The organism is Streptomonospora salina, from assembly GCF_014204715.1.
GTDB classification, from domain to species: domain Bacteria; phylum Actinomycetota; class Actinomycetes; order Streptosporangiales; family Streptosporangiaceae; genus Streptomonospora; species Streptomonospora salina.
Window position 1 is genome coordinate 964513 of the sequence record NZ_JACHLY010000001.1, and the last position, 56715, is coordinate 1021227.

The following is a 56715-nucleotide window of genomic DNA, read 5'->3' on the forward strand; positions in this document are numbered from 1 at the left end:
TATCTGCTGCGCAGCGCGCGGGGCGCTGCGCGCGGGCCCCGCGGCACCGCAGGAACACCCGCTGCGGGTACGATTCCCCAGACCGAGCAGGGGGGCATTACGTCATGAGTACACGACGCGAGACAGTTCGCCAGGCCCTCAACGAGAGCACCGGGTTCCGCAGCGCCCAGGACCTGTACGCGGACCTGCGCTCGGAGGGCTCCAAGATCGGCCTGACCACGGTATACCGGGCGTTGCAGACCCTCAGCGACTCCGGCGAGATCGACGTGCTGCGCACCGACGACGGCGAAGCCGTCTACCGCGCCTGCATCACCGACACCCATCACCACCATCTGGTCTGCCGCGGTTGCGGCAAGGCCGTCGAGGTCGAAGGGCCGCAGGTGGAACGCTGGGCCGAGACCGTGGGCACGCAGCACGGATTCACCGGCATCACGCACACCGTCGAGGTGTTCGGTACCTGCGCGGCGTGCGCCACCGCCTGAAAAGCCGCCGGGGATCCGGCCGCGCACGGCGGGGCGGCTCAGTTCCCGGGGCCGGCCGGCTGCAGCGGTTCCAGCTCGGGGCGCTTGGGTTCGATCCCGTCTCCCGAGGAACGCCCGGTCAGCCGCCGCCCGATCCACGGCACCAGGTGCTCCCGGGCCCACACCAGGTCCTCCCGGCGGGCGGACCGCCACGGCCGCGGGGTTGCGGCGGGCCAGGGTTCGCGCCAGTCGGCGGGCGTGTCCGCACCGAGGACCTCGCAGACCCGCAGCGCGATTCGGCGGTGCCCCTCGGCCGAGAGGTGCAGCCGGTCGCGGCTCCAGGCCTGGCGGTCGCGCAGCACGTGCATGCCCCACAGGTCCACCACGTCGCAGCCGTAGTCGTCGGCGACCGCCCGCACGTGCATGTTGTAGGTGGCCACTTTGCCGCGCAGGTGGCGCATGACCGGCTGGAAGCCGGTGTCCATGCCGGTGAAGACCACGATGCGCGCGCCGGTGGCGGCCAGTTTGCGGATCGCGGTTTCGAAGATCCGCGCCGTGGCGTCGGGGTCCGCACCGGGGCGGATGATGTCGTTTCCGCCGGCGCAGAAGGTGACCAGGTCCGGTTGCAGCTCGACGGCCCGCGGCACTTGGTGCCCGGTGACCTGCCGGATGAGTTTCCCGCGCACGGCCAGGTTGGCGTAGCGCACCTCGTCGCGATCCGCGGCGAGATGCTCGGCCAGCCGGTCGGCCCAGCCCCGGTACCGCACGGGCCCGGTGCCGTCGGTCTCACAACAGGGGTCGTCCAGACCTTCGGTGAAGCTGTCGCCCACGGCGACGTAGGAGATGATGTCGCTCCCGCTGGCAAACCCGCTCATGCTTCCCGATGATGCACCCGCCACCTCGGGTTACGCGACAGTAGGTTCGGGGTTGAGCGGCCTCTGTTGCGACTGTCACGGTCGACCGCCCGCCCCCGGTGCGGGCCCCGGACCGGTTCCGGCCGGCGCGCTACCGCGGCGGCTCGGCGGAGCGGTGCGGCGTCAGGTACTGCAGGTCCGGGCGTTTGGCGGAGACGTGGTCACCGGAGGACCGCCCGGTCAGGCGCCTGCCGATCCAGGGAACCAGGTGCTCGCGGGCCCACTGCGCGTCGGCGCGGCGCGCGGTGCGGCGGTCGGCCGGCGGCACGGGCGGCCACGGGGCGTCACCGTCGTCCTCGACCGGGAGCCCCAGGATCGCGCAGACCTTCAGCGCGAGCCTGCGGTGGCCCTCGGGGGACATGTGCAACCGGTCGGCGTCCCAGGCGCGCGTGTCGGTCAGCGTGTCCATCGACCACTGGTCGACCAAGTAGCAGCCGTAGTGGTCGGCGATGGCGCGCACGTTGAGGTAGTACCGCGCGAACGTGCCGATACGCAGGCGCATGAAGCCGCCGCTGACGTTGACGCCGGTGAACAGCACGACATCGGACCCCGTGTCCCGGAGCCGGCGCACCGCCTGCTCCAGTACCCGGGCGAGCCGGTCGGGGTCGCCGCCGGGCCGAAGCAGGTCGTTGCCGCCCGCGGAGAGCGTCACGAGATCCGGGGCCATCTCGACGGCCCGGGGCAGCTGGTCGCCGACGATCTGGTTCATCAGTTTGCCGCGCACGGCCAGGTTGGCGTAGCGCAGCCCGGGGACCCGGCCGGCCAGGCGCTCGGCGACGCGGTCGGCCCATCCGCGGTAGCGGGGCGCACCGCCGGTCCGCTCGGTCGGGTAGGGATCGCCCACGCCTTCGGTGAAGCTGTCGCCCAGCGCGACGAAGTCGAGTGCGGGACGCCCGGTGTCCAGCAGGCTCACCGCGCCTCCTCGGTGTCCGGTCCGGCGTCCCGCTCGCCGGTCGCCGGACCGGGTTCGACCGGGTTGGGCACGGCCCCGCCGTAGCGGCGGTCGCGGCTGGCGTAGATCTCGCAGGCGTGCCAGAAGTGCCGCCGGTCGAAGTCGGGCCAGAGGGTGTCCAGGAAGACCATCTCGGCATAGGCCGACTGCCACAGCAGGAAGTTGGACGTGCGCTGCTCGCCGGAGGAACGCAGGAACAGATCGACGTCGGGCAGCTCGGGCTCGTCGAGGTGTTCGGCCAGCGTCGCCTCGGTGATGCGCTCCGGGTTGATCCTGCCCTCGGCGGCCTTGCGGGCGATGGCGGCGGCGGCGTCGGCGATCTCGGCCCGGCCGCCGTAGTTGACGCAGAACTGCAGGGTCAGCGCGGTGTTGTCCTTGGTCATCTCCTCGGCGTCCTCCAGCTCGGAGATGACGCTCTTCCACAGCCGCCCGCGCTTGCCGGCCCAGCGGACCCGCACCCCCATGGCGTGCAGCTCGTCGCGGCGGCGGCGGATCACCTCGCGGTTGAAGCCCATGAGGAAGCGGACCTCGTCGGGCGAGCGCTTCCAGTTCTCGGTGGAGAAGGCGTAGGACGACAGGCAGTCCACCCCCAGCTCCACGGCGCCCTCGACGACGTCGAACAGGGAGGTCTCACCGGCCCGGTGGCCCTCGGTGCGGGCCAGGCCGCGGTCCTTGGCCCAGCGGCCGTTGCCGTCCATGACGATGGCCACGTGGCGCGGGATCAGCTCCCGGGGCAGCTCCGGAGGCCGGGCCCCGCTGGCGTGGGGGTCGGGCGGGCGGTAGGCCCGGCTGGAGGAGGACAGGTTGAACAGGCTCAAGAGCGCTCCACAAGACGCAGCGATCGGATTGCGTTCTCCAGGTGCCACTGGAGGTAGGCGGCCACCAGCCCGCTGCACTCGTTGCGGTGGCGGTCCTCACTGGCGTCGGCCGTGGGCCAGTCGCCGCCGAGCAGGGCCAGCATCAGCTGCAGGGTCGCTGCAGCGGGGTGGGAGGCGCCGTGGGGGCGGCACACCGAGCACACCGACCCCCCGGCGTGCACGGCGAAGGCGCGGTGGCCCCCGGGCGTGCCGCAGCGGGCGCACTCCTGCAGGGCGGGCGCGTATCCGGCCACGGCCAGCGACCGCAGCAGGTAGGCGTCCAGCACCAGGCGGGAGTCGTGGGTGCCCTCGCCCAGGGTACGCAGCCCGCCGATGAGCAGCAGGAACTGGCGCAGCTGGGGGTCGTTCTCGACGGAGACGACCTTCTCGGCGGTTTCCAGCATGGCGGTGGCCGCGGTGTAGCGCGAGTAGTCGTCGACGATGGACCCGCCGTAGGCGCGCAGGGTCTCGGCCTGGGTGATGACGTCGAGCGTGCGGCCGGTGTAGAGCTGCAGGTCGACGTGGCTGAAGGGTTCCAGCCGGGCGCCGAATCGGGACTTGGTGCGCCGCACTCCCTTGCCCACCGCGCGCACCAGGCCGGTGCGCCGGGTCAGCAGGGTGACGATGCGGTCGGCCTCGCCCAGCTTCTGGGTGCGCAGGACGACTCCCTCGTCACGGTAAAGGCTCACTCCCCCATTGTCGCGGATCGGCGCCGCCGACGCGCACGCCGACCCCGGCGGCCCGCCGCATCACTCCTGCGGGCGGTGATGCCGCGGGCGTCGGGTCCTCCGTCGAATGGACAACGAGGGCGAATCACAACCCACACTCCCCTTCTGTCTCGATTTGCCCTATGATCACGCGCGAGTAACGAAAGATCCCGACCCGAACGGGGGCTCGACGCCATGGCACGCGGACGACGAGGACATCGCAGAAGAAGCGGGCGCCGGGAACGCGAACGGTCCTCACTAGCGAAGCCGGCAGCGCGTCGCGGCGGCCGGCCCCCACGCACGCTCGTCGGAGCGCTGGCGGCGGTCCCGGCGGGCCTGGGACTGGCCGCGGTGCTGCTCGCGGCCGCGGGCCCGCCCTCGGCCAACCCCCTCACCCCGGGCTCGCAGTCCGATTCCGGCTCTTCCCCCGGAGCCGACGACGCCCTGCCGCCGGCCGCCGACGACTTCTTCGACACCCCGCAGAGCGGGCCGCCCGCCGACGGCGGCCAGGGCGCCGGCGACGGCGGCGGCGGAGCGCAGCCCGGCGATCCGCCCGAGGCGCCCGAGGCGCCCGACCCGGTGGTCGAGGACGACACCACGGTCGGTCCCTCCCCCGCGTCGGAGGAGGACGCCCCGGACGAGGAGGGCGCCGAGGCCGGCGACGGCGGGCAGAATGACGGGTCCGGCGGGGCGTCCGCCGGCTCCTCCGGCGACGGCGCCCAGGTCTCCGCGCTCGCCCGGGAGGTCGTGGAACTGGCCGACGAAGAGCGTGCCGCGGTCGGCTGCGATCCGCTGCGCACGGACCCCGAGCTGACCGAGGCCTCCAAGGCTCATACCCGGGACATGGCCGAACGCGATTACATGGCCCACGAAAGCCCCGAAGGCAAAGGGCCGGCCGAGCGCGCGCAGGAGGCCGGCTACGACTCCTGGTCCGGTGAGAACGTCGCCGCGGGCCACACCTCGGCCGCGTCGGTGATGGAGGGCTGGATGGACAGCCCCGGACACCGCAAGAACATCCTCGACTGCGACAACACCGAGGTGGGGGTCGCCGAGACCGACACCAAGTGGGCGCAGAACTTCGGTACCGGATGAGGTGTCCGGGCCGGCCCCGCCCACGCAGGGGGCCGGCCCGGACACCGGCCGGCGCTGCCTGCGCCCGGATACGGGAGTATCGGAGGAGTATGGGCCGCACCGCGGACGGCGACGGTCCGCGCCTGCCGGGCGCCGCCGGCGGCGCCGGCGCCGCCGCGTTGGCACTGGCCTCGCCGGCCCTGGCCGCATGGGCGTGGAACGCCGACGTCGCCGATCCGGTGCTGCACCGGATGTACCTGGTGGCGTGGGCCGCGGGCGGGCCGCTGTCCGCCGTTTCCTGCTCGGTCCGCGCGCTGGGCCGGAGACCGCGACTGTCGGCCGATCTGGACCTGTTCTACGCCGCCTGCCTCGCCGGCAGCGCGGTAGGCACCACCGCCTGGAGCCGGCTGGGAGCGGACTGGTGGATCGAGCACTGGTGGGCGTCGCCGATCAGTGCGGTCCTGGCGGTGGCGGCGTTCAGCCGCAATCGCCGGGCCCGCTACGGCGCGGGCGTACCCGGCGGCACCGGTCCCCCGCACCGCTGAGGCCGCCCGCGGGCGGGCCCGCCGGTTCCCACCGGGCCCGCCCGCTGCGGATCACTCGCCGGCGTCCTCGGCGGCCGCGTCGGCCTGGGCGACGCCGATGGCGCTGCACACCGCCTTCAGCGAAGCGGTGGTGATGTTGTGGTGGATGCCCACGCCCCACACGGTGCGCCCGTCGATCTCGGCCTCGACGTAGGCGGCGGCGCGCGCGTCGCTGCCCACGTCCAGCGAGTGCTCGACGTAGTCCAGTACCCGGACCTTGGTGTCGACGTCGGTCAGCGCGTCGCAGAACGCCGAGATCGGGCCCTGGCCGGCGCCGGCGATCTCGCGGATCTCGCCCTGCACCCGGACGTCGGCGCTGATGCGGTAGCCGCCGTCCTCGACGCTCTCGGAGCGGTGCGCCAGCACGCCCACCGGGCCGTCCTCGTTCAGGTACGTGCGGGTGAAGATCTCCCAGATCCGTTCGCCGTCGACCTCGCCGCCGTCGGTATCGGTGAACTCCTGGATCTTGTGGGAGAACTCGATCTGCAGGCGGCGCGGCGGATCCAGAGCGTGGTCGCGGTGCAGGATGTAGGAGATCCCGCCCTTGCCGGACTGGCTGTTGACCCGGATGACGGCCTCGTAGTTGCGGCCCACGTCCTTGGGGTCGATGGGCAGGTACGGCACGTGCCAGCGGTAGTCCGACACCGGCGTTCCCGACTGGGCGGCGTCCTCCTCCAGGGCGTTGAGGCCCTTCTTGATGGCGTCCTGGTGGGACCCGGAGAAGGCGGTGTAGACCAGGTCGCCGCCGTAGGGGTGGCGCGGGGCCACGGGCATCTGGGTGCAGTATTCGACGATGCGCCGGACGGTGTCGATGTCGGAGAAGTCGATCATGGGGTCGACGCCCTGGCTGAACAGGTTCATGCCCAGGGTGACCAGGTCCACGTTGCCGGTGCGCTCGCCGTGGCCGAACAGGCAGCCCTCGACGCGGTCGGCGCCGGCCATCACGCCCAGCTCGGCCGCGGCCATGCCGGTACCGCGGTCGTTGTGGGGGTGCACCGACAGGCACACGTGCTCGCGCCGGGTCAGGTTCCGGCTCATCCATTCGATCTGGTCGGCGTAGACGTTGGGGGTGGCGCGCTCGACCGTGGCCGGCAGGTTGAGGATGATCTCGCGGCCGGGACCGGGCTGCCAGACGTCCATGACGCCTTCGCAGACCTCCAGTGCGAAGTCCAGTTCGGTGTCGATGAAGATCTCGGGCGAGTACTGGTAGCCGACGTATGCGGAGTCGCCCAGGTAGTGGTCGATGTTGTCCATGACCGCGCGGGTGCCGTCGACGGCGATGGCCTTGCAGGCGTCGCGGTCCACGCCGAAGACGACGCGGCGGAACTCCGGAGCCGTGGCGTTGTACAGGTGCACGCTGCAGCGCTGGGCGCCGACCAGGCTCTGCACCGTGCGCTCGATCAGGTCCGGCCGACCCTGGGTCAGCACGGAGATCTGCACGTCGTCGGGGATCAGGTCGCCCTCGATGAGGCTGCGGACGAAGTCGAAGTCGGTCTGGCTGGCGGCGGGGAAGCCGACCTCGATCTCCTTGTAGCCCATGCGGACCAGCAGGGCGAAGATCTCGTGCTTGCGCTCGGGATCCATCGGCTCGATCAGCGCCTGGTTTCCGTCGCGCAGGTCCGTCGACAGCCAGCGCGGGGCGGCGGTGACGGTCGCGGACGGCCAGGTGCGGTCGGGCAGATCGACCGCGGGGAAGGGGCGGTAGCGGTGGAACGGCATACCACTGGGTTGCTGCTGCGGCACCATGGAAAAGCTCCTCGGAACGAATGCGCCGAGCGTCTCGCCGATGAAGAGAGTAGTGGGAGACGGGCGGCTGCTCGCGGTCAGCGGCCGACTGTGAACACGTCGAAGACCCGCGGCGAGGGAGTCGACCGGTTCAGCGACCCCCGCCGCGGCCGCTAAGGAGGAGCAGCTCGCGCAGCATAGTGTTCGCCACCGTAGCAGAGGCCCGGACGCAGACGCGGCACCGCGGGGCCGAATCGGCACCGGTACTGCCGCCCCGTAGACCGCCCCCAATCCTCTGAACAGGAACGATTCCCGGATCTTCGGATGCGGATCCGACGAGTGGATTCCGCTGTCCGCGCCGGCCCCAGCCTGCGCGATCCGCCCCTGCGCAGGGGCGGATCGGGTAGGCGCGTGGACGGGACGCCGCCCGCCGGCGGTGGCCTCCTGGTCGAGCGGTGCGTGTGCGGTGCGGTGCCGTCGGCCCGTCCCGGCCCCGCACCGCCGGTTCAGGCGGTGGCTCCGGGCAGCGGCTCGAATTCCGCGACGGCGTCGAGGGCCGGCCCGTGGGGCGTGTTGGCCTCGCGTTCGATCATGACCTCGACGAGCACCGGGCGCGAGGTCCGCCGGGCCTCGTTGCGCGCCCAGTCGATGGCGCCGCGGACGTCGCCGGGCCGGGTGACGCGGTGCCCGGCGCAGCCGTAGGCCTCCATGATCTTGACGTTGTCGGTGCCGTACTCGTCGTAGTGGATGTCGACCTGGTAGTTCATGCCGTAGGGGATCTCGGCCTGGCGGATCAGTCCGAGGTATTCGTTGTTGAGCATGATCAGCACGAACGGCACCTCGTACTGTGCGGCGACGGCCAGCTCCTCGACGGTGTACTGGAAGCTGTAGTCGCCGACGACACCGACCACCTCGGCGCCGGGGTCGGTGCGCTTGAGCGCCGTGCGGACGCCGACGGCCGCGGGGATCTCCCAGCCCAGCGGGCCCGCCTGGCCGCAGACCTGGTAATGGCGGGGCCGGCGGGCCTTCTGGTGCTGGCCTCCCCAGATCTGGTAGAGCCCGATCGCGGTGACGAAGTAGGCCTCGGGGCCGAACGCCTCGTTGATCTCCTTGTAGACGCGCGGCGCCTTGATCGGGACGGAGTCGAAGTCCTCCCGCCGGCCCAGTTCGGCCTTGAGCCTGCCGACCCGGCGCGTCCACGCGTGGAGGTCGCGGGCGGGGCCGCGGCGGGCGGCGCACTCGGCCAGCGCCGTGAGGAACTCCCCGGCGCCGGAGACCACGCCCAGGTCGGGTTCGAAGACCTTGCCGATCTGGGTGGGCTCGATGTCGACGTGGATGAACCGCCGGTCGCCTCGGTAGACGTCGAGCCGACCGGTGTGGCGGTCGCCGAAGCGCGCGCCTACCGCCAGCACCAGGTCCGATTCGAGGAACGACGCGTTTCCGTAGCGCTGCGACGTCTGCACTCCGGCCATCCCGGCGTACAGCGGACTGTCCTCGTCGAAGGCGCCCTTGCCCATCAGCGTGGTCTGCACGGGCACGTTCAGGGCCTCGGCGGCCTCGCGCAGGGCGCCGGCGGCCTCGGCGATGACGACGCCGCCGCCGGCCAGGATCAGCGGCCGCTCGGCCTCCAGCAGCATGTCCAGGGCCCGCTCGACCCGCGGCGGGTGCGGCAGGACGGGATGGACCGGCAGCGGCGCGTCGATGGCGGGGTCGTATTCGATCCGCTCCTGGGCGATGTCCAGGGGAAGGTCCACGAGGACCGGGCCCGGACGCCCTTCGCGGGCCGCACGGAAGGCTTCGCGGAAGATCCACGGAGCCTGGCCGGCCTCCTTGAGTTGGACTGACCATTTGGTCACGGGTGCGGCGACCTCGACGATGTCGACCGCTTGGAAGGCTTCCTGATGCAGCTTGGTCGAGACGTTCTGGCCGGTGATGCACACCATCGGGACGGAATCGGCCATGGCGGTGTACAGACCGGTGATCATGTTGGTTCCGGCGGGACCCGAGGTGCCGATCGCCACCCCGACGCCGCCGTTGGTGCGCGCCCAGCCGTCGGCCATGTGCGTGGCGCCCTCTTCGTGGCGGACGGTCAGGTGCTCGATCCCGCCCACCTCCTCCAGCGCCTTGTAGAGCGGCAGGATCGCCGCCCCCGGGCAGCCGAACGCCGTGTCGACCCCCTCGGACTTGAGGACCTCGACCACGGCGTTCATCGCGGGCATCTGTACCATCTTCGCCGAACCCTTCGTTGCCAGTCGGGTTTGCGCGGCCGCCGGCGGAGGATGCGGGCGGGTCGACGCCGCGTCGCGGTCGCATCGCGACGGGCGCCGGCCGTCCGTCGGCGGCCGCCGTTTCACTTCTGCTCGGTGGCGATCCGGTCGAGGAGCGCGAGCAGCGCGGAGTGGTCGAGGCCGCCGTGGCCTTGAGCCTTCAGCGCGCCGATGAACTGCGCCACCAGCGCCCCCGTCGGGACGGGCACGCCCGCCTCGCGAGCGGCGGCGGTGACGATGCCCATGTCCTTGTCGTGCAGCCCGATGCGGAATCCCGGTTCGAATCGGCGGTGGCGCATCGCCTCGCCCTTGCGGGTGAGCACGGTGCTTCCGGCAAGACCGCCGTTGAGGACGCGCAGGCCCGCCTCGGTGTCGACCCCGTGGGCCTCCAGGAACACCAGCGCTTCGGCGACGAGCTGGATGTTGCCGGCGACGATGAGCTGGTTGGCGGCCTTGACGGTCTGCCCCGCCCCCGCGGGGCCGACCGGCACGGCGGTGCCCAGCGGGGCGAACACGTCGGCGGCGGCGTGGAAGTCGGCGGAGTCCCCGCCGACCATGATGGACAGCACGCCCTCGACCGCACCGGTCTCACCGCCGCTGACGGGCGCGTCGAGCACCCGCAGGCCGCGGATGCGCCCCTCCTCGGCGACGGTGCGCGCGGTGTCGGGGCGGATCGTGCTCATGTCGATCACCAGGGTTCCGGAGGCAGCGCTGTCGAATACGCCGCCGGTGGCGAACATGGCCTCGTCGACGTCGGGCGAGTCGGGGACCATGGTGATGACGACGCCGGCGCCGTCGACGGCCTCGGCGAGCGAGGACGCGGCGGTGCCGCCCTTTCCGGCGAAGCGGTCGGTCTGCTGAGGGGCGCGGTCGTAGCCGCGCACGGTGAATCCGGCGGAGACCAGGTTGGCGGCCATGGGCAGACCCATGATGCCGAGCCCGATGAAAGCGACCGTCGGTGACTGGGGCATGGCGTTTCCCTCCTCAAGGGCGGTGGTTCGCGGGGGTGCGGGGTTCGCCGGGGGTGTGCGCCCGCGGTCGGGCGGCGGCCCGGCCCGTTCGGAGCGGGGCGGGGCCGGACGGGCCACGGGGCACCGGATGCGGGCGCACGGCGAGGCGGGCGGAAGCGGCGGACGGCGCGGGGCGACCCGGCCGGACTCAGCCGGGAGGACGGGAGGACGGGGCTGCGGTGCAGCCGGTATGCGGCGCGGACGGAGGAGACGGAGCGGAGGGGTGCAGCCGGAGGTCAGCCGCGCAGCCAGGCGAAACTGTCGGCGGTGGCACCGGTGGGCTTGTACTCCAGCCCCACATGGCCGGCGTAGCCGCCCTCCTGCGCGGCGGCGAGCAGATCCGTCAGGGGCAGCTGCCCGCTGCCCGGCTCGCCGCGTCCGGGGGCGTCGGCGATCTGGACGTGGCCGAACTCGGCGGCGTGGTCGCGCACGACGGCCGCCACGTCGTCTCCGTTGACCGCCAGGTGGTAGAAGTCGGCCAGCAGTGCGACGCGGGCGGCGCCGGCCTTCGCTGCGGCGGCGACGAACGCGCGGCCGTCGGCGGCGGTGATCAGGGGGTAGTCAGCGGATCCGCTGATCGGCTCGATGAGCACGGTGCCGCCGACCGGCTCCAGCGCCTCGGCGGCGGCCAGGGTGTTCTCCATGGCGGTCTCGTCGTGCTCGGCGGGGTCGACGCCCTCCTGGCGCAGGCCGTAGAGCGCGTTGAACGCCGTGGTGCCGGTGCGCGCGGCGATCCCGGCGACGACGTCGAGGTTGTCGCGGACCTCCCGGACCCGGTCGGGGTGGGAGAGGACGCCGCGGTCGGGGCCGGGCAGCCGGCCGGCGAACAGGTTCAGGCCGGTGAGGCGGACGCCGGCGTCCTCGACGGCGGCGACGAACGCGTCGACCTCGGCGTCGCCGGGTGCGGCACTCTCGAACGGCCACCAGAACTCGACGGCGTCGAATCCGGCTCCGCGTGCGGCGGCGGGGCGCCGGTGCAGCGGAAGCTCGGTGAACATCAGCGAGCAGTTGACGGTGTAGGGCAGCGAGTGGCTCATGGCTCGCCTCCTGGAGAGGACGGACGGAACGGGCGGTTCGGTGCGGAGGTGCACCGGTCCGGACGCGACCGGACCGGTCCGACGGGACGACCGGTGTCAGGGGCGGCGGGATCGGGGCGCGGCCGGCGCGGCTGCCGACCGGCCCGAGCGGCTGGCTGAAACTGCGGGGCGGAGTCCGTGCACACACCCGCCCCTGAATTCCGTTATTCGGAATCCTTCTTTCACTTGAAGGAATAACGTGAGTTTGCGCCACGCCGCGAGGGTTGTCAACCACCCCTGTGCGGTTGTGTGCAGCGATCCGCGTATCCGCTCAGCACCGGAGATCCCGCACCGCAGCCGCCCGCAGCCGCCGGAAACCGAGCCTCTTCCCCGACGAGAACGAATCCGGGATACAGAAAAAAGATTCCGCGATGGGGAATGACCTTCGGTCCTCTGGCGGCCCGCGATGCACACCGGGTCTTCGCCCGCACACCTCCGGGCACCGCGGTGGCGAATCCGGCGGGCCCGACCCGGGAACGTGTCCCGCATGGCACGGGCCCGACCCCGGCGGCCCGCAGGCCGGCGCAGGAGGCGCGATGTGCGGCAGCGCCGCCGCATACGGCTACGCGAGACGCTGACCGACGCTCCGAAGACCCGGCGGCCGGTAGCACGGTGCCCGCGTGCCGGCCCTCTTCCTGCCATGGCGTCCGGATGCCGCCCCGGGGCCGCAGCGCACCGGGGGGCCGCAGCGGCGGCGCGGCCGTCCCCGCCGGCGCCGGAGGGGGTGCGTACCGCCCGTTCATCGCGCATCCGCCTTCTGTATAGCGGACGTCGACTTCTACAATTCGAAAACGACACCAGTCGGCGGACGCCGGCGCACCGGGCGCCGCGGTCGCCGGGTACGAGGATGGGAGCAGCTGACGTGGCTACCTCGCAGGCGGCGGCCGACGCCGACCCCGGCCCCCGGACGCGCGCGGGCGGCGTGCAATCCCTGGATCGCGCGTTCTCCCTGCTGGAGATCATGGTCGAGGCCGGCGGGGAGGTCTCGCTGAGCGAACTCGCCGACTCCTCGGGGCTCCCCTTGCCCACGATCCACCGGATCATTCGCACTCTGCTGGCCAACGGCTACGTTCGCCAGCTCCCGTCGCGGCGCTACGCGCTGGGGCCGCGGCTGATCGGTCTCGGCGACAGCGCTTCGCGGATGCTGGGCACCTGGGCGCGGCCGCACCTGAGCCACCTCGTCGACGAGCTGGGCGAGACCGCCAATCTCGCGATGCTCGACGGGGACAAGGTCGTCTATGTCGCTCAGGCCCCTTCCCAGCACGCGATGCGGATGTTCACCGAGGTCGGCCGGCGCGTGCCGGCGCACTCGGCGGGGGTGGGCAAGGCGCTCCTGGCCCAGCTGCCGGAGAAGGCGGCCATGGCGGCCCTGAGCAGGACCGGTATGCCCGCCGCAACCGACCGCACCATCACCGGGACCGAGACGTTCCAGGCCGAGATGAGCCGCATCCGCGAGCAGGGCTATGCCATAGACGACGGCGAGCAGGAGGTCGGCGTGCGCTGCCTGGCGGTGCCCGTGCTGGGCGGCCCGGCGATGATGGCGGTGTCGATCTCGGGACCGGAGGCCCGGATGAGCTGGGACCTCGTCGCCCGCGCCGCTCCGATCGTGCGCCGCACCGCCGTCCAACTGGCCGGCGATCTCGAACACCGGGATTAGGCACCGCCGTGCTGCGGCGCGCGGTGCGCCGCAGAGCGCCCGGCGGGAGGCCCCTCCGAAACGCGCAGGGAACGGGCCGCGACCTGTGCGGCGGCCCCGACCACGTGGCTCCCGGAGGGTGCCGCGGTGCGGGGCGCCGGCCTCACGTCTGCTGGTCGAACCCGAGCCGGCGCAGCTGCTTGGGATCGCGCTGCCAGTCCTTGGCCACCCGCACCCGCAGATCGAGGTAGACCTTGGTACCCAGCAGCGCCTCGATATGGCGGCGGGCGACCGATCCCACCTCGCGCAGCCGCGCCCCCTTGGCCCCGATCACGATCGCTTTCTGGCTGGGCCGCTCGACGTACAGCGAGGCGTAGACGTCGATCATCTCGCGGCCGTCGCGGGTCTCCTCGCGCGGCACCATCTCCTCGACCACGACCGCGATCGAGTGCGGCAGCTCGTCGCGGACCCCCTCCAGGGAGGCTTCGCGGACGAGCTCGGCCACCAGCATCTCTTCGGGCTCGTCGGTGAGGTCTTCGTACGGGTAGAGCGGCGGCCCCTCCGGCAGGTGCCCGCACAGCACGCCGACGGCGGTGTCGACCTGGAACCCGGTCTCGGCCGAGACGGGCACGACGTCGGCCCAGTCGCCCAGTTGCTCCACCGCCACGAGCTGCTCGGCCACGCCGGCCCGGTCGGTGCGGTCGGTCTTGGTGACCAGCGCGACCACCGGGGTGTCGCGCTGCGCCGCCAACTCCCGGGCGATGTAGGTGTCGCCGCGCCCGATCGGTTCGTCGGCGGGCACGCAGAAGCCGATCACGTCGACCTCGACCAGGGTTGAGCGCACCAGACTGTCCAGCCGCTCCCCCAGCAGCGTGCGCGGCTTGTGCAGCCCGGGGGTGTCCACGATGATCAGCTGCGATTCGTCGCGCTGCACGATCCCGCGGACGGTGCGCCGGGTGGTCTGGGGCTGGGTACTGGTGATGGCCACCTTCTGGCCCACCAGCGCGTTCATCAGGGTCGACTTGCCCACGTTGGGGCGGCCGACGAAGCAGGCGAAGCCGCTGCGGAAGCCCTCCGGGTAGGAGGGCATCGCCAGCGGGGTCCGCAGCTTCTCCAGGTCGAGGTCGTCCATCTCTCCAGTCTCGTCTGCTCCCGCGGCGTTCGCTACCGCCGCGGCATCGGGTGCTCGCGCTCAGGCGCGCAGGGCTGCGGCGGGCGTGCCGTCGGGGCCGGCCAGCACCACCAGCGGTGTCTTCATGTCGGCCGCGACCGCCCGGTCGGTGTCGGCGGCGCCGGACGCCGCGGTGACCACGGCCGCCGCCTCCAGGGTCACGGCTTCGCTGGAGACCGCAGCGGCGACGGCGGCCTGCAGCGCCGTCAGCTTCAGCGACGCCAGCTCCACCGTCGCCGCGGTGTAGGTGCGCCCGGTCTCGTCGCGCACGGCCGCGCCCTCGGCGGCCCCGGTGCGGGCGCGGGTGGCGCGCGCCAGCGTGACCAGCTTCTCGTCCTCGGGGTCGAGCTGCTCGGGTGCCGAACTCTCGGTCACGGTCGCCTTCCTTCCAGCGGGTTCGTCTTCCGGCCCGGTCGCGGCAGCGCGCGGGCGCTCGGGGCGGATCCGGCGCCGCAGCGGGCTCGGCGCGGGTTACGCTCCGCCCGCATCAGCGGGCTCCAGCGCCTCGACCAGGACCGTGGCGGTCTGATTGCGGCGTCCCACCGTGTCCTCGGCGGTCAGCCGCAACCCAGCGTATTCGGCTCGGGAGCCGGTGATGGGCACGCGCCCCAGCGCGTAGGCGAGCAGCCCGCCGACCGTCTCCACGTCGGCGACGTCCAGCTCGGTGCCGAACAGCTCCGCCAGCTCGCCCAGCGGCAGGCGGGCGGTGACGCGGGCGCGGCGCTCGTCCAGGCGCTCGATCGGCGGAACCTCGTCGTCGTATTCGTCGGTGATCTCGCCGACGATCTCCTCGACGATGTCCTCGATGGTGACCAGCCCCGCCGTCCCGCCGTACTCGTCGATCACCACGGCCACGTGGATGCGACGCTGCTGCATGTCGCGCAGCAGCTCGTCGATGGGCTTGGAGTCGGGCACATAGGACGCCGTGCGCATCACGTCGCCCACGGTCTCGGCCTTGGCCTCGCCGTCGGGCTCACCGCCGTTGGTCCAGTCCCGGCGCGCCCGGGACACGACGTCCTTGAGGTAGACGATGCCGATGACGTCGTCCTCGTCCTCGCCCAGGACCGGGATGCGGGAGAACCCGCTGCGCAGTGCCAGGGAGAGGCCGTCGTCCAGCGGCGCGTCGCGCTCGACGAACACGATGTCGGTGCGCGGCACCATGACCTCGCGCACCGACGTGTCGTCGAGCTTGAACACCGAGTGGATCATCTCCCGCTCCTCGGCGTCGATCACGTGGCCGCGCTCGGCCAGGTCGACCAGGCGGCGCAGCTCACTCTCGCTGGTGAACGGGCCGCTGCGGTCGCCGATGTGGCGCGGGGTCAGCGATCGGCCCATCCGGACCAGCACCCGCGACACCGGGGCCAGCAGCCAGGCGAGCGGCACGACGGCGTTGACGCCGGCCGCGGCCACCGACGGAGCGAACTGGCGACCCAGGATGCGGGGCGTGACCCCGACGAACACGTAGTCGACGACGATCATCACCGCGACGGTGCAGACGGCGGCGGCCCACCCGGCCCCCAGCCAGCCGATGAAACCCGCCGCCAGGGACACCGTCGCCACCACTTCGCAGGCCACACGCAGCAGCAGCACCGTGTTGAGGTGCTCGGCCGGCTCGGCTTGGACCCGGCGCAGGCGCCGGGCGGAGGGGCTGTCGTCGCCCGGCTCGGGCTGGATGCCCCCGCTGCGGGTGACCGCGACCTCGGCGCTCACGAAGAACGCCGCGGCCAGCACGAACAACGCAGCGGACGGGAACGCGTAGGCAGGGGCGAACGGGGCGGCGGCCGCCGCCAGGTGCCCCCCGTCCGCGACCGCCGCCGGCACCGGGCCCGCCGAACCGGCGCTCATCGGGCGGTGTCTTCTCTCTCGTGCGGGCGGCCGCCGGCCGCCCCTTCAGCGGAACGCCACCCCGAGAGCAGCTCGCCCTGCAGGCCGAACATCTCCTTGTGCTCGTCGGGTTCGGCGTGGTCGTAGCCCAGCAGATGCAGGATGCCGTGCGTGCACAGCAGGTCGATCTCCTCCTGGGTGCTGTGGCCGGCCTTCTCCGCCTGGCGCGCCGCCACTTGCGGGCAGATGATCACGTCGCCCAGCACGCCGGGTTCGGAAGGGCGGTCGTCCTGCCCGCCGGGGCGCAGTTCGTCCATCGGGAACGACAGCACGTCGGTGGGGCCGGGCTCGTCCATCCACCGCACGTGCAGCTCGGTCATCGGCTCCTCGTCGACGAGGACGATGGACAGTTCGGCCAACGGGTGGACCCGCATCCCGTCCAGGACGTAGCGGGCCAGTCGGGACAGCCGCTCCTCGTCAGCGGGAAGGCCCGACTCGTTGGCGACGTCAATACTCATTGCTCAGCGCGCCTTCGTCTCGTGCTCGGTGTCGGGGGCGCGGCGCGGGGACGCCGGCCGCCCCCGGCGCGCGGCGCGCCGGGGGCGGCCGGTCCGCGGCCGTGCCATCGGCTACGTGCCGGTGCCGCGGCCGGAGCGGGAACCCCCCGACCTGCCGCGCCCGCCCTGGGAGCCGTTCTGCTGCTGCTTGTCGTATCGGCCATAGGCTTCGACGATGGCGCTGACCAGCTTGTTGCGAACTACATCGGTGCTGGTCAGACGGCAGAAGCCGATATCGTCGATGCCCTGCAGGATGTTCTCGATGGTGCGCAGCCCGCTCGTGGTGCCGTCGGGCAGGTCGACCTGGGTGACATCACCGGTGACCACCATCTTGGAGCCGAAGCCCAAGCGGGTCAGGAACATCTTCATCTGCTCGGGCGAGGTGTTCTGCGCCTCGTCGAGGATGATGAACGAGTCGTTGAGGGACCGCCCGCGCATATAGGCCAGCGGCGCGACCTCGATCGTGCCCGCCGACATCAGCTTGGGGATGGACTCCGGCGCCAGCATGTCGTGCAGCGCATCGTAGAGCGGGCGCAGGTAGGGGTCGATCTTCTCGTAGAGCGATCCCGGCAGATACCCCAGCCGCTCGCCCGCCTCGACCGCGGGCCGGGTCAGGATGATCCGGTTGACCTGCTTGTTCTGCAGGGCTTTGACCGCCTTGGCCATGGCCAGATAGGTCTTTCCGGTACCGGCCGGACCGATGCCGAACACCACGGTGTGGCGGTCGATGGCGTCGACGTAGCGCTTCTGGTTGAGGGTCTTGGGCCGGATGGTGCGCCCGCGCGAGGAGAGGATGTCGTGGGTGAGTACCTCGGCGGGCCGTTCCTCGCCGCCCTCGGAAGAACGCAGCATGCCCAGGGTGCGGTCGATGGCGTCGGGCGTGACCACGGTGCCGTTCTTGACGAGTTCGAGCAGCTCCTCGATCAGCCGCACCACCACCGAGGTCTCCTCGGGGCTGCCGCTGATGGTGATCTCGTTGCCGCGAACGTGGATGTCGCTGTCGAACGAGCGCTCGACGGTATGGAGCAGCTCGTCTCCGGAGCCCAGCAGATGGACCATCATGTGCTCCTCGGGCACGACGATCTTCACCTGGTGGGTGCTCTGTTGTGTTGAGTCGACCATGATGTGGCCTTGCGGCCGTCTCGCCCCTGCCTCTCGCGGTCCGAAGTTCGCGTTCGCCCGTCGCACGGCCCCGCCGGGGACGTGATCACCGTGGCCGCAGTGATCGAAGCGAACTCTGTCGTGCGTTTCCAGTCTATCAACGGCGCCGGTGCCGGTCCCCGGGATTATCCGGGCGGCCACTCCATTCCGCGCCCGCCCAGCAGGTGGCAGTGCAGGTGGAAAACCGTCTGGCCGGCGCCCGCACCGGTGTTGAACACGAGCCGGTAGCCGGTTCGGTCGATGCCCTCGTCCGCGGCGATGGCGTGGGCTTCGCTCACCACCGCGTCGACCAGGCCGCTGCCGGCCGCGGCCGCCGCGGCGGCGTCGGGGTGGTGCTCGCGCGGGATGACCAGTACGTGCGTAGGAGCCTGCGGGTTGATGTCGCGGAAGGCCAGCACACGCTCGCCGTCGCGGACGATCTCGGCGGGCACCCGGCCCGCCGCGATCTTGCAGAACAGGCAGTCGGGGTCGGTCGTGGTCACCGTGGGGCCCTCCGTCTCCGTCGTCCGATGCTGCCGCCCCCGGCCGGAGCTCCTCACGCGGGCGGCCCTTCCATGATGCCCGAGCACGACACCCGAGCGGGGCGGGCGGCCGCGCCCCGCCGGGCGCCTGCGGACGGCGGCCTGTCAGACGGTCCGGCTGCCGCACGCGCGCCCGATCTTCTACGGTTACGTCATACCGTGCACGTACGGTGTGCGTCGTCACGCCCCCGCTCAAGGAACCGTCCCCTCAGCAAGTGGTGCTCCTGTGAGGTCTCCCCATCCGTCCGTTCAGCCGGGCGTTTCCGGCCCGCCGCGCCCCGCCCCGTGCACCGCGGGCCGCTCGTGCACTGCGCGCGACGCGGGCCGCGCCGTCCGGTACTGTCGGCGCACCGCCGCAATGGCAGTGCCTGCGGGCACCGTCGACGCCCCCGGCCCGCGAGGCGGTCCGGCGCCCGGCGCCCGGCGCCCGATCCCGACGACGACGCGCCACGATCGGAACGAGAAGTACAGGCATGCCCTTTCGTAAACCCGGGGACAAGGGCGCGCGTCAAACGGATGTGACTGAAACGATGGTCGCAGGAGCCGCGGCGGCACCGTCCGCTGTCGACTGGGACGCGGACCAAGCCGTCACCCAGCTCTACACCACGCAGTACCGCCCGCTGGTGCGGCTGGCCACCCTGCTCGTTCGCGACCCCGCCACCGCCGAAGAGGTCGTCCAGGACGCCTTCGTCGCGATGCACGGCGCCTGGCGCCGGCTGCGCGACCCCAACAAGGCGCTGTCCTACCTCCGCCAGTCCGTGGTCAACCGGGCCCGGTCCGTTCTGCGGCACCGCGCCGTGGTAGAAAAGCACGCGCCCAAGGCGCTGCCCGACGCACCCAGCGCCGAACAGGGCGCGATGGGCGAACTCGAGCGAGCGGCGGTCATCGAAGCCCTGCGCACCCTCCCCGTCCGGCAGCGGGAGGCGGTGGTCCTGCGCTACTACGGCGACTTCTCCGAAGCGCAGATCGCCGACACGATGGGCATCAGCCGCGGCGCCGTCAAGAGTCACACCGCACGGGGGATAGCCGCGCTCCGCTCGGCTCTGGAGCAGACGACATGACCGAACCACCCCAGGACCCCTTCGAGGAGCGGCTCCGCGCCGTCTTGCGCTCCGAAGCCGCCTCGGTCGATCCCTCGCCCGAGGCGCTCGACACCATCCGGGCCCGAACGCAGCGCACGAGCTGGGTGACCGCTCTGCTCAACGCCTCATGGCTGCGGCCCTCGCTGGCGGTGGGAGCCGCGGTACTGATCGCGGCTTCGGTGCTGTTCGGGGCTCCGCAGGTGCGCGACCGGGTCCTGCCGCAATCCCTGACCACACCGGCCTCCGAGTCCCAGGCACCGGCCGAGGACGCCCCGTCCGAGGACGGGGTGCCCAGTCAGGCCCCGTCCCGGCCCGGGCCCGCCGAGCTTCCGAACGAAGGCGCGGCCCCCCCGCCGGGGACACACCCCAGCCCCGATCCGACCGAGGGCGAGACCACGCCGCCCGGCACCGCCGGCACCTGCCCCACCGGCCCTTCGGGCGCGCCGACACCCACCCCCGATCCGTCGGCCGGCGAGGACTCCACCGGCGACGATTCCGACACCGGCTGCGCGTCCACCGGCACGCCGTCCGGCCCTGCCGAGGAACCGCCGGAGGACGACACCGGCGACGGCTCCGGTGACGACTCCACCGCACCGCCCGAGGACGGCACGGACGACGGCGACGCCGGGGAGGACGAGGACACGTCCACCACCGACCCGGACGACACGTCCTCGGGCAGCGGCAGCGGCAGCGGCGACACCACGGCGGCCGAGGCCGCCTGACCGGCCCCGCACCGCCCGCGTCGCCGGCACCGTTCCCGGATACAACGTCCGGCAGTGCCGGCCGCGGGCCGCCGGCGGCGGGGCCCCGCTCCCGGGGTCACCACCGTCCGCAGCGGGCCTGCAGCACGGCCAGGGCGGCCACCCCGGCCGTGGACGTGCGCAGCACCGTCGGCCCCAGCAGAGCGCGCACCGCGCCGGCGGACTCCAGCGCGCCCAGCTCGGCGTCGGAGAACCCGCCCTCGGGCCCGACCACGACGACGATCCCGGCGCGGCCGCCGCCGCTGTCGGCGGTCGTGCCGGTTCCGGGGCCCTCCCCCGGCAGCGGCAGCGACGACAGCCGCGAGTCGGCGTCCTCGTGCAGCAGGATCGCCGCGTCGGCGGCCGCCACCCGCGCGCACACGTCGCCGGTGCCGGCGAGCTCGGCCACTTCGGGGATCCGGCTGCGCCGCGACTGCTTCGCCGCCTCGCGGGCGGTGGAGCGCCACTTGGCCAGCGACTTGGCCGCCCGCTCGGGGCGCCAGCGCGTGACGCAGCGCTCGGCCGCCCACGGCACGATGCGGTCGACCCCCGCCTCGGTCATGACCTCGACGGCGAGCTCGCCGCGGTCGCCCTTGGGCAGCGCCTGGACCACGGTCAGCTGCGGGTGCGGCGCCGCATCGGCGCCGCGCTCCTCGACCGCGCAGACGACGCGGTCCTTGCCGACCTCGGCAACCCGGCAGCGCGCCCGCATACCGGCGCCGTCGACCAGCTGAACGGTCTCGCCGACGGCGATCCGCCGCACCGCGGCGGCGTGCCGGCCCTCGTTCCCGGACAGCACGACGGTGCCGCCGTCCAATTCACCCGGCTCGCAGAGGAAGACCGGAGCCGTCACATCCGCCTCCATTCCGCGGTCGGGCCGGTGCGCCCGGCCCGGCGCCGCACCGCAGACGCGGGCCGGCACCGCGCCCTGCGCGGTGCCGGCCCGCGGTGCCGGGTTCCCGGCCTACGTCGCCCATAGCGGACCCGGACGCGTCAGCGCGAGCCGAAGGCGTCGCGCAGCCGCGAGAACAGTCCGCCGTGGCCCGGGCTGAACTTGCCCGGAGGCTGGTCTTCGCCGCGCAGTTCGGCGAACTTGCGCAGCAGCGACTCCTGCTCTTCGTCGAGCTTGGCGGGGGTCTCGACGTCGACCTGGATCATCAGGTCGCCGCGCCCGGCGCCGTCGAGATGGCGGGAGCCGCGCCCGGACAGGGTGATGACGTGCCCGGAGCCGGTACCCGGCCGCAGGTCGATCTCCTCGGTGCCGTCGAGCGTGTCGAAGGTGAACGAAGCTCCCAGCGCGGCGGCGGTCATCGGCACCGTTATGGTGCAGTGCAGATCGTCGCCCCGCCGTTCGAAGGTCGAGTGGGGGCGCTGCACGATCTCCAGGAAGATGTCGCCGCGCGGCCCGCCGTTGGGCCCGACTTCGCCCTCGCCGGCGAGCTGGATCTGGGTGCCGTCCTCGACGCCCGCGGGGATCTGCACCTTGCGGGTGACCTTCTCGTGCACCCGTCCCTCCCCGCTGCAGTCCGCGCAGGGGTCGGTGATGATCGTGCCCTGCCCCGAGCACTGCGGGCACGGCCGCGTGGTCATGACCTGTCCCAGGAAGGAGCGCGCGACCTGCGAGACCTCACCGCGGCCCTGGCACGTGTCGCAGGTGTGGCGGTGGGAGCCCTTGGCCGTGCCCTCGCCCTGGCAGGTGTTGCACAGCACCGCCGTGGGGAAAGTGACGTCCTTGGTGACGCCGAAGGCGGTTTCGGACAGGTCGAGGTCGATGCGGACCTTGATGCTGCGTCCGCGGCGCGCCCGGTCGCGCGCACCGCGTCCGCCGCCGGCCTGGCCGCCGCCGAAGAACGCGTTCATGATGTCGTCGAAGGGGAAACCGCCCCCGCCGAAGCCGCCGGCTCCCGCTCCGCCGCCTCCGCCGGAGGACGCGAACGGGTCGCCGCCCATGTCGTGCATCCGGCGCTTGCTCTCGTCGGAGAGCACCTCGTAGGCCTGGGTCACTTCCTTGAAGCGATCCTGCGTGGCCGGGTCCGGGTTGACGTCCGGGTGGAGTTCGCGGGCGAGCCGCCGATACGCCTTCTTGATCTCGTCCTGGGATGCTTCACGCCGCACCCCGAGGATCTCGTAATAGTCTCTCGCCACTTACTGCCCCGCAAGTATCTGTCCGAGGTACCGAGCCACTGCGCGTACCGCTCCCATCGTTCCTGGATAGTCCATTCTGGTCGGACCGACTACGCCGATCTTGGCCAGCGGCTGGTCGCCGATGCCGTAACCGGCGGAGACGATCGACGTGGATCTCAGACCCTCGTGAGAGTTCTCGGCGCCGATGCGTACCGTCAGCATGGAAGGGTCGCTCATCTCCCCCAGCAAACGGAGGAGGACGACGTTTTCTTCCAAGGCCTCCAGTACCTCCCGCAGGCTAGCCGAGAAATCCATCGCGGCGAGATTCGCCGTACCACCGAGGACGATCTTCTCGTCGTGGCGCTCGACGAGGCTCTCCAGCAGCACCGACAGCACGACCGCCGCCATGGCGCGCTCGTCCGGCGGAAGCTGGCTGGGCAGATCCTCCACGGCGTTGGGGACCTCGGTGAGCCACGTGCCCACCAAGGCCCGGTTGAGCATCTGGCGGAGGCTGTCGACAGCGTCCTCGCTGACCGCCCCCAGGTTGTCGATCACCCGCTGCTCGACGCGGCCGGTGTCGGTGATGAGCACCATCATGACGCGCTGCTGGCCCAGCGGGACCAGCTCCACGTGCTGTACCGATGACCGGGTGAGCGAGGGATATTGCACCACTGCGACCTGCCGGGTGAGCTGAGCCAGCAGGCGCACCGTCCGCCCCACGATCTCATCGAGGTCGACGGCGCCGCCGAGGAAACTCTCGATGGCGCGGCGCTCTGCGGCGGAGAGGGGCTTCACCGTCGACAGCCGGTCCACGAACAGCCGGTACCCCTTGTCGGTGGGAACGCGGCCGGCGCTGGTATGCGGCTGGGTGATATACCCCTCTTCCTCCAGCGACACCATGTCGTTGCGGACGGTGGCCGGAGACACCCCGAGGGTGTGGCGGTCGGCGAGCGCCTTGGACCCCACGGGCTCGTTCGTGGACACGTAATCCTCGACGATCGCCCGCAGAACCGCAAGCTTCCGGTCGTCGAGCACGTGCTCACCTCCTCCTGGCACTCCATGGCCTTAAGTGCTAATTCTAAGCCGTTCCGCAAGAACGGTTCGATCACGGGCCGCCGAGCGCACCGTCGGGTCTCCGTGTCCGGGCCCGGGCCGGCCGGTAGAATCCGCCCGTGTCCACGAGTCCGGGTCCGAACAGCAGAAGGTACGACGGGGACGTGTTGTCCGGGGACCGGCGCCGCCCGCGCAAAGGCGCCGTCGCCGAGGTCCCCCTGGAGCGCGGCCTCGTGCTGGAGTCGGCCGACGAGGGGTTCTGCGGTGCCGTCGTCTCCTGGGACAAGCAGGCGGTGACCCTTGAGGACCGCGGCGGCCGCCGCCGGGTCTTCGACCTGGAGCCCGCGGCGTTCCTCGTCGACGGCCGTCCCGCCACCGCGGTACGGCCGAGCGCGGCGCCGTCGGGGCCCGCCCGCAGCGCCTCCGGGTCGATCGCGGTACAGGGGGCGCGTTCGCGGGTCGCCCGGGAGAGCCGGATCTACGTCGAGGGCGTGCACGACGCCGAACTCGTCGAGAAAGTCTGGGGCCACGACCTGCGCGTCGAGGGCGTGGTCGTGGAGTACCTGGAGGGCGTCGACCACCTGCCGGAGATCGTGGCCGAATTCGGCCCCGGGGCCCGGCGTCGTCTGGGCGTTCTGGTCGACCACCTGGTGCCGGGGTCCAAGGAGAGCCGGATCGCCGAGCAGGTCTCCTCGCCCGGCGTCCTGGTGGCGGGCCACCCCTTCGTCGACGTCTGGCAGGCGGTCAAGCCGTCGGTGCTGGGATTCTCCGCGTGGCCGGAGGTCCCCCGCGGCATACCGTGGAAGGAAGGCGTCCTGCGGGCGCTGGGCAGCGATGAGGAGCCCGGCGAAGCGTGGCGGCGGATCCTGGGGTCGGTGCGCACCTACGCCGACCTCGAACCGGAGCTGCTGGGGCGCGTCGAAGAGCTTATCGACTTCGTCACCGCGGCAGAAGGGCTGCAAGACTAGGCGGGTCCGTCAGCACCGCGCAGCGGCAGACGCGCGGTGGCCTGCCGGGGCGCCGGATGGCACTATCGGCCCAACGCAATCGGCACAGCCAAGGGACAAGATGAGCGAGACCCCGCCCAACCGACCACAGCCCCAGGAGGGGCCCTACGGTGACCAGCCGGCACCCGGCCCCGTTCCCTCTGGCGGGCAGCCCGGCCAGGGACAGGCGGGCACCGGGGACCAGCAGCCCGACTACCAGCAGCAGGAGTACGGCTACCCGAGCGGGGGCCAACCGGCCTACGGCGAGCAGCCCCACCCCGGCTACGGACAGCCCGGCGCCGGGCAGCCCTACCCGCAGCAGCCGCCGCCCGGCTACGCACCCGACCAGGGCGGCTACCCCCAGCCGGGGTACGGCGGGCCCACCGGCGGACAGCCCGCCTACGGCCAGCCCGGATACCCCCAGCAGGGCGGCGCCCAGCCCGGATACGGCTACCCCGGCGGGGGCCAGCCGGGCTACGGCGAGCAGCCGTACCAAGGCGGCTACCCCCAACCGGGCCAGGCGCCCTACCAGCAGCCGACGCCCGGCTACCAGCAGCAGCCCCAGCCGGGATACGGCCCGCCGCCTCCGCACGGCTACGAGCAGCAGCCCGGAGGCTTCCCCGGCGCCCCGCAGACACCCGGCCAGCCGGGATACCCCCAGCAGCCCGGATACCCGCAGGGCTTCGGCGCGCCGCAACCGGGGGCCTCCGACGACGCGACCTGGGCGATGATCGCCCACCTGTCCGGTGTCATCCTCGCCTGCTTCGGCTGGCTCCCGGCCCTCGTCATCTTCATGGTCAAGCGCAACGACGCGCCCTTCGTGCGCCACCAGGCCGGCGAAGCGCTGAACTTCCAGCTGACGCTGCTGATCCCCTACTTCATCGCCTGGGCGGTCTACATCGGACTCGGCGTCTTCGCGCCGCCGATCTCCTGGATCGGCTCGGTTCTGGTCGCGGTGATCTGGGTGGTGTCGATCGCGCTCGGCGCGACTGGCGCGCTCAGCGCCAACCGCGGCAACCAGTACCGCTACCCTGTTTCGATCCGCATGGTGAAGTAACCCGACGGGCCCGGGACGGCAGCGCAGCGCGATTCGCCGCCGCCCCGGCGGGAACCCCGCGCTCCGCTGCGGCGTCCCACCTGTCGTGGCGTGCCGCGGCCGGGCGGTCGGCAGGTCCATCGGGCCCCGCCCGGCACTCCGCCCGCGCACCGCTGCACGCGGTGCCCGGGCACCGCCTCCGGAGGCAGTCGGGGGCGATCCGACCGAGGAGACTCAGGAGACCACCACATGAGCTACCCGCCCCAACCCGACGAGCCCTACGGCGGCCAACCCGACCATCCCGGCGGCTACGGCCCGCCGCCCGGCGTCGACCCCCAATACGGCCCGCAGTCGGGCCCCCAGCCCGGTTACGGCCAGGGCTACCCCGGCCAGCCGCACTACCCGGCGCAGATGCCCGGATACCAGCAGCCCGGCGGCCACTACCCGCCCTCCTCCGACGACCGCACCCTGGCGCTGGTCGCCCACCTCGGCGGCATCTTCACCTCGTGGATCCTTCCGCTGATCCTCTACCTGGTGAAGAAGGACGAGTCGCCCTACGTCCGCCACCAGGCGGCCCAGGCGTTCAACTTCCAGATGACCATGTTCATCGCGCAGCTCGTCTCCTACATCCTGATGATCCTCATCGTCGGCTTCCTCACCATCGTCGCCGTGTTCGCCTGCGCGATCGCCTTCGGCGTCATCGCCGCCGTGGCCTCCAACAAGGGCGAGTGGTACACGTACCCGAAGATGCTGGCGATCCCGATGCTGAGCTGAGGGACCGGCCCCGCCGCCGACCGGGCACCGGGCCCGCACGGGCCGCTCCGCCGACCGGCAGGGGGCGGTGACCGCACCGCCCGAGAGCGGGGCCGCCCGGTCAGGTGAGGTCGCGCACCACGGCGTCGGCCAGCAGGCGGCCGCGCCGCGTAAGGACCGCGCGGCCGCCGGCGAAGGCCGCGGCCTCCAGCAGGCCGTCGTCGACCAGGCGCCCCGCAGCGGCGCGCCCCGGCTCCTCCAGCAGATCCAGCGGGCAGCCTTCGGCCAGCCGCAGTTCCAGCATGATGCGCTCGAACCGGCGGTCCGCGTCGTCGAGCACCTCGCGGGCGTGGCCGGGCGAGCGGCCTTCGCCCAGGCGCGCCGCGTAGGCCGCCGGGTGCTTGACGTTCCACCAGCGCGTGCCGCCGACATGGCTGTGCGCGCCGGGCCCCACGCCCCACCAGTCGCCGCCGGTCCAGTAGAGGCGGTTGTGGCGGCTGCGCGCCGCTTCGCCGCGGGCCCAGTTGGATACCTCGTAGGCGTGCAGCCCGGCGGCGCCGAGGGCGTCGTCGGCCATGGTGTAGCGGTCGGCCAGCACGTCCTCGTCGGGTTCGCTCAGCTCGCCGCGGCGCACGCGCGCCGCCAGCCGGGTCCCGTCCTCGACGATCAGCGAGTAGGCCGAGACGTGGTCGACGCCCGCAGCGACCGCCGCCTGCAGCGACTCCGCCCAGTCGGCGTCGGTTTCGCCGGGTGTGCCGTAGATCAGGTCCAGGCTGACGTGGTCGAACCCGGCCTCGCGGGCCCACTGGGCGCACTGCTGGGGGCGGCCCGGCGTGTGGGCGCGCTCCAGCACCTCCAGCACGTGCGGGGCCGCGCTCTGCATGCCGAAGGACAGGCGGGTGAAACCCTGGTCGCGCAGCCGCGCCAGCACCCCGGGGTCGACGGTCTCGGGGTTGGCTTCGGTGGTGACCTCGGCGCCGGGTTCCAGGCCGAACTCGCCGTCGACGGCGGCGAGGATGCGCCCCAGGTCCTCGGGCGGCAGCAGCGTCGGTGTGCCGCCGCCGAAGAAGACGGTGCTGACGGGGATCTCCGCGGCGCCCAGGACGCGGCGGGCCAGGCGGATCTCGGCGACGGCCCGGTCGGCGTAGCCTTCGCGCGTGGCGGTGTGTTCGCCGTCGCGCGAGCGCAGCTCCGCGGCGGTGTAGGTGTTGAAGTCGCAGTAGCCGCAGCGGGTGGCGCAGAAGGGCACGTGGACGTAGACGCCGAAGGGGCGCGTGCCCGCTCCCGCGACGGCGCCGGTGGGCAGGGCGCCGTCGGCGGGTACGGGATCGCCGTCGAGAGGCACGGAAGGCATGCCTCCAGTGTCGGCGATGGCGGCGACCGCACGATCCGCCGCCGGGGCCGGGTCAGTCCCCGCCGACGTGCACACCGGCGTCGGCGGCCGCCTCCTCCCACACCGCCGAACGCCCCGGCAGGTCCAGGACGCGGCGCAGCAGCGCGCCGTCGCGCTCGTAGCGGGCGCGGAAGGCGTCGGTGACGGCGATTCCGTGGTCGGGGCGGTGCTCCACCGCGATCTCGTCGCCGGCGCTGATGCTGCCCTCGGCCAGGACGCGCAGGTAGACGCCGGTGCGCCCTTCCTGCGTGAAGCGCTTGACCCAGCCGGTCTCCTCCATCCACGACCGGAACACCCCGCAGGGGGTGCGGGGAAGGGCGGCTTCCAGCCGCACCGGACCCACGCGCCAGCGCTCGCCGATGAGGACGGCGGTGAGGTCGATCCCGCGTGTGGTGAGGTTCTCACCGAATACGCCGTCGGCCAGCGGCCGGCCCAGCCGCTCCTGCCACAGGTCCAGGTCCTCGCGGGCGTAGGCGTAGACGGCCTTGTCGGCGCCGCCGTGGTTGGCGCGGTCGGCCTGTTCGTCGCCGTCGAGGCCGAGCCGCCGCACGGTCACGGGTCCGGCGGCGGGGCGCTTGTCGATGGCGGTGCGCTTGAGGCGGCCGGCCCACGCGGCGGGCACGGCCGGTCCGGTGCTGATCGAGGAGACGTGGGGCATGGCCGCAAGGATAGGCCGTGGGCCGCGCCGCACCGGCGGCGGCATGGCCTCCGATCCGCCCGGTACCTTCCCGGTACCGCCTGCCCGCGCGGTTTCACAGCACCCGGACGGGCCGTCCCCGGGCGGCAGCGGACTCCGGAGCGGCGGCGGTCGAGCCGCGCACCACGAGCTCGGGATCGAAGAGGTACTCGGTGCGGGAGACGCTGTGGCCGGCGGCCTCGTCGCACAACGTGCGCACGGTGGCCATCGCCATGGCCTGTATCGGCTGGCGCACCGTGGTCAGAGGCGGGTCGGTGAAGGCGATGAGCTGGGAGTCGTCGTAGCCGACGACGGAGAAGTCGCCGGGAACCGAGAGTCCGTGCTGGCGGGCGGCGCGGATCGCGCCCAGCGCCATGAGGTCGGAACCGCAGACCATGGCGGTGACGCCGCGCTGCAGCAGCCGCGCGGCGGCCGCGTGGCCGCCTTCGACCCCGAACAGCGACAGCTCGACCAGGCCTTCGGAGTCGAGGCCGTGGGCGGCCATGGCAGCGCGGTAGCCGAGGAGCTTGCGCCGCACCGGCATGTAGCGATCGGGGCCGCTGGTGAAGCCGATTCGGGTGTGGCCGAGTTCGGCCAGGTGGTTGACCGCCAGTTGCCCGGCCTCGCGGTCGTCGCAGGAGACGAAGGCGGCGGGCACCTCGTCGGCGTAGCCGTTGACCAGCACGATCGGCAGGTTCTGGGCGATCAGGCGGTGGTAGCGGCCGTGGTCGGCGGTGGCGTCGGCGTGCAGGCCGGAGACGAAGATGATGCCGGAGACGTTGCGCTCCAGGAGCAGCTCGACGTACTCGTCCTCGACGATGCCGCCGGGCGGGCGGGTGCACAGCACCGGGGTGTAGCCCTGCCGGGCCAGGGCGCCCTCGGCCGCCTGGGCGAACATGGGGAAGACGGGGTTCTCCAGTTCGGGGACGACCATGCCGACGAGCCCGGCGGAGCGCCTCCGCAAGCGCTCGGGGCGTTCGTATCCCAGGACGTCCAGAGCGGTGAGGACCGCCGCTCTGGTGTCGGAGCCGACACCGGGCTTGTTGTTCAGTACTCGGGAGACCGTCGCCTCACTGACGTCGGCGTGGCGCGCTATGTCGGCCAAACGTGGACCCATGCCCGCACTCTAATGCAGTTTGGCCTCCGCCTCTTGCAGTCTACGGGTAATCTTGCGCAATATCTTGCAGTGGAACCCCGCTCGCCCCAGCCGCACGGAGGGAACGACCCCAATGCCCAATCCGCCGGAGAACGGCACCGCACCGCCCCCCGCAGCCCGGGAGTGGTGGCGCGACGCCGTGATCTATCAGATCTACGTCCGCAGCTTCGCCGACTCCGACGGCGACGGCGAGGGCGACCTGCAAGGCGTGCGCGGCCGACTGCCCGAGCTCGCCTCGCTGGGCGTCGACGCGGTCTGGCTGACCCCCTTCTACGTCTCCCCGCTGGCCGACGGCGGCTACGACGTGGCCGACTACCGCGACGTCGACCCCCGCTTCGGCACGCTCGCCGACTTCGACGCCCTGCTCGCCCGGGCCCATGAACTCGGCCTGCGCATCATCATCGACATCGTGCCCAACCACACCTCCTCGGCCCACGCCTGGTTCCGCGAGGCCGTGGCCGCCGAGCCCGGCGACCCGGCGCGCAAGCGCTACATCTTCCGGCCCGGACGCGGACCCGACGGCGACACGCCGCCCAACAACTGGAAGTCGATCTTCGGGGGCCCCGCCTGGACCCGGCTGAAGCGGCCCGACGGGACGCCTGAAGAGTGGTATCTGCACCTGTTCGACCCCGAGCAGCCCGACCTGGACTGGACCGCCCCCGAGGTGCACGCCGAGTTCGAGGACGTGCTGCGCTTCTGGCTGGACCGCGGGGTCGACGGCTTCCGCATCGACGTGGCCCACGGCATGGTCAAGGACCCCGCGCTGCCCGACCTGCCCGAGGGCCAGAAGGCCGACCTGCTCGACGGCTCCACCGAACTGCCCTACTTCGACCAGGAGGGGGTGCACGACATCTACCGGCGCTGGCGCGGCGTCGCCGCCTCCTACCCCGGCGAGCGCGCCCTGGTGGCCGAGGCCTGGGTGGAGGACGCCGACCGGGTTGCGCGCTATCTGCGGCCCGACGAGCTGCACCAGGCGTTCAACTTCGAGTTCCTCACCGCCGGGTGGGACGCTGCCGCGCTGCGGCGGGTGGTCGACGAGTCGCTGCGGGCCAACGGCGCCGTGGGGGCGCCCACGACCTGGGTGCTGTCCAACCACGACGTGGCCCGCCACCCCACCCGTTTCGGCGGCGGCGAGCGCGGAATGCGGCGGGCGCGCGCGGCCGCGCTGCTCACACTGGCGCTTCCGGGATCGGCCTACCTCTACCAGGGCGAGGAGCTGGGCCTGCCCGAGGTCACCGACCTTCCCGAGGATGCGCTGCAGGACCCCACGTGGGAGCGCTCCGGGCACACCGATCGCGGACGCGACGGGTGCCGCGTTCCGCTGCCCTGGGAAGGCGAACAGGCGCCCTTCGGGTTCGGGCCGCAGGACAGCCGGCCGTGGCTGCCGGTTCCCGCGACGTGGGCCGACTACCGCCGCGAGGTGCAGCGGCGGGATCCCGACTCGGTGCTGGCGCTGTATGCGGCGGCGCTGGAGCTGCGGCGCACGGCGATCGATCGGGACGCCGGCCTGGACTGGGTGGAAGCCGGCGCCGACGCGCTGGTGTTCCGCCGGGGCGGCGGCTTCGCCTGCGCCGTCAATCTCGGCGCCGCGGCCGTGGAGATCCCCGCCGGCATCCTCGCCCCCGGGGCCCGGGAGCTGCTGTCCAGCGGCCCCGTCCGATGGGAGCGGGGCGCGCCGGTACTGCCGGCCGACACCGCGGTGTGGCTGGCGCCCCGGCAGGGCTGAGCAGACCGCGCAGCGGGCGGCCGGGCCCGCGGGCCCGGCCGCCCGCTGCGTGTGACCGAACCGCCCGCGCGGCGCCCCGGACGCCGGGGCGCGTCCGAGGAGTGTTCCCGCGGTTTCCACGGTGTTTCCACATCGTGACCGGATTTGCCTGCAAGACCTTTCAGTTCTTGCAATGAGTTGCTAACGTCACCTCACCCCTCATAACCGACGAGCCGGGACAGATCGGGGGACCGTCCGCGGCGACACGCCCTCATTAGGGAGTCACATGAGAATCCGCAGCGCCGGCCTCGCCGCCGGAACCGCCGCCCTCGCGCTCACGGCAGCGTGCGGAGGCGGCGGCGAAGGAGCCGAACAGCCTCAGGGCAGCATGGTCATCTGGGCCGACCCCGAACGCACCGACGCCCTCCAGACCTTCGCCGACGAGTTCGGCGAAGCCAACGGACTCGACGTGGAGGTCCGCGAGGTCGCCACCGACACCATCCAGTCCGACTTCGTCACCGCCCACGAGGGCGGCTCGGGCCCCGACGTCGTCGTCGGCGCCCACGACTGGATCGGCAACCTGGTGCAGAACGGCGCCGTCGACCCCGTCCAGCTGCCTCAGGACAAGGTCGACGCCCTCAACGAGGTCGCCGTCGACGCCGTCACCTACGACGGCCAGCTCTACGGCGTCCCCTACGCCATGGAGAACCTGGCGCTGATCCGCAACACCGAGCTCGCCCCCGAGGCTCCCGAATCCGTGGAGGAGCTCGCCGAGACGGGGGCGCAGCTCAAGGAGGACGGCGAGGTCGAGGAGACCCTCGGCCTGCAGGTCAGCCAAACGGGCGACCCTTACCACATGCAGCCGTTCTACAGCTCGGCCGGCGGCTACCTCTTCGGCACCGACGACCAGGGCAACGCCGACCCCTCCGACCTGGGCGTGGGCACGCCCGAGTCCGTCGACGCCTTCGAGAAGATCGCCGAGTTCGGCGAGGAGGGCGAGAACGCGTTCAAGCGCTCCATCGACGGCGACAACGTCGGCAACCTGTTCACCCAGGGCAAGACCCCCTACTTCGTCACCGGCCCCTGGTCGCTGGCCTCGGTGCAGGAAGCCGGCGTCGACTACGACATCTCCCCCGTCCCCGGCTTCGAGGACGGCGGGGACGCGGTGCCCTTCGTCGGCGTGCAGGCGTTCTTCGTCGCCTCCGGGAGCGAGAACAAGGTGCTGGCCGAAGAGTTCGTCACCAACTACGTCGCCGACCCCGAACTGTCCACCGCGCTCTACGAAGCCGACCCGCGCCCGCCCGCGCTGACGGCGGTCTCCGACGAACTCAGCCAGGACGACCCCGACATCGGCACGTTCATCGACGCCGGCTCCGGCGGCCGCCCCATGCCGGCCATCCCCGAGATGGACGCCATCTGGGACCCCTTCGGCAAGGCCCAGGCCGCGGTGATCGGCGGCGCCGATCCCCAGCAGGCCGTGGACTCGGCCGCCGAGACGATCAGCGAAGAGATCGGCTGACCGTGGCATCCGACCGTCCCGACACTGCGGGCGCCCCCGGAGGGGCGCCCGCACGCCCGCGCCTCCCCGGCGGCTCACTGGCCCCGCGCGGATCCGCGACCGGGCAACTCGCCAAAATCGCCGTACTCGGACTGACCGCGGCCATCGCCCTGTGGGCGGTGTTCCCCCTCTACGCCGCACGGCAGTGGACCGGCGTCGCGGCCGTCGCGGCCGTCACGGCGCTGATCTTCTACGTGTACCTGTCCAAGCGCGCCGTACCGGCCAAGTACCTGGTCCCGGGAACGCTGTTCCTGATCGCCTTCCAGATCATCCCGGTGCTCTACACGATCAGCACCTCGATGACCAACTACAGCGACGGCCACCGGGGAACCAAGGAACAGGCGATCGACCAGATCGAGGCCTCCTCGGTCGAGCGGACCCCCGACTCCACCCCCTACACCCTGACGGTGGCCGCGCGCGGCTCCTCGTCCGAGGGCGAGCTCGTGTTCCTGCTCACCGACCCCGGCGGCGACGCCTACGCCGGCGACGCCGACGGGCTGCAGCCGCTTTCCGGCGCCACCGCGGACCCCTCCGGCAAGATCACCGACGCCCCCGGCTACACCGTCCTGCCACCAGGCGAAGCCAACGCCCGCAGCGCGGAGATCACCGGCTTCGCCGTACCCACCGGGTCGGGGACCGGAATCCGCTCCAGCGGACTGTCCAGCGCCTTCGAAGGCCGCTCCCGGCTCGCCTACGACGCCGACTGCGACTGCATCACCGATACCGGCGACGGGCGCGTCTACACCGCCGACGACGACCGCGGAGCGTTCGTCACCGACGGAGGCGAGCGGCTCCCGCAGGGCTGGCAGGTCAACGTGGGCCTGGCCAACTTCGCGCGCTTCGTGTCCGACTCCGACACCCGCTCGTCCTTCCTGAGCATCCTCACCTGGAACGTCGCCTTCGCCGCCGGAACGACGGCGATGGTGTTCGTGCTCGGACTGGGCGTGGCGCTGACGCTGCACACCCGCGAGCCGCTCGCCGGGCGCACCGCCTACCGGTTGCTGGTGGTGCTGCCCTACGCCATGCCCTCCTTCGCGATGTTCCTGCTGTGGAAGTCGATGTTCAACGCCGACTTCGGCCTGGTGAACCGGCTCTTGGGACTGGACGTGGACTGGTTCGGCCACCCCTGGTCCGCCCGCGCCGCGGTGCTGATCGTCAACATCTGGCTGGGTTTCCCCTACATGTTCCTGGTCGCCACCGGCGCCCTGCAGTCGATCCCGCGCGAACTGGTGCAGGCGGCCCGCATCGACGGCGCCGGCGCCTGGCAGGCGCTGCGCCGGGTCACCCTCCCCCTGCTGATGGTGTCCATGGCGCCGATCCTCGTAGCCACGTTCGCGTTCAACTTCAACAACTTCAACGCGGTGTGGCTGACCACCGAGGGCGGGCCGTTCCCGACCGACAGCCCACTGGCGGGCGCGACCGACCTGCTGATCACCTACACCTACCGGCTGGCGTTCGGCGTCAGCGGCGCACAGTACGGCTACGCGGCCGCGCTGTCGGTGTTCATCTTCCTGATCGTCACCGTGATGTCGGTGGTCAGCCTACGCAGAAGCGCGTCCCTGGAGGAGGTTCACCGGTGATGACCGCAACCGCCGCGCCCGAGCGGGCGCCGACGCGACGGCGCACACCGTCGCGCCGCGCCGTGCTGTGGCTGCAGCGCACCGGGTGGCGCCACCTGGTGATGCTCGCTTTCCTGGTCTTCGCGCTGTTCCCGATCCTGTTCGTCGTCTCGGCGGCGCTGAACCCCCTGGGCACGCTCAGCAGCTCCACACTCGTCCCGCGGGCGGCCGGGCTGCAGAACTTCACCGAACTGCTCGGCGAGACCCGCTTCGGGCGCTGGTACGGCAACTCGCTGCTACTGGCGCTGACCAACGCCGCGGCCACGGTGCTGCTGTCGGCGATGGCGGCCTACGTCTTCAGCCGGTTCCGCTTCCGCGGGCGCCGGCTGGGGCTCTACGGGCTGCTGGTGATCCAGATGTTCCCGCAGTTCCTCGCCATCGTCGCGATCTACCTGATGTTCAGCACGGTCAGCGACTACTGGCCCACCTTCGGGTTCAACACCCCGTGGGGGCTGATGCTGGTCTATCTGGGCGGAGCGCTGAGCATCAACACGTGGCTGATGAAGGGATTCTTCGACACCATCCCGCCGGCGCTGGACGAATCGGCCAAGGTCGACGGCGCCACCCACGCCCAGGCGTTCTTCCGGATCATGCTGCCGCTGGTGACACCGGTCCTCGCGGTGGTGGGGCTGCTGGTGTTCATCGCCACCGTCAACGAGTTCCTGCTTGCGAGCGTGTTCCTGCGCGACCCCGAGGTCAAGACCGTCGCGGTGGGGTTGTACGGCATGGTCGCCGACCAGCGCGACGCCAACTTCGGCCTGTTCTCCGCGGGCACGCTGCTGCTGGCGGTACCGGTGCTGGCGGTGTTCTGGTTCCTGCAGCGCTACATCGCCGAGGGCCTGACCAGCGGGGCGGTCAAGGGCTGAACCGCCGCGCGGTGCGGGAGCGCCGGTGGGGGCGGTGGTCGCAACGGCCGCCGCGGCCCCGGCGCTCCCGGGCCTCAGCGCTTTTTGGCGTCCTTCTCCGTAGCGGCGGCGTCGTCGGTGGACAGCGCGGAGATGAACGCCTCCTGGGGAACCTCCACCCGGCCGACCGTCTTCATCTTGCGTTTGCCCTCCTTCTGCTTCTCCAGCAGCTTGCGCTTGCGGCTGATGTCGCCGCCGTAGCACTTGGAGAGCACGTCCTTGCGGATCGCGCGGATGTTCTCGCGCGCGATCACCCGCGAACCGATCGCGGCCTGCACCGGAACCTCGAACTGCTGGCGCGGGATGAGCTCGCGCAGCTTCTTGGTCATCTCCACGCCGTACGCGTAGGCCTTTTCGCGGTGCACGATCGCCGAGAAGGCGTCGACCATCTCACCCTGCAGCAGGATGTCGACCTTGACGAGGTCGGCGGCCTGCTCGCCGGAGGGCTCGTAATCCAGCGACGCGAAGCCCTTCGTACGCGACTTGAGCTGGTCGAAGAAGTCGAAAACGATCTCGGCCAGCGGCAGGACGTAGCGCATCTCCACGCGGTCCTCGGACAGGTAGTCCATCCCCTGCAGGGCGCCCCGGCGGGCCTGGCACAGCTCCATGATCGGGCCCACGAACTCCGCCGGGGCCAGCAGCGTGCCCTTGACGATGGGCTCGTGCACCTCGGCGACCTTGCCTTCGGGGAATTCGCTGGGGTTGGTCACCTCGTACTCGGTGGCGTCCTCCAGGAACACCCGGTAGATCACGTTGGGCGCGGTGGAGATCAGGTCCAGGCCGTACTCGCGCTCCAGGCGGGCGCGGGTGATCTCCAGGTGCAGCAGCCCCAGGAACCCGCAGCGGAACCCGAAGCCCAGCGCACCGGAGTTCTCGGGTTCGAAGGCCAGTGCGGCGTCGTTGAGCTGAAGCTTCTCCAGCGCGTCACGCAGCACCGGGTAGTCGCTGCCGTCGATGGGGAACAGCCCCGAGAACACCATGGGCTTGGGGTCCTGATACCCCGGAAGCATCTGTGAGGCGCCGGTGTGCGCCGACGTCACGGTGTCGCCGACGCGCGACTGGCGCACGTCCTTCACACCGGTGATCAGGTAGCCGACCTCGCCCACACTCAGGCCGTCGACCTTGGTGGGCTCGGGGGAGATGACGCCCACCTCCAGCATCTCGTGGTTGGCGCCGGAGGACATCATCTGGATGCGCTGGCGCGTGCCCAGGTGGCCGTCGACCACGCGGACGTAGGTGATCACCCCGCGGTAGGTGTCGTAGACCGAATCGAAGATCATCGCGCGGGCCGGAGCGTCGGCGTCGCCGACCGGCGGCGGGACCTGCGTCACGATCTCGTTGAGCAGATCCTCCACCCCCATGCCCGACTTGGCGCTGACCCGCAGCACCTCGGACGGGTCGCAGCCGATGATCCCGGCCAGCTCGGCGGCGTACTTGTCGGGCATCGCCGCCGGCAGGTCGATCTTGTTCAGCACCGGGATGATCGTCAGGTCGTGTTCGAGCGCCAGGTAGAGGTTGGCCAGCGTCTGCGCCTCGATGCCCTGAGCGGCGTCGACCAGCAGAATCGCGCCTTCGCAGGCGGCCAGGGAACGCGACACCTCGTAGGTGAAGTCGACGTGGCCGGGGGTGTCGATGAGGTTGAGGACGTAGGTGGTGTCGTCCAGCGCGGCGAACGGCAGCCGCACCGCCTGGGATTTGATGGTGATACCGCGTTCGCGCTCGAGGTCCATGCGGTCGAGGTACTGCGCGCGCATCTGGCGGTTCTCGACGATGCCGGTCAGCTGAAGCATGCGGTCGGCCAGCGTCGACTTGCCATGGTCGATGTGCGCGATGATGCAGAAATTGCGGATCAGCGCGGGATCGGTCCGGTTCGGCTGAGGCACCGTGCTCCGTTCGGATAGCTCGCAGGTCGGCCAGTATGGCGGGGGCGCGACGCCGCGGCGTGGCGGCGATGCTGCGCGGTCGTGTGCGCCCATGGTCCCACCCGCCCGCTGCGGCGCCTGCCGCGCGCGTGGGGCGAGAATGGACCACGCGGCACACATCAGGTTATGCGAGAACGGAGGACGCACGTGAAGTGGTTCCTGCAGCGCGTGCTCGCGGCGCTGGCCGCGGTCGTCGTCGTGGCGCTGGGAGCGGCGGTGCTGGTGCGGGTCCAGTTCACCGGCGACCCCGCCTCCTGGGCGGTATCGGACGGATCGAACGCGCTGTGGATGGGGCACGCGTGGGTGGACGGACGCAGCGGCGAAGCGGAGCTGGAGCAGCTGAAGCCGCGCATCGAGCAGGGCGGCATCAGCGACGTATACGTGCATGTGGGGCCGCTGGGTTTCGACGGGCGGCTCGACCCGGCCAAGCACCCCGAGCTGGAGGGGTTCCTGCGCATGTTCCGCAGCGAGCTGCCCGACGTACGGGTGTCGGCGTGGGTGGGCCAGCGCGTGGAGAAGGGGGAGCTGGACCTCGGCGAGGAGGCGGTCCGCGAACGCGTCGTCGAGGCGAGCGAACGGCTGGTCGAGTCCGGTGTCGACGGTGTCCACTACAACTTCGAGCCCGTGCCCAACAACGACCCGGGCCTGATCGCCCTGCTGGAGTCGGCGCGCGACCGGCTGCCCGGGGAAACGCTGCTGTCCAGCTCGGTGCCCACCGTGGAACCGCTGGCCGGAGTCGCGTTCACGCTCGGGCTGGCGCTGTCCAAGGACCCCTTCTGGTCCGCAGGGTACCTGGGCCGTGTGGCCGAGCACCTGGACCAGGTCGCAGTGATGTCCTACGACACCGGGATGCCCACCGAAGGCCTCTACGGCGGGTTCGTGGTGCGCCAGACGCAGGTGGCGATGGACGCGGTACCCGAAGACGTGCACCTGCTGATGGGCGTGCCCGCCTATGCCGACGACCACGCCGTGCGCAACCCGGAGGCCGAGACCACGGCGGCCGCGCTGCGCGGCGTCCGGCTCGGGCTGTCCGAGGGCGGGCAGCGGCGCGAGGGGTTCGGCACCGCTCTGTACGCCGATTTCTCGGCGACCGGCGGGCAGTGGGAGTCCTACATGGACGGTTGGGCGCGGCCGGACGGATCGCAGGGACAGGACGGCTGATCCGCAGGTGCGACGCGCCGGGCGCGAGCACTCGGCAGCGCAAGGCATAATGGTAGTCCCGTGTCTCGGATTTTCCACGTTCAGTTTGAGCCCTTCGGTCTCACACACCTGGCGTCGGCACGCGACCGGCCTCCCCGCGGAACGGCTGCCCGCGGAAGGTGCACGCGCGCCCGAGCCGCATAAGAAGCAACTGGAGCACGTTTTCGCATGGCGAACATCAAGTCGACGGAGAAGCGCATCCGGCAGAACGAGGAGCGCCGACTGCGTAACCAGTCGGTCCGTTCCTCGCTGAAGACGGCGATCCGCAAGTTCCGCACGGCCGCCGCCTCCGGCAATGTCGAGCAGGCCGTCGTCCTGCAGCGCGCGGCTGCGCGTCAGCTCGACAAGGCGGCGAGCAAGGGCGTCATCCACAGGAACCAGGCGGCCAACCGCAAGAGCGCCATCGCCAAGCGGCTGGAGAAGCTGCAGGGCACGAACTGAGCCTGACCGGGCACTAGCGCTCCGGCCGCGCAGGTTCGCACACGGGCCGCCTTCCGCACCGCGGAAGGCGGCCCGCTGTATTCGGGTTCGGGCCGGAAGGTTTTCCACAAGCGGGAAATCCGGGAGGACAGCCGGGACCGGCGTTCCTTAACTTCGTGGCCATGTCGCCTGTGCTCCGCTCCCGCCGCACTCCCGCCCACCCGTCGTCCACCGCGTCGGCGGCCGCGCCCGATCCCGACGCCGTCAGCGCACTGCGCCGCCTCCAGACCCTGTCGGACCGCTGCCGGGGCCCGGTCGCCGACGACGCAGCCGCTCCTGATCCTGACCCGGGGCCGGGGCCGGATCAGGAGTCCGCCGCGCCGGCTCCGCCGGCGGCGGACGCCCCTCCGCCACCGCCCTGCGCCGCACCGTCCGACGCCCCGCAGGCGCCGCAGCGCCCCGGGCCGCCGTCGGAGCCGCCCGCCGCCGACCACGCACCCCTTCCCGCGTTTTCCGTGCCCGCCCCGGAACCGCCGCCCCCGCCCTATGCGGCCGGCGGCACCTCCCCCGCCGCGCCTCCCGCCGGGGACGCGGACTCCGGTCCCCGCTCCCCCGGGGCGCCCCACCCCGGTGGCCCCACCGCGTGGGGCTCCCCACGCACGCACGACCGGCAGCGGCACCCCGGCCGGCACCGCCGCGCCGCCGACACCGCCGCCGCCGACGACGCCGACGACGCCGACGACGCCGACGACCGTGCCTCCCAGAGCGGTTCGACCCGGCGGGGTCGCCCGGACGCGCCGCGCGGCAGACACGCCGCCGGGACGGGCGGAGCGCCGCACCACCGCACCCCCGATCCGGCGGGCCCCCGGCGGCCGGGGCCACACGACGGCGCCGAGTACACGGTCGCCGAACCGCCGCCGGGCTACGAGGAAGCGGCACCCGACCTCCTGCGCCGGCAGCGCTGGTCGGCCCGGATCGAACGCCTCCTGCCCGGCCTCGCCGACCAGCCCCGCTTGGGGCGGCCCGGCTTGCGTGCGCTCCTCGCGGTGTGTGCGGCGGCAGCGGCCGTGACCGCGTGGCTGGTGCTGCAGGCCCGCCCCGACCCCCAGCCCCCGCCCGCCCTCCAGGCAGGGGCCTCGCCCGGTCCCGCGTCCGGCGGTCCGGCGGACGCGCCGTCCGCGTCCGCGGCGAGCTCCGGTCCGGCCGCGGACGTGACGGTGCACGTCGGCGGCGATGTCCGCTCCCCCGGTCTGCTCACCCTCCCGGCGGGGTCCCGGGTGGCCGACGCGCTCGACGAAGCCGGCGGCGCCACCTCCGACGCCGATCCCGCGGCCCTCAACCTGGCGCGGCCGCTGGTCGACGGCGAGCAGATCCTGGTCGGGGCGGCCGCCCCCGCGCCCGCTGCCCCGGGGGCGGCGCCCGCCGGCACCGCTCCGCACGCTCCCGTCGATCTCAACACCGCCACCGCAGAACATCTGGAAGGGCTCCCGGGTGTGGGGCCCGTTCTCGCCGAACGCATCATCTCCTTCCGCACCGAGAACGGCGGCTTCGCCTCGGTCGACCAGTTGCACGACGTCAGCGGGATCGGCGAGCAGCGCTTCGCCGACATCGCCGAACAGGTCCGGGTCGCCGGAGTGTCCGAGTGACGCCGGCCGCACGTCGCCGGGCCGCGCCGGGCCGGCCGAGGCCCGCACTCCCGTGACGTACCTGGGCACCGACGCCCCCGACTACGCGCACACTCCCGACCTGCGGCTGGTGGCGCCCGCGATCGGCACCTGGGTCTGCACCGCCGCCCTGTCGGGCGGTACGTCGCGGACGGCGGTGCTCGTAGCGGCGGCGCTGACGGTGAGCGCGGCCGTGGTGCGGGCTCTGGCGCGCGGGCGGGCGGGGCCGGCGCGGACGCTGGTGGTGGCGGTACTGGCGTGCTCGGCCGCGGGCGCGGTGGCGACGGGCGGTCGGCTGGCGACGGTGGAGTCGGCTCCACTGCCCGACCTGGCCCGCGAGCGCGCGTGGGCCGAGGTCGAGTTGGTCGTCACGGACGATCCCCGCCGGCGGAGCGGGCCGCCCGAACCCGGCCGGGCCGAGCTGGTCGTGCGCGCCCGCGCGGAGTCGGTGCGCACCCGGTCCGCGGACGGCCCGGCGGGTACCGCCGCACCCGTCCGCACGCGGGTCCCCGTCGTCGTCCTGGCCTCCGGTGCGGCGTGGCGCTCGCTGCTGCCCAGCCAGCGGGTGCGGGCCTCGGGCACCGTCGTTCCCGCGGGCCGGGGACTGACGGGAGCGCTGCTGGTGGTGCGGGGACCGCCCGGCGACGTGCGGCCGCCCTCACCGTGGCACGCCTGGGCCGGCGACGCCCGCGCGCGGTTGCGGGGCGCGTCGTCCGGTCTGCCGGAACCGGCCGACGCGCTGTTGCCCGCTCTCGTCGTCGGCGACACCTCCGGAGTCAGCGCCCGCACCTCCGCCGCGTTCGAGGACAGCGGTCTGACGCATCTGCTGGCGGTCAGCGGATCCAACCTCGCGATCATGACCGGGGTGGCGCTGGCGGCGTGCCGGGGCCTGGGCCGGCCGGGATGGACCGCGGCCGTGACCGGCGCCGCCACCATCGCGGTCTTCGTCCTGCTGGCGCGCCCCGAGCCGAGTGTGCTGCGGGCGGCGTTCATGGCCGCCATCGCGCTGGCGGCCCTGGCCGCGGGGCGCCAGCGCGTCGGGCTGACCGCCCTGGCGGCTTCGGTGCTGGGGCTGCTGCTGTTCGACCCCGGACTCGCCCGCTCGCCCGGATTCGCCCTGTCCGTACTGTCCACCGGCGGGATCATGGCGCTGGCGCCGAGATGGCGCGACCGCTGGTCGGCGCGCATGCCGCGGTGGGCCGCCGAGGCCGTCGCGGTAGCGGTGGCCGCGCACGTCGCTTGCCTGCCCGTGCTCGCGGTGCTCTCGGCCGAAGTCAACTGGGTGGCGGTACCCGCCAACATCCTGGCGGCTCCGGCTGTGCCGGTGGCGACCGTGGGCGGGTTCGCGGTGGCCGGGCTCGCGCTGGTGTGGCCGACGCTGGCGGCGGCGGCAGCCTGGGTTCCGGGTGCTGCGGTGCTGTGGATCGCCGCGGTGGCCGCTACGGCGGCCCGGTTGCCCGGGCGGGCGGTGCCCTGGCCCGCCACCGCGGCGGGCGCGGCGGTTCTGGCCCTGCTCGTGGTACTGCTGCTGGCGCTGCGCGGCCGGGCCGCCCGGTCGGTGTGCGCCGTGGGGCTGGCGGCGGCTCTGGCCGCACTCACTCTGCACTGGCTGGCACCGGCCTGGCCTCCGGCCGGCTGGGCGGTGGTGGCGTGCCGCATCGGGCAGGGCGACGCGCTCGTGCTGCGCGCCGGGGACGGGCGTGCTGTGGTCGTCGACACCGGCCCCGACCCGGTGGCGGTGAGCCGGTGCCTGAGGGACCTGCGCGTCAGCGAGATCGCCCTGCTGGTGATCACCCACGGCGATTCCGACCACGCGGGCGGCACCGCAGGAGCGCTGGCGGGCCGCAGCGTGGGTGCCGCGCTGCTGCCGCCGGGGTTCGACCATCCCCCGACGATGCGCCTGCTGCGCGAGGAGGCGGTCCCGACGCGGACCGGATCGGCGGGCCACCGGTGGAGTCTGCCGCCGTGGACGCTGGACGCGGTCTGGCCGCCGCCCGATTCCGCGGGCGGAAACGACGGCAGCATCGTGTTGCTGGCGCGCTGGTCGCCGCCCTCGGGCGGAGAAGCCGCCCGGATGCGGGTTCTGCTGACCGGCGACATCGAAGAGCCAGCCCAGCGGGAACTGCTGCGCACCACCCACGCCGTCCGCGGCGTCGACGTCCTCAAGGTCCCCCACCACGGCGCGGGGTCCCAGGAGCCGCGGTTCATCGCCGCCACCCGCCCCGACCTCACGCTCACCTCGGTCGGGGCGGACAACCCCTACGGTCATCCCGAGCCCGCCACCCGGTCGCTGCTGCGGTCGGTCGCCCCGGCCAACTACCGCACCGACGTCCACGGCGACATCGCCGTCGTCCCCGGCCCCACCGCTCCGGAGGTCGTCTGCCGCGACGCCGGCGGCCCCCGCGGCCGGGGTTGAAGAGTCCCGCGCCCTCCTTCTCCGGCGCGTGCGACGGGTCCGCCCTACCGGCGGTGTGTCGGGGGCTACACACCGCATTGACCTCAACTTTGGTTGAGGGTTTAGCCTGCGTGCGGACGAACCGCCCCGGAACCCGGGTGACCGATCATGGGAGTCGTCGAATGCGGATCAGCACCGCCCTGCCCACCACCGAATCCGGCGTTGCGGACGTCACCATGGCCGAGCACCGCGAAGACCTCGGATTCGACGGAGTGTCCATGCCGGATCTGCTCTTCGGCGACGGGACACCGGGCGCGGACCCGCTGATCGTCCTTACCGCGGCGGCGCAGCGCACCACCCGGATCAGGCTGGAATTCGGAGTCCTGAGCCTGCCGCTGCGCCCGGTGGCGCCGGTGGCCGCGCAGATCCAGGCGCTTCAGCATCTCTCGGGCGAACGCACCGTGCTGGGCACCGGCCTCGGCGGCTTCCCCCGATCCCCGTCTGGCGGGCCGCGGGCGCCCCGCTCAGCGTGCGCGGCCGGCGTGCCGACGCCGGTGCGCACGCCGCCATCCTCAACCTCGACGGCGGCTCATGGCCCCGGCAGGCCCAGACCCTCGCCGAGGCCGCGGCGTGGCTGCCGTCTCCGCCCTGATCCCGCCCCGCCCACCGGGCGAGCGCGCACAACGGTCACCGCGGCGTGGCATGCTGCAGCTATGGCCACCACGTCCGCGCCCCTGCTGTCCGTCGTCGTCGGCGACGAGGAGCTGCTCGCCGATCGCGCCGTCGCCGAGATCGTCGCCGCAGCGCGCGCCCGGGAACCCGACGTCGATGTGCACGACCTGATGCCCGCACAGGTCACTTCGGGCAAACTCGCCGAGGCCACCTCGCCTTCCCTGTTCGGCGAGCGGCGCGTAGTGGTGCTGCGCTCGGTCCAGGACCTGACCAAGGACCTGGCCGCCGAGGTCACGAACCTGCTGCAGAACCCGGCCGACGACGTCCTGCTCGTGCTGGTCCACGCCGGCGGCAACAAAGGCAAGGCGCTGCTGGACGCCGCGGTGAAAGCCGGCGCGCGCCGGTTCGACTGCGCCAAGCCGACCAAGGCCAACGAACGCCTCCAGTTCGTCAAGGGCGAATTCTCCCGGGCCGGGCGCCAGATCACCGGCGACGCCGCCCAGGCCCTGCTGGACGCGGTCGGAAACGACCTGCGCGAGCTCGCCGCCGCCTGCACCCAGCTGGTCTCCGACACCGACGGGCGCGTCGACGCCGCCGCCGTGGCCCGCTACCACAGCGGCAAGGCCGAGGCCACGGGCTTCACCGTCGCCGACCGCGCCGTGGAGGGCCGGCTGCCCGAGGCGCTGGAGCAGCTGCGGTGGTGCCTGGCGATCGGCACGGCGCCGGTGCTGATCAACAGCGCATTGGCGGGTGCGGTGCGCGGGCTGGCGGTGGTGGCCCAGCCGGAGCGGGGGGCGACCGACGCCGACCTCGCCAAACGGGCCAAAATCCCGCCGTGGAAGATGAAGACTCTGCGCCAGCAGGTCCGCGGCTGGTCGCCGCAGGGGGTGGCGCACGCCATGGGGGTGGTCGCCGAGACCGACGCCCGCATCAAGGGCGCCGGCCGCGACCCGGCTTATGCGCTCGAACGCGCGGTCATCGAGATCGCCAACGCCCGCAACCAGGGCTGAGCGCGGTGCGCCGATCGAGCGCGCTGCCGAACCGCCCGGCTCCGCCGTCGGCACGTACTCGGAGGCGCCATGCCGCTCCCGGCTGACACCGGCACCCCGGCCGTGGTGCGGGCGGTGCAGGAGCGCGCGGCCCGCGCCCAGCCCGCGGAGCGCGTCGAGACCGTCGAGGGATGGCTGCTGCGCCACGCACCCGGCTGCTCCTGGTGGCTCAGCGCTGCGCTGCCGCACGGCGGCGTCGTGCCGGGCGGGCTGGAGCGGGGGATCGCCCGGGCAGAGGACTTCTACGCCCGTTGCGGCGCGACCGCCGCGTTCCAGATCACACCGGGTGTCTGCCCTGCCGGACTCGACACGGTGCTGGCCGCGCGGGGCTATACCCGCCGCGGCTCGCTGTCGCTGCAGGCGGCTGCGACCTCGGCCGTTCGCGGGCGAGAACCGACGCCGCCGCTGCGCGTGCGTGTGGACGACCGTCCGGCACCGGCCTGGTTCGGCGCGTGGGCCGCCGTGCACGGCTATACGGCCGAGAGCGCGATCCCCGAGAAGGCGATGCTCGCCCGGGTGCGGGGCCCGTCCGCCTACGCCCGCGCGGTCACCGGGAACGGGACGGTCGCGGTGGGCCGCGCCGTCGCCGAGGCCGGCTGGGCGGGGGTCTTCAGCATGGCGACGCTCCCCGAGGCACGGGGCGGCGGCGCGGCCGGCAGGGTGCTGGCCGCCCTCGCGGAGTGGGCCCGACAGCAGGGTGCCGACCGCATGTACCTGCAGGTGGAGCGCGACAACGCTGCGGCTCTGCGCCTGTACGAGCGGGCCGGCTTCGCCGAAGTCTGCGGCTACCACTACCGCACAGCGCGGTGCTCCGGCCGGCGGTCGGCTAGCGGATCGTCTCCCCGCCGCGCCAGACGCGGATGGTGTTGAGTCCGTAGGACCACGCGAAGGCGCCTTCGTGGTCGGCGTCCCACTGGACGATGTCGGCGTACTGGCCCGGGGCCAGGAATCCGCGGTCGGTGAGGCCCAGGGCGTAGGCGCTGCCGACCGTGGCCGCCCGCAGGGCCTCCAGGACGCTCATGTGGAACATGGACACGGCCATGCTGACCGCCAGCGGCAGGGACATGGTCCCCGACTGTCCCGGGTTGTGGTCGGTGCCCAGGCCGACCGGGACACCGTGGTCCAGCAGCTGGCGCACGGGCGGGGTGCGCCGCTCGTGCATCGACGTGGTGGGGCACACGACCACCGGTGTGGAGGTCTTGGCGAGCGCCAGGACGTCGTCCTCGTCGGTCTCGTGGAGCAGGTCGACCGACGAGCACTGCATGTCGGCTCCCATACGCACCGCGCCGTGGCGGGGCTTGGCGCAGGCGTGCATGTGGGTGGCCAGGCCCGCCCCGCGCCCGGTGGTCAGCAGCCGCGAGGCGTCTTCCGGGGTGAACTGCTGGTTGTCGCAGTACACGTCGACTCCGTGGGCGCCGGCCTGGGCGGCGTCGCTCAACCAGGAGGCCACGGCGTCGACGTAGTCGTGGGAGCGGCCGAAGTACTCGGGCGGAACCGCATGGGCGGCGAAGAAGGTCACTTGCAGCCGCGGCATCCCCGGCTCCTCCTCCAGGGAGCGCAGCAGGCGCACGTCGGCGAGTTCGCCGTCGCGGGTGAGGTGGTAGCCGGTTTTGGCCTCGACCGTGGTGCAGCCGGACAGCACCCAGTGCCGCAGCCGCTCGCGCACCGCGTTGCACAGAGTCCAGGGGTCGGTTCCGCGGGTCACCGTGACCGTGGAGGCGACACCGCCGCCGGCTCCGGTGATCTCGGACTTGGAGGCGCCGCTGGCGCGCATGGCGACCTCGGCGTAGCGGTTGCCTGCGTAGACGGGGTGGCAGTGGGCGTCGATCAAGCCGGGAGTCACCAGGCCGCCGCCGAGGTTGTCGACCTCGTCGACGTCGACGATGTCGTCGATGACCCCGGGCAGGCTCTGCGGGAGCTCGGCGGCCGGACCGACCCAGGCGATGCGGTCGTGGTGCACGAGCATGGCCGCGTTGCTGAGCAGGTCGCTGCCGGTCCACAGGCGCCCGATGTTGGTCAGCAGTCGTACTGTCATCGTCTCACCGGCCCGCCCCAGTAGTCATGACCGCCGGATCGCGGGGGCGGACCGGAACACGCGAGCGGACATAGGCGACCTCGTTCTCGACTCAACTGGCGAGGGGTGGTGCGGCCGGTAAGACGGGCACTCACGGGGCTGGGTGCCAGCGGTCGTAAAACCGTAGTTCATCCGCCGAGGCCGTGTACACCTCTGCGCCCGCCGATTCACCCGCCACCCACGACAACGGCGGAACCCCGGGAGGGGGTTCCGCCGTTCGACGCGGTCCGGCGCGGTGTCGCGCGGCGAGCTAGGCCGCCGCGTACCCGTCGAGTTTTCCGGCGAGCACTCGGGGCACGAAGGCGTGCATCCGGGTGCCTTCCCCGGTGTGCTCCTGGTCGACGATGCGGCCTTCCTCGTAGACGCGGGATACCAGGTCACCGCGGTCGTAGGGCAGCATCACCCGGACCTCGCGGTCGAGGTCGGGCAGCGCCCCGGACACGGTCGCGATCAGCTCGTCGACGCCGTCTCCGGTATGCGCGGAGACCTCGACGGCCTGGGGCTCCTTGGACTGCAGCTGCTTGAGCACCAGCGGGTCGGCGGCATCGGTCTTGTTGAGGACCACGACCTCGGGCACGTCGCCGGCGCCGACCTCGGCGAAGACCTCGCGCACCGAGGAGAGCTGCTGCTCGGGGTCGGGATGCGAGGCGTCGACGACGTGCAGGATGAGGTCGGCGTCGGCGACCTCCTCCAGCGTGGAGCGGAACGCCTCGACCAGCTCGTGGGGCAGGTGGCGGACGAACCCGACGGTGTCGCTGAGCGTGAACGCCCGGCCGTCGGGGGTGCGCGCCTGGCGCACGGTGGGGTCGAGGGTGGCGAACAGCTCGTCGTGGACCAGCACCCCGGCGTTGGTCAGCCGGTTGAGCAGGCTGGACTTGCCGGCGTTGGTGTAGCCCGAGATGGACACGGCCGGCACCTGGCGGGTCTGGCGCTTGTCGCGCTTGACGTCGCGCGAGGTCGCCATGTGGGCGATCTGGCGGCGCAGCTTGGACATGCGGGCGCCGATGCGGCGCCGGTCGGTCTCGATCTTGGTTTCACCGGGGCCGCGCAGCCCGACGCCGCCGTTGCCGCCGCCGGCGCGGCCGCCGCCCTGGCGGGACAGCGTGGTGCCCCACCCGCGCAGCCGGGTCACCAGGTAGCTGAGCTGGGCGAGTTCGACCTGGGCTTTGCCTTCGCGGCTGCGCGCGTGCTGGGCGAAGATGTCCAGGATGAGCGCGGTGCGGTCGATGACCTTGACCTTGACGATGTCCTCAAGCTGGCGCAGCTGGCCGGGTGCCAGTTCGCCGTCGCAGACGAGGGTGTCGGCGCCGGTGCTCTCGACGGCCTCGCGCAACTCCTCGGCCTTGCCGCGGCCGATGTAGGTGGCGGGGTCGGGTTTGCGGCGCCGCTGGGTCATGCCTTCGAGGACCGCCGCGCCTGCGGTTTCGGCGAGGTGCTTGAGCTCGATCAGCGAGTTGTCGGCGTCCTGCTGGGTACCGCTGGTCCACACGCCCATCAGCACGACGCGCTCCAGGCGCAGCGAACGCTGCTCGACCTCGCTGACGTCGGTGAGCTCGGTGGAGAGCCCTTCGACGCGGCGCAGCGCATTGCGCTCGGCGAGTTCGAGTTCTCCCTGTTCGGGCGGCCTGGTTTCCACGGTGTGTTCAGCGGTGTAGGGCCGGGGTGCGGCCGCGCGGTCGGCGGGCTCCGCGGCGATGCTCTCGGCGGAGTCGAGCGAACCGCGATCAACGAAAGTATTCATATCCCTCCGGTGGGTGTAACGCCAGGCCGCGGGAGCCTGTTCCCGCTGAACGATGGTTGCACGCCGCAGCGCTCGGGGGCACCCCCATTTCACCGAGGGCGCACCGGTTCGCGACGGCGCCGCTGTACACGGCGCCGCAGAGGGCGCCACGCGGGTGCGGGCGGCCGGACCGCGCGGCGTCTGCGGCGTGTCGGCGGAGTGCCGGGTCCGGATCTGGGCAGGGGAAGCGCTGAGGCCCGCATGGGCGCACCGCCGGCAAAAAGCACCGACCTTTCCGCGTGCGGAAGGACTGCCCGCACGCGCGACGCGCGCGGCGTTGACCAGGATCGGACCCACCAGTAACGTCAATTCCACATAACAGAACTTTTTTTCGCTTCGTGGAAGGATTCCGATGGCCGCCACCACCGGGGTCGAGATCACCGGCCCCATGCACGACCGCTTCGACCAGATCCTCACCGAGGACGCCCTCGCGCTGATCGCCGACCTGCACCGGCGGTTCGAGGGGCGCCGCCAGGAGCTGCTGGCCGCGCGCACCCGCCGCCAGGACCAGATCTCCGCGGGTGCCGATCTGGACTTCCTGCCCGAGACCCGCGGCGTCCGCGAGGACGACTCCTGGCAGGTCGCCCCTCCCGCACCCGGAATCACCGATCGGCGCATGGAGATCACCGGCCCCACCGACCGCAAGATGACGGTCAACGCGCTCAACTCCGGGGCCAAGGTGTGGCTGGCCGACTTCGAGGACGCCAACACCCCGTTGTGGGAGAACATGATCGGCGGCCAGCTCAACCTGCGCGACGCGCTGGACCGCACCGTGGACTTCTCCACCCCCGAGGGCAAGTCCTACGCGCTCAAGGACGACGCCGAACTCGCGACCATCGTCGTGCGCCCCCGCGGCTGGCACCTGGACGAAAAGCACATCCTCGTCGACGGCGACCGCGCCTCCGGCGGCATCGTCGACTTCGCGCTCTACCTGTTCCACTGCGCCCAGCGCCAGCTCGACAAGGGCAAGGGCCCCTACTTCTACCTGCCCAAGCTCGAAAGCCACCTTGAGGCGCGGCTGTGGAACGACATCTTCGTCGCCGCGCAGGAGCAGCTGGGCATCCCGCGCGGCACCGTCCGCGCCACCGTGCTGATCGAGACCATCCCCGCCGCGTTCGAGATGGAGGAGATCCTCTACGAACTGCGCGAGCACTCCGCCGGCCTCAACGCCGGGCGCTGGGACTACCTCTTCAGCATCATCAAGGTGCACCGCACCCGCGGGCGCAGCTTCCTGATGCCCGAGCGCAACGCCGTCACCATGACCGCCCCGTTCATGCGCGCCTACACCGAGCTGCTCGTGCGCACCTGCCACAAGCGCGGCGCCCACGCCATCGGCGGCATGGCCGCGTTCATCCCCAGCCGCCGCGACCCCGAGGTCAACGAGCGCGCGCTGGCCAAGGTCCGCGACGACAAGTCGCGCGAATCCGGCGACGGCTTCGACGGCTCCTGGGTGGCCCACCCCGACCTGGTCCCCGTCGCCAAGGAGATCTTCGACGGCGTCCTGGGCGACAAGCCCAACCAGATCGAGCGCAAGCGCGAAGACGTCGCGGTCAAGGCCGCCGACCTGCTGGCCGTCGACTCCGCCGACGGCGGCATCACCGAAGGCGGACTGCGCGCCAACATCAACGTCGGCCTGCAGTACCTCGCCTCCTGGATCGGCGGCACCGGCGCCGCGGCCATCCACAACCTGATGGAGGACGCGGCCACCGCCGAGATCTCCCGTTCCCAGGTCTGGCAGTGGCTGCACAACGGCGTCATCCTCGACGACGGTTCCGCCGTCACCCGCGAGCTCGTGCTGAGCATCGTCGACGAGGAGATGGCCGCCATCCGCGAACAGCACGGCGCCGCCTACGACGCCGACCTGTTCGAGCGCGCCCGCGACCTGTTCACCGAGGTCGCTCTCGCCGACGAGTACGTCGACTTCCTGACGCTGCCCGCCTACGAGCGCATGCCCTGAGGCCTCTCGGCCGGGCGCGGACGCACACGGTATCCGCGCCGCGCCCGGCCGCTCTTGCCCCCGTACGGGAACCTGGGAGAGAGTACGGACCCGTCCGCGGCGGCACGCCGCGGCGGCCGAGCACGGGGAGGGCACGCCCGATGCCGCAACCGGTCACCGCGCTGATTCCGCGGCTGCGCGAAATCTGCGGCGACGACGGAGTCGTCACCGACCCCGACCGCCGCCGCACCTACGAAAGCGACGGACTCACCTACCACGCCGGCACACCCGGGGTCGTCGTGCTGCCCACCGCGACCGAACAGGTCGCCGCCGTCGTCCGGCTGTGCGCCGAGTCCGGGGTGCCGTTCGTGCCGCGCGGCGCCGGCACCGGCCTGTCGGCGGGCGCGCTCCCCCACAGCCAGGGCGTCCTCATCGTCACCTCCCGGATGCGCCGCATCCTGGAGATCGACCCCGCCGGCGAGCGCGCCGTCGTCCAACCCGGCGTCGCCAACCTCGACGTCACTCGCGCCGCCGCCCCGCACGGCTACTACTACGCCCCCGACCCCTCCAGCCAGCAGGTCTGCTCGGTCGGCGGCAACATCGCCGAGAACTCCGGCGGTGCCCATTGCCTCAAATACGGATTCACCGTCAACCACGTGACCGGCCTGGAGATCGTCACCCCCCAGGGCGAGATCGTGCGGCTGGGCGGCAAAGCCGCCGACGCGCCCGGCTACGACCTGCTCGGCGCCTTCGTCGGCTCCGAAGGCACCCTGGGCATCACCACCGAGATCACCGTGCGGCTGCTGCCCGCCCCTCAGAAGGTCCGCACTCTGCTGGCCGCCTTCGGCTCCATGGACGCCGGCGGCGCCGCCGTATCGGCCATCATCTCCGCCGGAGTGCTGCCCGCCGCCGTGGAGATGATGGACGCGCTGTCCATCGAGGCCGCCGAGGCCGCAGTGGCCTGCGACTATCCGCCCGGCGCCGCCGCAGTGCTCATCGTGGAGCTCGACGGCCCCGCCTCCGACGTCGACGCCCAGTTCGACCACGCCACACGGCTGTGCCGCGACGCCGGCGCCTTCGAAATCCGCACCGCCGCCGACGCCGGCGAGCGCGCCCGCATCTGGAAGGGCCGCAAGTCCGCCTTCGCCGCGGTGGGCCGCATCAGCCCCGCCTACATCGTCCAGGACGGCGTCGTGCCCCGCACCGCCCTCCCGGAGGTCCTGCGCCGCATCGCCGAACTGTCGGCCGAGTCGGGAATCCGCGTCGCCAACGTCTTCCACGCCGGCGACGGAAACCTGCACCCGCTGGTGCTGTTCGACGACGCCGCACGCGGAGCCGCCGACACCGCCGCCGACGTCTCCGGCAGAATCCTGGACCTGTGCATCGAGCACGGGGGCTCCATCACCGGCGAACACGGGGTCGGCGCCGACAAGGCCTGCCAGATGCCGGAGATGTTCTCCCCCGCCGACCTGGAGACCATGAACCTGTTCCGCTCGGCCTTCGACCCCGGCGGCATCGCCAACCCCGACAAGCTGCTGCCCACGCCGCGGCTGTGCGGCGAGCGGCCCGGTGTGCGCACCGGCGTGCACCCCCTGGTCGCCGAGGGCGCGGCGGAGCAGTTCTGATGCGCACCCATGCCCACGACGCGGGAGCACACCGGTGACACCAGACGAGACCGCCACTCCGCCTGCGGCCGAGGCGCTCGGCGCGAGCGGAGCCGCGGTGCGCGACGCCGCGCCCGCCGACGCCGTCGGCGGGCGCGTCCCCCGCTACGTGGCCCGCCCGCCCGACACCGCCGCGGCGGCGGACCTGCTGGCCGCCGCCCACCGGCTGGGTCTGGCCACCGTCATGCGCGGCAACGGCACCGCAGGCGACTGGGGCGCCCCGCCCGACCGGGTCGACCTGGTCCTGGAGACCACCGCCCTGCGCACCGTCGAGCACGCCGCCGGCGACCTCGTCGTCCGGGCCGGCGCCGGAACCCCGCTGGCCGACCTGCAAGCGCAGCTGGCCGCAGCAGGGCAGCGCCTCACCCTCGACCCGCTCGTGGCCGGCGGCACGGTCGGCGGTGCCGTCGCCACCGGCCTGTCGGGGCCCCGCCGCCTGTTGCACGGGCCGCTGCGCGATTTGATCATCGGCATGACCTCGGTGCGCGCCGACGGTGTCACCGCGTCCTCCGGCGGCCGCGTCGTCAAGAACGTCGCCGGTTACGACCTCGGCAAGCTGCACACCGGCGCCCTGGGGACCCTGGGCCTGACCACCTCGGTCACGTTCCGGCTCCACCCCCGGCCCGAGGCGCAGCGCACCGTGTCCGCCGCGGCCCCCGACACCGAGACCGCCCGGCGCTGGACCCGCGCCGTCCTGGAATCGGGGACCGTGCCCGCGGCCGTGGAGCTCGACCGGCCCCCCGACGGTCCGCTGACCCTGAGCGTGCTGGTGGAAGGCGCCGAAGGCGGCATCGACGCCCGCGCCGACACCGTGGCCGGGCTGATGGGCGGCGCCGCCGTGGCCCACGGGCCCCCCGGGCCTGACTGGGGGGCGCTGCCCGGCGGCCCCGAGGACACCCTGATCAAGATCTCGGTTCCGATCGGCGAGGCCGCCCGGGCAGCCGACTGCGCGCACGAAGCCGCCCGGCAGCAGCACACCACCGCCGCCGTCAGCGGCTCTGCGGGCGCGGGCGTGCTCTTCGCCGCCCTGCCGGCCGCTGCCGGCGCCGCGACCGTCGGCGCCGTGGCGCGCAGCCTGCGCGCCGGCCTCGACGGCGCCGTCACCGTCGCCCGGGCCGCACCCGGCCTCGCCGACGACGGCGCCGAGCCGGACCGCTGGGGCGACGTTCCCGGGCTGGATCTGATGCGCGCCGTCAAACAGCGGTTCGACCCCCACCGCCTGCTGGCCCCCGGCCGGTTCACCGGCGGGATCTGACGCGGCGATCCGGCCACACCGTGCGGAAAGGTAGGACGAAACCGTGACCGACAGCGATCCCTCCCCCGGTGCCCACGACAGCGCCCGCGAAGGCGCCCGATCCTTCGACGAGCTGCTCGGCGACTGTGTGCACTGCGGGTTCTGCCTGCCCACGTGCCCCACCTACGTGCTGTGGGGCGAAGAGCCGGACTCCCCGCGCGGGCGCATCCACCTGATGGGCCAGATGCGCGAGGACGACGTGCTCAGCCAGGCCGCCGTCAGCGCCTTCGACAACTGCCTGGGCTGCCTGGCCTGCGTCAGCTCCTGCCCCTCGGGGGTGGCCTACGACGCCCTGATCGAATCCACCCGCTCCACCGTGGAACAGGAGCACCGCCGCTCCCCCGCCGAGCGGCTGCTGCGCTCCGCGGTCTTCGCGCTGTTCCCCCACCGCAGGCGACTGGAGCTGCTGCGCGGCCCGCTGAAGGCCTACCAGGCCACCGGGCTCGACCGGGTAGTGCGCCGATCGGGGGTGCTGGAGCGGATCTCGCCCGCGCTCGCGACGATGGAACGCGTCGCACCGCCGCTGACCGGGCCCGTACCGCACCTGCCCGAGACCGTCCCGGCGCGGGGCCGGCGCCGCGCGGTGGTGGGCATGCTCACCGGGTGCGTCCAGGGCGCCTTCTTCCCGCAGGTCAACACCGCCACGGCACGCGTCCTAGCCGGTGAGGGCTGCGACGTGGTGATCCCGCCCGACCAGGGCTGCTGCGGGGCGCTGTCCGCGCACGCCGGGCGCGCCGACGAGGCCGCCGGCTTCGCCCGCGCCACTGTCGCCGCCTTCACCCAGGCCGGCGTGGACGCCGTCGTGGTCAACTCGGCCGGGTGCGGCGGCACCATGAAGCACTACGGTCGGCTGCTGGAGGAGGCCGGCGCCGACGCCGCGGAGGTCCGCCGCGCCGAGGAGCTGTCGCGGCGCGTGGTGGACCTGTCGGAGTACCTGGTCCGCCTGGGCCCGCAGGCGCCGCGCCATCCGCTGCCGCTGAGTGCGGCCTACCACGACGCCTGCCACCTGTCCCACGGCCAGGGCGTCACCGCTCAACCGCGTGAGCTGCTGCGCGCGATCCCGGAGCTGGAGGTCGCCGACCTGCCCAACCCGGAGATCTGCTGCGGATCGGCCGGCGTCTACAACCTGCTGCGCCCCGAGCCGGCCGCCGAGCTGGGCGACCGCAAGAGCGAGGACGTGCGCTCCACCGGCGCCGAACTGCTCGTGGCGGGCAACCCCGGCTGCACCCTGCAAATCGCCTCGGCCATGGAGCGCAGCGGCGCACCGATCTCCGTCGCCCACACCGCCCAGATACTCGACGCCTCCATCCGGGGCCTGGATCCGGCGACGCTGCTGACCCGCTGAACTGCGGCGACCGACGGTCCAAACCCGGTTTCGGCCCGTCCCGAGGCGACGCGCAGCGGTGCCCGCCCAGCGCCGCACGCGCTGTGCCGCGTCACCCGGCCAGAGTGATCCGCGCAGGTCATCGCCGAAGACACCAGTCTCTAGCCTCCCGATCACAGACGTAGCGCCAGGTGCGGACGCCGAACCGCCGGGTATCGGACACAACAGGTGACCGGCCGCCCCTGCGCATCACCGGGAAATCGCCGGAAACGGCGGCGGAGCCGGGCACGCGCCGATAACTTTCCGTCATGCCCAGCACACAGCACGAGATGCCGCTGGAGTTCCTGCGCAACCGCCCCGAGCTGGCGGCCCGGCTGCTGGAGACCTTCGGCTTCGATGTCCCCGACCACGACCGGGCCGAACTGTCGGCGACCGAATGCCCCGACATTCAGCCCAAGGACTACCGCGCCGACGCCGTGGTGACCTTCTCCCGCGCAGGCGCCGTGCGGATGGCGGCGGTGGTCGAGGTCCAACGCCGTGACGACGAGCGCAAACGCTACTCCTGGCCCGTCTATGTCGCCACCGTCCGCGCCCGCCTGGAGTGTCCCACGGCGCTGCTGGTGATCTGCGGGGACGATGCCACGGCTTCCTGGGCCGCCGAACCCATCCCCTTGGGCAATCCCGACTCTTGCCTGGTACCGCTGGTTCTGGGCCCGGAGCAGGTGCCGGTGGTCACCTCACCGGAGGAGGCGCGGGAGATGCCGGAGATCGCCCTCCTCTCGGCCGTGGCGCACGGCGGAGAGAACATCAAGACGCTTCTCGCCTGCTTCGAAGCGCTGGAGGTGCTGCCCCAGGAGACCTTCGGGCTCTATTATGACTTCGTAGTCACCGCGCTGCCGCCGGCGGCCCTGAGCACCTGGGAGGAACTGATGGCGGACGCCGCCGAGAAGTACCGCAGCGAATTCGCCCGCAGGTACGTCAGCGAAGGCGAAGCACGCGGCGAAGCACGCGGCGAAGCCAAAGCGATCCTCACCGTACTCGCAGAACGCGGCATCGACGTGTCCGACGAGCAGCGCAACCACATCCTGACCTGCACATGCGAGAACACACTGACCACCTGGCTCACCCGCGCCCTCACCGCCACCTCCACCAGCCAACTGTTCCGTTGAACCGGTCCGACAGCGACGGAGCGCTGATGAGAAGCGCCGCCGACAGGTACCGCAGGTACGTCGGCGGAGTCGGGTAGCGGGCCGAACTCCTGTCCCCGGTCGGGACCGGGGACGCTCCGGAAACCTCCGCCGAATTCTTCTGCACGACCAAAGCGGAAGCCAAGACCAGGGGCACGGCCGAGGCCGTCCTCTACGTACTGGACACCCGCGGCATCAGCGCCTTCCAGGACGACCGCGCCCGTGTCACCGCCTGCACGTGCCCGGAAACGTTCGTCATCCGGCTCCAGCGCGCCGCCGCCGCGGGCGCCTTCGCCACCGCCGACCGAATCGTCTCCTGAGAAACCGGTAACGGCCCCAGGGCGCCGCTACACCCCCAGCTCCATCAGGATCTCGCCCTCGGCGACGATGACCGCGGGGCCGCGCAGGCGGGCGCCGTCTGCGCCGAGGACGACGGTGCACGCGCCGCCGGGGACGCGTACGCGCCAGGTCGCGTCCCGGCCGGGCGGGGTCGCTGCCGCCGCGACCGCGACGATACCCGTGCCGCAGGAGCGGGTCTCGCCCGATCCGCGCTCGTTGACGCGCATCTCCAGCGTCCCGGGAGCGGTCTCGGCGAACACCTCGACGTTGGCGCCGTCGGGGAACTCCCCGGGGGCCAACTGCGGCCGCCCGCTCAGGTCCACCTCAGCCGGGCTGCTGTCCACGCGGCAGGCCAGGTGCGGGTTTCCCACGTCCACGCGGGTGCCTGTGACGGTTCCACCGGCCAGCACCGCGCTTCCCTCACCGACCACCTCGGCGCGGCCCATGTCGACGGTGACCTCGCCGTCGTCTTCCAGCACGACCCGGCGCGCCCCGGCCCGGGTGCCCACGGCCAG

General features: G+C 72.6%; 51 protein-coding genes (2 of these 51 cut by a window edge). 26 read left to right on the plus strand and 25 right to left on the minus strand.

Features of this window, described 5'->3' with window-relative positions; genetic code table 11:
- A protein-coding gene (locus HNR25_RS04415; protein ID WP_184633447.1) for a metal ABC transporter permease crosses the window boundary here: on the plus strand, nt 1-108 show its 3' end. It extends 792 nt beyond the left edge of the window; 108 of the gene's 900 nt are visible here — the last part of the coding sequence; its start codon lies off the left edge, out of view; it ends in the stop codon at nt 106-108.
- A complete protein-coding gene (locus HNR25_RS04420) occupies nt 105-482 on the plus strand; it encodes a Fur family transcriptional regulator (RefSeq protein ID WP_184633448.1) in 378 nt (125 codons plus the stop codon). Before HNR25_RS04415 ends, HNR25_RS04420 begins: the two co-directional genes overlap by 4 nt.
- Nucleotides 483-520: 38 nt before the next feature.
- Here the strand turns inward: HNR25_RS04420 and HNR25_RS04425 are convergent, their stop codons facing one another.
- The 4 genes from HNR25_RS04425 to recO form a co-directional block, all read right to left on the minus strand.
- Nucleotides 521-1336 carry an SGNH/GDSL hydrolase family protein gene (locus HNR25_RS04425; protein WP_184633449.1) on the minus strand — a complete coding sequence of 272 codons (816 nt, stop codon included), beginning with the start codon at nt 1334-1336 and terminating at the stop codon, nt 521-523.
- Nucleotides 1337-1466: 130 nt separating this feature from the next.
- Nucleotides 1467-2288, minus strand: coding sequence for an SGNH/GDSL hydrolase family protein (locus HNR25_RS04430; RefSeq protein WP_184633450.1), 822 nt, complete (start codon nt 2286-2288; stop codon nt 1467-1469).
- Entirely contained in the window at nt 2285-3145 is an 861-nt protein-coding gene (locus tag HNR25_RS04435; protein WP_184633451.1) for an isoprenyl transferase, read from the minus strand. The genes HNR25_RS04430 and HNR25_RS04435 overlap by 4 nt, the downstream gene beginning before the upstream one ends.
- Nucleotides 3142-3873: a DNA repair protein RecO gene (gene recO / locus HNR25_RS04440; RefSeq protein WP_184633452.1), complete on the minus strand. Its 732-nt coding sequence runs from the start codon at nt 3871-3873 to the stop codon at nt 3142-3144. The genes HNR25_RS04435 and recO overlap by 4 nt, the downstream gene beginning before the upstream one ends.
- 369 nt (nt 3874-4242) lie before the next feature.
- Here recO and HNR25_RS04445 point away from each other — a divergent pair, with 369 nt between their 5' ends.
- Together HNR25_RS04445 and HNR25_RS04450 are read left to right on the plus strand one after the other, a co-directional pair.
- Complete coding sequence (locus tag HNR25_RS04445; protein WP_312862354.1) at nt 4243-4983, plus strand: CAP domain-containing protein; 741 nt, start codon at nt 4243-4245, stop codon at nt 4981-4983.
- 89 nt (nt 4984-5072) lie between these two features.
- The gene (locus HNR25_RS04450; protein WP_184633454.1) at nt 5073-5507 is read left to right on the plus strand and encodes a hypothetical protein; all 435 of its coding nucleotides are present in this window, start codon (nt 5073-5075) and stop codon (nt 5505-5507) included.
- 51 nt (nt 5508-5558) lie between these two features.
- Here the strand turns inward: HNR25_RS04450 and leuA are convergent, their stop codons facing one another.
- The 4 genes from leuA to HNR25_RS04470 form a co-directional block, all read right to left on the minus strand.
- Entirely contained in the window at nt 5559-7292 is a 1734-nt protein-coding gene (gene leuA, locus HNR25_RS04455; RefSeq protein ID WP_184633455.1) for a 2-isopropylmalate synthase, read from the minus strand.
- 485 nt (nt 7293-7777) lie between these two features.
- Entirely contained in the window at nt 7778-9499 is a 1722-nt protein-coding gene (gene gcl, locus HNR25_RS04460; RefSeq protein WP_184633456.1) for a glyoxylate carboligase, read from the minus strand.
- Between the two features lie 122 nt (nt 9500-9621).
- Entirely contained in the window at nt 9622-10509 is an 888-nt protein-coding gene (locus HNR25_RS04465; RefSeq protein ID WP_184633457.1) for an NAD(P)-dependent oxidoreductase, read from the minus strand.
- A 275-nt stretch (nt 10510-10784) separates the two neighbouring features.
- The gene (locus tag HNR25_RS04470; RefSeq protein ID WP_184633458.1) at nt 10785-11585 is read right to left on the minus strand and encodes a hydroxypyruvate isomerase family protein; all 801 of its coding nucleotides are present in this window, start codon (nt 11583-11585) and stop codon (nt 10785-10787) included.
- Nucleotides 11586-12546: 961 nt separating this feature from the next.
- On the opposite strand from HNR25_RS04470, the gene HNR25_RS04475 reads away from it, so the two are divergent.
- Complete coding sequence (locus HNR25_RS04475) at nt 12547-13281, plus strand: IclR family transcriptional regulator (protein ID WP_312862709.1); 735 nt, start codon at nt 12547-12549, stop codon at nt 13279-13281.
- Between the two features lie 142 nt (nt 13282-13423).
- Here HNR25_RS04475 and era read toward each other — a convergent pair whose 3' ends face one another.
- The 6 genes from era to HNR25_RS04505 form a co-directional block, all read right to left on the minus strand.
- Entirely contained in the window at nt 13424-14392 is a 969-nt protein-coding gene (gene era, locus HNR25_RS04480) for a GTPase Era (RefSeq protein ID WP_184633460.1), read from the minus strand.
- A 60-nt stretch (nt 14393-14452) separates the two neighbouring features.
- A complete protein-coding gene (locus HNR25_RS04485) occupies nt 14453-14806 on the minus strand; it encodes a cytidine deaminase-like protein (RefSeq protein ID WP_184633461.1) in 354 nt (117 codons plus the stop codon).
- A 96-nt stretch (nt 14807-14902) separates the two neighbouring features.
- Entirely contained in the window at nt 14903-16276 is a 1374-nt protein-coding gene (locus tag HNR25_RS04490) for a hemolysin family protein (RefSeq protein ID WP_184633462.1), read from the minus strand.
- On the minus strand, nt 16273-16773 hold the full coding sequence (gene ybeY / locus HNR25_RS04495) for an rRNA maturation RNase YbeY (protein ID WP_184633463.1): 501 nt from the start codon (nt 16771-16773) through the stop codon (nt 16273-16275). Before ybeY ends, HNR25_RS04490 begins: the two co-directional genes overlap by 4 nt.
- Before the next feature lie 111 nt (nt 16774-16884).
- Nucleotides 16885-17934 (minus strand): PhoH family protein, encoded by a 1050-nt coding sequence (locus tag HNR25_RS04500; protein WP_184633464.1) that lies wholly within the window; start codon nt 17932-17934, stop codon nt 16885-16887.
- Between the two features lie 164 nt (nt 17935-18098).
- Complete coding sequence (locus HNR25_RS04505) at nt 18099-18455, minus strand: histidine triad nucleotide-binding protein (protein WP_184633465.1); 357 nt, start codon at nt 18453-18455, stop codon at nt 18099-18101.
- Between the two features lie 569 nt (nt 18456-19024).
- Here HNR25_RS04505 and HNR25_RS04510 point away from each other — a divergent pair.
- Both HNR25_RS04510 and HNR25_RS04515 read left to right on the plus strand, forming a co-directional pair.
- Nucleotides 19025-19555, plus strand: a complete 531-nt coding sequence (locus HNR25_RS04510; RefSeq protein ID WP_184638824.1) for a SigE family RNA polymerase sigma factor — start codon at nt 19025-19027, stop codon at nt 19553-19555.
- On the plus strand, nt 19552-20298 hold the full coding sequence (locus HNR25_RS04515; RefSeq protein WP_184633466.1) for a hypothetical protein: 747 nt from the start codon (nt 19552-19554) through the stop codon (nt 20296-20298). The genes HNR25_RS04510 and HNR25_RS04515 overlap by 4 nt, the downstream gene beginning before the upstream one ends.
- 97 nt (nt 20299-20395) lie before the next feature.
- Here HNR25_RS04515 and HNR25_RS04520 read toward each other — a convergent pair whose 3' ends face one another.
- From HNR25_RS04520 to hrcA, 3 genes are all read right to left on the minus strand, one after another.
- Nucleotides 20396-21169 carry a 16S rRNA (uracil(1498)-N(3))-methyltransferase gene (locus tag HNR25_RS04520; RefSeq protein ID WP_184633467.1) on the minus strand — a complete coding sequence of 258 codons (774 nt, stop codon included), beginning with the start codon at nt 21167-21169 and terminating at the stop codon, nt 20396-20398.
- Nucleotides 21170-21309: 140 nt separating this feature from the next.
- Entirely contained in the window at nt 21310-22461 is a 1152-nt protein-coding gene (dnaJ, locus tag HNR25_RS04525) for a molecular chaperone DnaJ (RefSeq protein WP_184633468.1), read from the minus strand.
- A complete protein-coding gene (hrcA, locus tag HNR25_RS04530) occupies nt 22462-23475 on the minus strand; it encodes a heat-inducible transcriptional repressor HrcA (protein WP_184633469.1) in 1014 nt (337 codons plus the stop codon).
- 182 nt (nt 23476-23657) lie between these two features.
- Between hrcA and HNR25_RS04535 the strand changes: the two genes are divergently transcribed.
- The 3 genes from HNR25_RS04535 to HNR25_RS04545 all read left to right on the plus strand — a co-directional run bounded on the left by HNR25_RS04535 (nt 23658) and on the right by HNR25_RS04545 (nt 26289).
- Nucleotides 23658-24461, plus strand: a complete 804-nt coding sequence (locus HNR25_RS04535; RefSeq protein ID WP_184638826.1) for a DUF3097 domain-containing protein — start codon at nt 23658-23660, stop codon at nt 24459-24461.
- A 100-nt stretch (nt 24462-24561) separates the two neighbouring features.
- Entirely contained in the window at nt 24562-25536 is a 975-nt protein-coding gene (locus tag HNR25_RS04540) for a DUF4870 domain-containing protein (protein ID WP_184633470.1), read from the plus strand.
- 228 nt (nt 25537-25764) lie between these two features.
- A complete protein-coding gene (locus HNR25_RS04545; RefSeq protein ID WP_184633471.1) occupies nt 25765-26289 on the plus strand; it encodes a DUF4870 domain-containing protein in 525 nt (174 codons plus the stop codon).
- A 100-nt stretch (nt 26290-26389) separates the two neighbouring features.
- Here the strand turns inward: HNR25_RS04545 and hemW are convergent, their stop codons facing one another.
- The 3 genes from hemW to HNR25_RS04560 all read right to left on the minus strand — a co-directional run bounded on the left by hemW (nt 26390) and on the right by HNR25_RS04560 (nt 29454).
- The gene (hemW, locus tag HNR25_RS04550) at nt 26390-27622 is read right to left on the minus strand and encodes a radical SAM family heme chaperone HemW (RefSeq protein ID WP_184633472.1); all 1233 of its coding nucleotides are present in this window, start codon (nt 27620-27622) and stop codon (nt 26390-26392) included.
- 52 nt (nt 27623-27674) lie between these two features.
- Nucleotides 27675-28319, minus strand: a complete 645-nt coding sequence (locus HNR25_RS04555) for an MOSC domain-containing protein (protein ID WP_184633473.1) — start codon at nt 28317-28319, stop codon at nt 27675-27677.
- A gap of 94 nt (nt 28320-28413) precedes the next feature.
- Nucleotides 28414-29454, minus strand: coding sequence for a LacI family DNA-binding transcriptional regulator (locus HNR25_RS04560; RefSeq protein ID WP_184633474.1), 1041 nt, complete (start codon nt 29452-29454; stop codon nt 28414-28416).
- Nucleotides 29455-29566: 112 nt separating this feature from the next.
- On the opposite strand from HNR25_RS04560, the gene HNR25_RS04565 reads away from it, so the two are divergent.
- The 4 genes from HNR25_RS04565 to HNR25_RS04580 all read left to right on the plus strand — a co-directional run bounded on the left by HNR25_RS04565 (nt 29567) and on the right by HNR25_RS04580 (nt 35241).
- Nucleotides 29567-31219: a glycoside hydrolase family 13 protein gene (locus tag HNR25_RS04565; RefSeq protein WP_184633475.1), complete on the plus strand. Its 1653-nt coding sequence runs from the start codon at nt 29567-29569 to the stop codon at nt 31217-31219.
- Nucleotides 31220-31484: 265 nt separating this feature from the next.
- On the plus strand, nt 31485-32717 hold the full coding sequence (locus HNR25_RS04570) for a sugar ABC transporter substrate-binding protein (RefSeq protein ID WP_184633476.1): 1233 nt from the start codon (nt 31485-31487) through the stop codon (nt 32715-32717).
- A 2-nt stretch (nt 32718-32719) separates the two neighbouring features.
- Nucleotides 32720-34336 carry an ABC transporter permease subunit gene (locus tag HNR25_RS04575; RefSeq protein WP_184633477.1) on the plus strand — a complete coding sequence of 539 codons (1617 nt, stop codon included), beginning with the start codon at nt 32720-32722 and terminating at the stop codon, nt 34334-34336.
- Nucleotides 34336-35241: a sugar ABC transporter permease gene (locus tag HNR25_RS04580; RefSeq protein ID WP_184633478.1), complete on the plus strand. Its 906-nt coding sequence runs from the start codon at nt 34336-34338 to the stop codon at nt 35239-35241. The genes HNR25_RS04575 and HNR25_RS04580 overlap by 1 nt, the downstream gene beginning before the upstream one ends.
- A gap of 74 nt (nt 35242-35315) precedes the next feature.
- On the opposite strand, the gene lepA is transcribed toward HNR25_RS04580, so the two are convergent.
- Nucleotides 35316-37163, minus strand: a complete 1848-nt coding sequence (gene lepA / locus HNR25_RS04585) for a translation elongation factor 4 (protein WP_184633479.1) — start codon at nt 37161-37163, stop codon at nt 35316-35318.
- A gap of 186 nt (nt 37164-37349) precedes the next feature.
- On the opposite strand from lepA, the gene HNR25_RS04590 reads away from it, so the two are divergent.
- The 4 genes from HNR25_RS04590 to HNR25_RS04605 all read left to right on the plus strand — a co-directional run bounded on the left by HNR25_RS04590 (nt 37350) and on the right by HNR25_RS04605 (nt 42902).
- Nucleotides 37350-38363, plus strand: coding sequence for a glycoside hydrolase family 18 protein (locus HNR25_RS04590; protein WP_184633480.1), 1014 nt, complete (start codon nt 37350-37352; stop codon nt 38361-38363).
- Nucleotides 38364-38570: 207 nt separating this feature from the next.
- The gene (gene rpsT, locus HNR25_RS04595; RefSeq protein WP_184633481.1) at nt 38571-38843 is read left to right on the plus strand and encodes a 30S ribosomal protein S20; all 273 of its coding nucleotides are present in this window, start codon (nt 38571-38573) and stop codon (nt 38841-38843) included.
- 161 nt (nt 38844-39004) lie between these two features.
- Entirely contained in the window at nt 39005-40468 is a 1464-nt protein-coding gene (locus tag HNR25_RS26385) for a helix-hairpin-helix domain-containing protein (protein WP_281387455.1), read from the plus strand.
- A 52-nt stretch (nt 40469-40520) separates the two neighbouring features.
- Entirely contained in the window at nt 40521-42902 is a 2382-nt protein-coding gene (locus tag HNR25_RS04605) for a ComEC/Rec2 family competence protein (RefSeq protein ID WP_184633482.1), read from the plus strand.
- Nucleotides 42903-43003: 101 nt separating this feature from the next.
- On the opposite strand, the gene HNR25_RS04610 is transcribed toward HNR25_RS04605, so the two are convergent.
- Nucleotides 43004-43324 (minus strand): hypothetical protein, encoded by a 321-nt coding sequence (locus HNR25_RS04610; RefSeq protein ID WP_184633483.1) that lies wholly within the window; start codon nt 43322-43324, stop codon nt 43004-43006.
- A gap of 86 nt (nt 43325-43410) precedes the next feature.
- On the opposite strand from HNR25_RS04610, the gene HNR25_RS26390 reads away from it, so the two are divergent.
- From HNR25_RS26390 to HNR25_RS04620, 3 genes are all read left to right on the plus strand, one after another.
- Nucleotides 43411-43533 carry a hypothetical protein gene (locus HNR25_RS26390; RefSeq protein ID WP_281387456.1) on the plus strand — a complete coding sequence of 41 codons (123 nt, stop codon included), beginning with the start codon at nt 43411-43413 and terminating at the stop codon, nt 43531-43533.
- Between the two features lie 61 nt (nt 43534-43594).
- The gene (holA, locus tag HNR25_RS04615; RefSeq protein WP_184633484.1) at nt 43595-44563 is read left to right on the plus strand and encodes a DNA polymerase III subunit delta; all 969 of its coding nucleotides are present in this window, start codon (nt 43595-43597) and stop codon (nt 44561-44563) included.
- A gap of 69 nt (nt 44564-44632) precedes the next feature.
- Nucleotides 44633-45472: a GNAT family N-acetyltransferase gene (locus HNR25_RS04620; RefSeq protein ID WP_184633485.1), complete on the plus strand. Its 840-nt coding sequence runs from the start codon at nt 44633-44635 to the stop codon at nt 45470-45472.
- On the opposite strand, the gene hutI is transcribed toward HNR25_RS04620, so the two are convergent.
- Together hutI and hflX are read right to left on the minus strand one after the other, a co-directional pair.
- Nucleotides 45429-46637 carry an imidazolonepropionase gene (hutI, locus tag HNR25_RS04625; protein WP_184633486.1) on the minus strand — a complete coding sequence of 403 codons (1209 nt, stop codon included), beginning with the start codon at nt 46635-46637 and terminating at the stop codon, nt 45429-45431. The genes HNR25_RS04620 and hutI overlap by 44 nt on opposite strands.
- A gap of 289 nt (nt 46638-46926) precedes the next feature.
- Nucleotides 46927-48417, minus strand: coding sequence for a GTPase HflX (gene hflX, locus HNR25_RS04630; protein WP_184633487.1), 1491 nt, complete (start codon nt 48415-48417; stop codon nt 46927-46929).
- A 391-nt stretch (nt 48418-48808) separates the two neighbouring features.
- Here hflX and aceB point away from each other — a divergent pair, with 391 nt between their 5' ends.
- The 5 genes from aceB to HNR25_RS04655 all read left to right on the plus strand — a co-directional run bounded on the left by aceB (nt 48809) and on the right by HNR25_RS04655 (nt 55843).
- Nucleotides 48809-50413, plus strand: a complete 1605-nt coding sequence (gene aceB, locus HNR25_RS04635) for a malate synthase A (RefSeq protein WP_184633488.1) — start codon at nt 48809-48811, stop codon at nt 50411-50413.
- Nucleotides 50414-50553: 140 nt separating this feature from the next.
- Nucleotides 50554-52017 (plus strand): FAD-linked oxidase C-terminal domain-containing protein, encoded by a 1464-nt coding sequence (locus tag HNR25_RS04640; RefSeq protein ID WP_184633489.1) that lies wholly within the window; start codon nt 50554-50556, stop codon nt 52015-52017.
- Between the two features lie 34 nt (nt 52018-52051).
- A complete protein-coding gene (locus HNR25_RS04645) occupies nt 52052-53311 on the plus strand; it encodes an FAD-binding oxidoreductase (protein WP_184633490.1) in 1260 nt (419 codons plus the stop codon).
- A 43-nt stretch (nt 53312-53354) separates the two neighbouring features.
- Nucleotides 53355-54695: a (Fe-S)-binding protein gene (locus HNR25_RS04650; RefSeq protein WP_184633491.1), complete on the plus strand. Its 1341-nt coding sequence runs from the start codon at nt 53355-53357 to the stop codon at nt 54693-54695.
- A 287-nt stretch (nt 54696-54982) separates the two neighbouring features.
- Entirely contained in the window at nt 54983-55843 is an 861-nt protein-coding gene (locus HNR25_RS04655; protein WP_184633492.1) for a hypothetical protein, read from the plus strand.
- Between the two features lie 365 nt (nt 55844-56208).
- Here the strand turns inward: HNR25_RS04655 and dapF are convergent, their stop codons facing one another.
- A protein-coding gene (dapF, locus tag HNR25_RS04660) for a diaminopimelate epimerase (RefSeq protein ID WP_184633493.1) crosses the window boundary here: on the minus strand, nt 56209-56715 show its 3' portion. Its footprint extends 318 nt past the window's final position; only the last 507 of its 825 coding nucleotides appear in the window; its start codon lies beyond the right edge, outside the window; the stop codon is at nt 56209-56211.

Coding starts and splice junctions, on each gene's coding strand:
- HNR25_RS04425 (WP_184633449.1), bottom strand. CDS start 1,336: ATGAGCGGGTTTGCCAGCGGGAGCGACATCATCTCCTACGTCGCCGTG.
- hemW (WP_184633472.1), bottom strand. CDS start 27,622: ATGCCTTCCGTGCCTCTCGACGGCGATCCCGTACCCGCCGACGGCGCC.
- hflX (WP_184633487.1), bottom strand. CDS start 48,417: ATGAATACTTTCGTTGATCGCGGTTCGCTCGACTCCGCCGAGAGCATC.
- hutI (WP_184633486.1), bottom strand. CDS start 46,637: ATGACAGTACGACTGCTGACCAACATCGGGCGCCTGTGGACCGGCAGC.
- HNR25_RS04500 (WP_184633464.1), bottom strand. CDS start 17,934: ATGGTCGACTCAACACAACAGAGCACCCACCAGGTGAAGATCGTCGTG.
- HNR25_RS04470 (WP_184633458.1), bottom strand. CDS start 11,585: ATGAGCCACTCGCTGCCCTACACCGTCAACTGCTCGCTGATGTTCACC.
- HNR25_RS04555 (WP_184633473.1), bottom strand. CDS start 28,319: ATGCCCCACGTCTCCTCGATCAGCACCGGACCGGCCGTGCCCGCCGCG.
- HNR25_RS04515 (WP_184633466.1), top strand. CDS start 19,552: ATGACCGAACCACCCCAGGACCCCTTCGAGGAGCGGCTCCGCGCCGTC.
- holA (WP_184633484.1), top strand. CDS start 43,595: ATGGCCACCACGTCCGCGCCCCTGCTGTCCGTCGTCGTCGGCGACGAG.
- era (WP_184633460.1), bottom strand. CDS start 14,392: ATGGACGACCTCGACCTGGAGAAGCTGCGGACCCCGCTGGCGATGCCC.
- HNR25_RS04640 (WP_184633489.1), top strand. CDS start 50,554: ATGCCGCAACCGGTCACCGCGCTGATTCCGCGGCTGCGCGAAATCTGC.
- HNR25_RS04490 (WP_184633462.1), bottom strand. CDS start 16,276: ATGAGCGCCGGTTCGGCGGGCCCGGTGCCGGCGGCGGTCGCGGACGGG.
- aceB (WP_184633488.1), top strand. CDS start 48,809: ATGGCCGCCACCACCGGGGTCGAGATCACCGGCCCCATGCACGACCGC.
- HNR25_RS04560 (WP_184633474.1), bottom strand. CDS start 29,454: ATGGGTCCACGTTTGGCCGACATAGCGCGCCACGCCGACGTCAGTGAG.
- HNR25_RS04465 (WP_184633457.1), bottom strand. CDS start 10,509: ATGCCCCAGTCACCGACGGTCGCTTTCATCGGGCTCGGCATCATGGGT.
- HNR25_RS04420 (WP_184633448.1), top strand. CDS start 105: ATGAGTACACGACGCGAGACAGTTCGCCAGGCCCTCAACGAGAGCACC.
- HNR25_RS04545 (WP_184633471.1), top strand. CDS start 25,765: ATGAGCTACCCGCCCCAACCCGACGAGCCCTACGGCGGCCAACCCGAC.
- HNR25_RS04565 (WP_184633475.1), top strand. CDS start 29,567: ATGCCCAATCCGCCGGAGAACGGCACCGCACCGCCCCCCGCAGCCCGG.
- leuA (WP_184633455.1), bottom strand. CDS start 7,292: ATGGTGCCGCAGCAGCAACCCAGTGGTATGCCGTTCCACCGCTACCGC.
- HNR25_RS04620 (WP_184633485.1), top strand. CDS start 44,633: ATGCCGCTCCCGGCTGACACCGGCACCCCGGCCGTGGTGCGGGCGGTG.
- HNR25_RS26385 (WP_281387455.1), top strand. CDS start 39,005: ATGTCGCCTGTGCTCCGCTCCCGCCGCACTCCCGCCCACCCGTCGTCC.
- HNR25_RS04450 (WP_184633454.1), top strand. CDS start 5,073: ATGGGCCGCACCGCGGACGGCGACGGTCCGCGCCTGCCGGGCGCCGCC.
- HNR25_RS04570 (WP_184633476.1), top strand. CDS start 31,485: ATGAGAATCCGCAGCGCCGGCCTCGCCGCCGGAACCGCCGCCCTCGCG.
- HNR25_RS04510 (WP_184638824.1), top strand. CDS start 19,025: ATGGTCGCAGGAGCCGCGGCGGCACCGTCCGCTGTCGACTGGGACGCG.
- HNR25_RS04540 (WP_184633470.1), top strand. CDS start 24,562: ATGAGCGAGACCCCGCCCAACCGACCACAGCCCCAGGAGGGGCCCTAC.
- HNR25_RS04610 (WP_184633483.1), bottom strand. CDS start 43,324: ATGCTGAAGCGCCTGGATCTGCGCGGCCACCGGCGCCACCGGGCGCAG.
- HNR25_RS04655 (WP_184633492.1), top strand. CDS start 54,983: ATGCCCAGCACACAGCACGAGATGCCGCTGGAGTTCCTGCGCAACCGC.
- HNR25_RS04580 (WP_184633478.1), top strand. CDS start 34,336: ATGACCGCAACCGCCGCGCCCGAGCGGGCGCCGACGCGACGGCGCACA.
- gcl (WP_184633456.1), bottom strand. CDS start 9,499: ATGGTACAGATGCCCGCGATGAACGCCGTGGTCGAGGTCCTCAAGTCC.
- ybeY (WP_184633463.1), bottom strand. CDS start 16,773: ATGAGTATTGACGTCGCCAACGAGTCGGGCCTTCCCGCTGACGAGGAG.
- rpsT (WP_184633481.1), top strand. CDS start 38,571: ATGGCGAACATCAAGTCGACGGAGAAGCGCATCCGGCAGAACGAGGAG.